This is a genomic window from Burkholderia sp. HI4860 (assembly GCF_002223045.2).
Lineage (GTDB): Bacteria > Pseudomonadota > Gammaproteobacteria > Burkholderiales > Burkholderiaceae > Burkholderia.
Window position 1 is genome coordinate 569,494 of sequence record NZ_NKFO02000001.1, and the last position, 57,671, is coordinate 627,164.

The following is a 57,671-nucleotide window of genomic DNA, read 5'->3' on the forward strand; positions in this document are numbered from 1 at the left end:
TCAGCACGAGCATCGTGCCCGCGATCCCGGCGGCAACCAGCCACGCGCGAACGTCCCTGACGTTTCTCACGAACGGATAGAACGCCAGCGCCGCGAACAGCTTGAACGAGAAGCCGAGCAGCCCGAAGAACAGGAAGCCCCACGAAGCGATCGCCGCGCGACGGCTGCTCCAGTACCAGCGGCACAGCAGGAACGCGCAGAAATTGATGAAGCTGAATTCGGAAAAGAACCCCATCCACCCCTGCGCGCGCAGGAACAGGCCCGAGTCGATCCGCACCGGCATCAACAGCGGCAATCCGGTTGCATACGACACGTAGAAATACAGCTGGAACAGATCGTTGCTCACGACCACGGCGATGAAGGTCTTGACGAGCACGTCGAGCCGGTCGCGGTACGGGAAGATCGCCACCGTGATCGCGACCGGGAAGAGGAAGCGGACGAGTTCCTCGCCCCCCGCGCGTGCGTCGAACGTCAACAGCATCCCGATGCAGAGCGACACGGCGATCGGAAGCGCGACGCCGGCGAGCCGGTGCACGCGCGGACGCAGCAGGATCGCCGCGAACACCAGGCCGAACGCGCCCATTTTCACGAGGGGAGAACGATCGTCGTCGAGCGTGAGCAGCGTGTCGCTCACACAAAACAGGACGAACGCGAGCGCCAGCAGGCCGGCACCGAGACTGGCCACCCGCGATCGACGGCACGGCACGACCGCCGCTGCCCGATTCGCCGCGTTCATGGACGCGCTCCCGACGACGCCGGCACCGGCCGCCTCTCCGTCCGATCCGCGGCCCCGATCGATTCCGTGTACGCGGCGCACACGCGGCGCGCCTGCATCGCGACGATCGCGTTGCGGAGCAGCGTCACGGCCACCGCGGCCGCCAGCATGCAGAAGAACCCGGCTTCGCCGCCCACCGCAACGCTGCCGCCGAACAGCACGATGAACAGCGCCGAGGTGCCGATATTGATACGCACGGTGGCCGCGCTCTGCTCGAACGCCATCATCACGTTGCTGCTCACGACGCCGAGCACGCCGGCCGCGCACTGGATCGCCAGCAGCACGCCGCCCGCGAGCGCCATGTACGCGCCGCTGCCGTTCAGCCCGTAGTGCCAGGTCAGCCCGGCCACCATCGCGAGGTTCGCGACAAACACGACCAGGTTCGACAGGTCGATGTTGCGCCGCATCGCGCCCAACGTCGCATCGAGCGGCACCTGGTCCTTCTTCCGCTTCACGAGATCGGGCAATTGCGCGAGCGAGATCGCGCGCGGCAACAGGTTGCCGACCGCCGTCACCGACGAGAACAGCGACAGCATCCCCGCGAACGACGCGCCGCACATCGCCTTCGCCGCCGGCACGATCGCGAGCGCGATGCCGCCGGACAGGAAATTGGTCAGTCCGAACTGCAGCCCCTTCACGTCGATGCGCATCGACACCGTGCGACGGGCGGGCGCGCCGATCGCGACGAACATCGCGACGCCCACCCCGATCAGCGCGACGGCGAGACACAGCGACGCGGAATAGTCGAGCCGCGTGCCGGCCTGGAGCAGCGCGCACGATCCCGCGATCAGCACGCAGTCGAACGCGATCGTGATCCGGTAGCGGCGATATGACACGAAGAAATGCCGTGCGAGCTGATACACGGTCCAGCCCCACATCAGCGCGACCACGCCGCCGACGTCGAACGCGACGAGACCGGACGCGGACACCAGCACGCACGCGAGCGTCGCGACCACGGTCGTCCATCCCGCCATCGCCACCAGCGAATAGAACGCGCCACGAGCCGCCTGCCGCCCGTCGCTCGCCGGCACGCGCACCAGGATCAGCGTCGCCCAGCCGATGGCCGTGAAGAAGGCGATCATCTGCGCGACCGCCAGATTGGCCGCGGCGTGCCCCAGTTCGTCCAGCGAATAGATCCGCTGAACGACCCAGAACGTCAGCACGCGATAAAGGCCGGGCGCCCCGGTACAGGCGAGCGCTTCAAGACGGCCCAGCAGCTTTCCGGCATCGGCGTTTCGCAACATGACGTTCGTGCCCGGACCGTTAGCCGCGCGCCAGCACGCCGCGTGTGTCGATCACGACACGGGCTTGCAACCGCACCGGGTCCATGCGCCGGAAGGGCGCGTGATCGACGAGGATGACGATCACGTCGGCTTCGGCCAGCGCGGTGTTCAGGTCGCACAGCCGCACCCGTCCTTCGAGCGAGGCCGGCAACACGGCGATGTTGGGCTCGACGACCAGCAGCGTCGCATCGACGTGCTCGGCCAGCGCTTCGACGATCGCCGTCGCCGGGCTCTCGCGCAGATCGTCGATATCCGCCTTGAACGCGAGACCGAGACACGCGATCACCGGCTCGCGGAACCGGCTCGCCGCCTGCCGCACGCGCTCGTAGACGAAATGCGGCTTCGCGTCGTTCACGTTGCGCGCGGTGCGGATCAACCGTGCATGCTCCGGCGCCGAATCGACGATGAACCACGGATCGACCGCGATGCAATGCCCGCCGACGCCCGGCCCCGGCTGCAGCACGCTGACGCGCGGATGGCGGTTCGCCAGCCGGATCAATTCCCACACGTTGATGTCGAGCTGGTCGCAGATCACCGACAGTTCGTTCGCGAACGCGATGTTCACGTCGCGGAACGCGTTCTCGGTGAGCTTGCACATCTCGGCCGTGCGCGCGTCGGTCAGGATGCATTCGCCGCGCACGAACACCGCGTACAGCGCCTGCGCGCGCTCGCCGCATTTGCGCGTCATCCCGCCGATCACGCGGTCGTTCTCCACGAGTTCGCGCACCACATGGCCCGGCAGCACGCGTTCGGGGCAATGGGCGATACGGATGTCCGACCGCTCGCCGGCCTGTTGCGGGAACGTCAGGTCCGGGCGCTGCTCGGCGAGCCATGCGGCCATCCGTTCGGTCGCGCCGACCGGCGAAGTCGACTCCAGCACCACCAGGTCGCCCTTCTTCAGCACCGGCGCGATCGACCGGCACGCGGCCTCGATATAGCTCAGGTCCGGTTTGTTGCCGTCTGCGAACGGCGTCGGCACCGCGATCAGGAACGCGTCGGCCGGCTCGGGCACCGTCGTCGCGCGCAGGTAGCCCTGCGTCACGGCCGCCTGCACGAGCATGTCCAGTTCGGGCTCGACGATATGGATCCGGCCGCGATTGATCGTGTCGACCGCGTGTTGCGACACGTCGACGCCGACCACGCTCTTGCGACGCGCGGCGAACGCCGCTGCGGTGGGCAGGCCGATATAGCCCAGCCCGATGACGGAAACGGTTTCGAATGACATGAATGGGGTTCTCCAGACTCGGGGATTCAGCAGGGCGAACCGGCCAGATACGCCGGCCCTTGCGTCACGACCGGCGGCGCGACGAGCAGATCGGCAATCCGCTCGCTCGCGCGGCCGTCGCCATACGGGTTGTGCGCGCGGCTCATCGCGCGATAGGCGCGGCCGTCCTCCCACAGCTCGACCACCGCGCCGACCAGGCGCTCGACCTCGGTGCCGACCAGCCGCACCGTGCCGGCCGCGACGGCTTCCGGCCGCTCGGTGGTGTCGCGCATCACGAGCACCGGCTTGCCGAGCGACGGCGCCTCCTCCTGGATGCCGCCGGAATCGGTCAGGATCAGCCACGCGCGGCTCATCAGGTAGACGAACGGCACATACTCCTGCGGCTCGATCAGCACCACGTTGCCGATATCGCCGAGCAGCCGCGTGACGGGTTCGCGTACGTTCGGGTTCAGGTGCATCGGGTAGACGATCCGGCACTCCGGATAGCGCTTCGCGATCGTCGCGAGCGCTTCGCAGATCTGCTCGAAGCCGCGGCCGAAGTTCTCGCGACGGTGGCCCGTGACGAGGATCATGCGACGCTCGTCGTCGACGAACGGGAAGCGCCTGCGCATCTGCTGCGCCAGCGCCCGATCGCGCGTCAGGCGCCGGGTGACCGTCAGCAGCGCATCGATCACCGTGTTGCCGGTCACATGGATGCGCCCGGCAGCAACGCCTTCGGCCAGCAGGTTGGCGCGCGAGGTTTCCGTCGGCGCGAAGTGATGCAGCGCGAGCGCACCCGTCACCTTCCGGTTGGCCTCTTCCGGCCACGGCGAATACAGGTTGCCGGTGCGCAGGCCGGCTTCCACGTGACCGACCGGAACGCGCCGGTAGTACGCGGCGAGCGTCGCGCCGAGCGTCGTGGTCGTATCGCCGTGCACGAGGACGAGATCCGGCCGGAACGATTCCAGCACCGGGTCGAGCGCATTGAGGATGTGCCCGGTCAGGCCGCCGAGCGTCTGCCCGGCGCGCATCAGGTCGAGATCGAAATCCGGCACGATGTCGAACAGGTCGAGCACCTGGTCGAGCATCTGGCGATGCTGCGCCGTCACGCAGACGCCGCAGCGCACGCCTTCGCGGGCTCGCAGCGCATGGACGAGCGGTGCCATCTTGATGGCTTCCGGACGCGTGCCGAAGGTAACGAGAATGTTTTCGTGGTGATGGGTCATCGGGTTCTCCGTCGGCGGATCGTGCGATCCGCGGCGGTGTGCGAATCGGCGCCGTCGTAGGCATAAGCGCCGTAGTTGCCGTACTGCGCGGAGCGCAGCCCCGGCCGGAAGCCGTTGAACACGACGGCGGTCGTGCTCGCGCCGGCGCGTTCGATCCGTTTCGCCGATTCGAGCAGTTCGCCCGTGGTCGTCACGCCGGAGCGCGCGGCGAGCAGGATCGTTTCGGCGTGCGCGGCGAGCACGACGGCGTCCGTCACGGGCAGCAGCGGCGGCGCGTCGAGCAGCACGATGTCGTAATCGCGCGCCACGTGCGCCAGCACCGCCGCAAGACGATCCGACGACAACAATTCGACCGGCCGCTCGGTGCGCGGGCCGGCCGGCAGCAAATCGACGTTCGGCGCGGCGTCGCGCACGATCGCGTCATCGGCGCTCACGCCGCCGCGCAGGACCGTCGACAGGCCAACATCCGGCCGCACGCCGAAGCGCTTCGCCAGCTCGCCGCGCCGCAGGTCGCCATCGATCAGCAGCACGCGCTGGTTCGACTGCCCGAGCAAGGCCGCGACGTTGGCCGACAAGAACGACTTCCCGACGTCCGCCGACGGCCCCGTGATCAGCACACGGTTGTCTTCGGGACGGTCCGTCAGATGGAATCTCAGCGCCGTGCACAGGCTGCGCAGCGCCTCGACGGCGGGGTCGTTCGGCCGCGCCAGCGACAGGACCCGGGCGCCGCCATCCGCGGCCGCGTCGCGTTGCGCGAACCGGCGTTGCGCCGCGCTGTACGGAATCGTCGCCATCACGTTCAGGTTCGTTTCCCGTTCGACTTGCGCCGGATCGGTCGTGCCGCCGAACAGCACGGCACGGCCGATCACGCCGCACGTGCCGAGCACGAGCCCGATCAGCGCCGCGATCACCGTGACCAGCGCCGGCTTCGGCCGCACGGGCTCGTCCGGCACGATCGCGCGATCGATCACGCGCACGTTGCCGATCTTGCTCGCGGTCGCGAGCCGCAGCTGCTGGATGCTGTTCAGCAAGCCGACGTAGATCTCGGTCTGCACGGTGACGTCGCGGCGCAGGCGCACGACGTTGCGCTGCGCGTCGGGCAAGCGCCGGATCGTGTCGTTGAGCATCCCGATCTGCGCTTTGGCGGCCTCGATCTGCCGGTCGATCGCCGCCCTTTCCGGGTGAGCCGGCGTCAGCGTCGACGCCAGCACGAGCCGCTTCTGCTCGAGTTCGAACAGCGACGTCTGCGCGGCCGTCGATTGCGTCAGCATCGCCTTCGCCTGCTCCGTCAGATCCACGATTTCATGGCGGGCCTGGTAGGTGTTGAGGCGATCCTCGGCCGCGCGCAACTCGCGCTCCACCGTCGGCACCTGATCGCTCAGGAACGCCAGCGACTTCTCGGCGGTGGCCGCCTTGCGGTTCGCGTTCTGCCGCACGTAGTTGTCGGCGATCGCATTCAGCACCGCGGCCGCCCGCACCGGATCGCGGCTTTCGTACGACACGCCGATCACGCCCGACTGATCCTTGCCGCGGTTCGCAATCGTCAGCTTCTTCTGCAATTCGGCGAGCACGACCTGCTTCGAGTCCGCCCTCACGACGAACTGCGCGCCTGCCGCGGCCTCGATGCCGGACACCTGCAGTGTCACTTCGCCGGCGGCCGTCGCCACGCGCAGCGGCTCGCCGAGCGCGCCTTCCACACTGCCGAGACCGGCGCCCGACAGGCGATAACGCCCGTCGCCCAGCGACGTGACGATGAAGGTTCGTTCCAGAAACGCGCGCGGCACGTCGAACGCCGAAACGTCGATGCGCTCGTCACCCCAGACGAACCCGCCGGCACCGAACAGGCCGGGCGTCGACAGCCCGCGATTGAAGCGCGCGACGATGACGCCGAGCACGGGCACGCGGCGCGGCCGGGCCTCGATGTACAGGTGCTGAAGATCGACGACCGGTTCGGTCACGAGCCGCGAGCGCAGGATTTCCATTTCGCCGTCGTCGGTCGACTTCACGTCGAACAGCGCGCCGAGGCCGCCGACCAGTCCGCCCTCCGCCATGCTGCGCAGGTCGGAGCCGCCGCTTTCCACCTGCACGGCGATGTCCGCCCGGTAGACCGGCTTCGCGACGAGCGCGTAGGCGCCACCGAGCGCGGCACATGCGGCCGTCGTCGCGGCGATGCACCTCGCGTGCCTGATCAGTATGTCGAGCAGGCCCCGCACATCGAGCTCGTCGACGTCGCGCGAGAAAGGTTGATGTGGATTCGATGCGTTCATATGAGACTCACTGCAAGTGTTCCGGTGCGTCCGCACCGGTGTCCGGATGTCGCGGCCGGTTTCGGTCGAGGCTGGCGATCCTGGCGACCCAATCGGCGACGCCGTGCTCGATCAGCGTGGCCGCGTAGTCGTATACATGGCGACTTCGGCGGTACGGATCCGGCACGTCGATCAGGTAACGCTCGGCAAGGCGATACACGCGGCCGCGCGTCATCGGGTACGTTCGCTCGATCAGCTCGCGATGCGCGATCTCCATGACGAGAATCAGGTCGGCCCACCGGCAGACCCGGTCGTCCACGCGCCGGGCCCGATGCGCGGACAGGTCGAGACCGCGCCCGGTCAGCAGTTCGTTCATCACCGGGTCGATTGCCGTCCCGCCGATCGCCGCGATGCCGGCCGACTCGATCGTGCGGCCGGGCAGTTCGCGCGCGAGCAGCGCCTGCGCGGCCGGGCTTCGGCAAAGGTTGCCGGTACACACCACCAGGATTCGTTTCATCATTTCGTGACGATTGCGGCGGTCAGGCCCGCATTGATGGCCGGCAGCAGTTGCGCGAGCACGCGGCCGAAACGCGCGAGCTTCGTGCTGTCGACGTACACGACGTCGCGCGGCCGGAGTTCGAATTCGTTGGCGAGCACCATCGACACCGGCGACCGGCCGTCGAGATGGAATACTTGCGCCTGCCGGTCCGCGCCGGCACGAATCACATAGGTCTGCTTCGGATTGGCCGTGCTCTGGTTCACGCTGCCGGCCTGCGACAACGCGTCGGCCAGCGTCAGGCGGCCGTTGCGCAACGGCAGCGCAGTCGTCGGCTTGTTGACCTCACCCATCACGTACACGCCGGACTGATCGCGCGCGCCGACCTGCAGCAGGTCGCCGTTGCGCAGCACGATGCGCGCCGGATCGAGACGCTCGCGAATCAGCCCCGGCAGATCGACCGGATAGGCTGTGCCGTCACGCACGAGCGTCATGCGTCCCTGATCGGCGTCGGCCGTGAAGCCGCCCGCCCGCGTGACGGCCTCGAGCAGCGTCATCGGCACGTCGTTGAGCGGCTGCGCGCCCGGCGCATGCACTTCGCCGTCGATATAGACGCGATTCGCGCGATACGACGCGACGCGCACCGTCAACTGCGGCGCGACGAACCATGTCGAGAGCCGCGTCCGCAGCGCGGCTTGAATATCGCTCGTGCTCATGCCGGCGACATGCAGTTCGCCCACGTAAGGAAACGCCAGGTTGCCCGCCTGATCGACGACGAATCCCGTCGGCGGATCAGCCGGACGTACCGTCTGGTTGCCCGGGTTGCCTTGTGCCGCAGCCAGTTCGGGGTGATCCCACACGGTAATCTGCAGCACATCGCCCGCGCCGATCGCGTAAGGAGCCGGCTCGCCAAACAGCACCGCTCGCGCCCGTTCGTCCTCGACCCGTGCATCGCGTCGCTGGGCCGCGATCAACGCGCCGTCGATCGAATCGATCGGCACCTGCGCCGTCTCACGCGAAACCGGCTCGCGCGGCGGCTGGCCGAGCGATGCGGCATCGATGCGATGCAATGACACCGTCAGGCCGTTTTCCCGCGCCTGTGTCGCGATGCCGCCGTCAGGCGCTGCATCGTGCGTGACGTTCATGTGCATGCCCGGCTCGACCGCGCAGGCCGACAACAGCGCGACGGACAAGGCCGTCAGCGCCGGTCGCATGCCGCGCGCCCATGAGCGGGTTCGTTTTCCTGTTTCCATTCCTGTTATCCAAGCCGCGTGCGTCGACGCGTCATTCAGTAAGCGTTGCGATGGGTGAACCCGCACAGAACGGTCGCCGCCACGATCCGCATGTCGAGCGAGAACGACCAGTTGTTCAGGTAGTAGAGGTCGTGCTCGACCCGCTTCTGCATCTTCTCGACGCGATCCGTCTCGCCCCGATGCCCGTTGACCTGTGCCCAGCCCGTGATGCCCGGCTTGATCCGGTAACGCTGGATGTAGCCGTCGACCCGGTGCCGGTAGAAACGGTCGTGCTCCACCGCATGCGGACGCGGTCCGACCACCGACATGTCGCCCTTCAGCACGTTCAGGAACTGCGGCAATTCGTCGAGGCTCGTCCTGCGCAGCAGTGCGCCGATGCGCGTGATGCGCGGATCGCCGCGCGTCGCCTGGCGCACTTCGCCGGGCGCGCCCGTGTCGTGCACGCGCATCGTCCTGAACTTGTAGATCGTGAAAATGCGTCCGTAAGCGCCGCGGCGCTGCTGCCGGAACAGCACCGGCCCCGGCGACGAGCACTTCACCGCGATCGCGATCGCGCCCATCGCCGGCGCGATCGCGATCAGCGCCAACACCGCAAACACCCGGTCGAACACTGCCTTGGCCGCGAGCGCCTGCGCCGACAGCGGCGACGCGACCAGATCCAGCGCGCGGCCGCGACGCGTGCCATTCGGATGAAGCGGCGTCACGCCCGCCAGATCCGGCATGAACCGGATGTCGACGAGATCCGCATCGAACGCGCGGACGATCGCGCCGATGCGATCGGCTTCCGACAGCGGCAGGACGATCCAGACCTCCCCGACCTGCATGCGGCGCACGCATTCGACGAACGATCCAAGATCGCGATGAATTTCCGTGTCGCCCGTCCCGCGAACCGAAGCGTCTTCGGACAGGTCGAGAATCGCAGCCATCGGAAACAAGGCCATGCCGTTACGGGTGTCGCGGCCGACAAGCGCCAGGCAGCGTTCGCGGTGCCCGACGAGCGCGAACGGTTTGCGGCGCGCGTTTCGCACCGCTGCGCGGACATCGAGCCAGCGCCACACTGCCTGCGACGCGACCAGCGCGACCGCCGACAACGCGAACCAGCCGACCACCCAGCCGAGCGTGGCGCCGGACTGTGCATCGAACGCGACGACGGCTGCCGCGCCGACACACAGCGCGACGCCAAAGCCGGCCGGCGCCAGCCACACGCGGCGCCACGGCATTCGCCGCCCGCGCACGCCGTACAGGCCGACCAACGGAAACAGAACCAGTACGCACACCAGCGCAATCGCGATCAGCAATGCGTCCGATGTCGAGTAGGGCGATTCGCCGAGCCAGCTTTTCGCCGCCCATGCGGTGCCGGCAAGCAGGCCGGCATCCGCCAGCCGGAACCAGGACACCTTCCCGCGAACGGCCGGCCCGTAGCTTGCGCGATCAAATGAGTGCATAACGTCTGATCGGCCATCCGTTCCGAACGCACGACGACGCGACGACGACATGCGCTCATGCCGCCCGGCCGCACCGGCACGAATCAGCCGTCGATTCGGTTGGAAGCCTTATCCTATTATTTAGCAATGCGAAGTTCATTCTTTTGACAACGACCTTCGATCAACGTCCCAAATTGTTAAATAATGGGTCTAAACATCTCGATCCGGTCGCACTGAAATGACTTCCCTAACCCGCTAATCACCGGGTCACTTCTATTAAATTCGATGCATGACTGGATACTGCCATCGCGCCCCCTTGATTTGAATCGGACATGTCCTAAAGAAATTGATATAGGAACAAGTCTTGTCCTATTTATAGAGGCGTGGAATTTTCTAGTTAAAAAGTCGGTAGCAGTCAATCCCTCGCATGACCCTGCCCCTGCGACCCACCAAGCGCGCCTTCCGTATCGCGTCCCGCATGCACCGACGCAGCGCGGATACTGACATGTCGCGGTGAGTCGTATCGCGAGCCGTTAAAAATCCGACAAAAACGATCTGTAAAAATGTCCGATTAGGACTTGTTCAATTTCCAATCCAGAAAGCGTTTCGTAACATCCATCCATTCAGAACATCCGGTTCTCGATCGGTTATTCGGATCGAACGCCAACACGATCGAGGTGGAAGATCCGCTCCATGTGCTGCATCGCTCGTCCATTCCCCACCCGCGAATTCCGCCGCATGACCGGCTCGCTCCACCGTAGCGTCCGACATCGCGCGCACATGCCGCATCTGCCATTCCACGCACCGATCGGCACACCCCGGCTCACCCGGCCCCTTCCCGCTCGGAAAGAATCCGCCTCGCATGTACTTGCGCCATATACACGCCCGCGCTCGGCCCGGTCGCTCGCGGGTGCCGGCAGCGTGTATCGAGCCGAGCCGGATTGACGCGCATCGCCCGACGGTCGCTGAGGCCGACACGGGCAGAAAGTCTGGCGGCTCGCCGCCAGCCGCAACGCGGAACACTTGTTCGGCGTCAATGCATGCATTCATCAGGCATGCGAATCACCTTTTCAAGGTGAAGCCCCAACCAAGAGGAAATGAACACGATGAACAAGACCTACGCCCTGGTATGGAACAGCGCCCAGCGCTGCTGGACCGCGGTCGGGGAAACCGCGCGTCGCCGCGGCAAGTCCGCCGGCGGCAAGCACGCCGCCGTAGCCGCCATCTCCCTGCTCGGCTTCGCCGCCCTGCCCGCCTTCGCGCTGCCCTCCGGCGAATCCGTCACCTCCGGCAAGGCCGACTTCGTCCGCTCCGACGACGGCCGAACCATGAACATCAACCAGCACACCGACAAGCTCGTCACCAACTGGCAGGACTTCAGCATCGCCGGCGGCGAACGCGTGTCGTTCCACCAGCCCGACAGCCAGTCCCTCGCGCTGAACCGCGTGATCGGCGCAACCGGCAGCCGCATCGACGGCAACCTCTCCGCCAACGGCCGCGTCTTCCTCGTCAACCCCAACGGCGTGATGTTCGGCGGCGGCGCACAGGTCAACGTCGGCGGCCTCGTCGCCTCCACCCAGAACCTGTCGGATGCCGATTTCCTCGCCGGCAACTATCGCTTCTCCGGCTCGTCCGCCGCATCCGTCGTCAACAGCGGCACCATCACCGCCGCCGATGGCGGCAGCGTCGCGCTGCTCGGCGCGCGCGTCGCCAACAACGGCACGATCCAGGCGAAGCTCGGCCGCGTCGCACTCGGCGCGGGCAATGCATTCGCCGTCAACTTCGACGGCAACGGCCTGCTGAACCTGCAGGTCGAGCACGGCGCGGTCGATGCACTGGCGTCCAACGGCGGCCTGCTGAAGGCCGACGGCGGCGCAGTGCTGATGACCGCTCGTGCAGCCGGCAACCTGCTCGACGCGGTGGTCAACAATTCCGGCACGATCGAGGCGCGCGGCCTGAACGCGAGCGGCGGCAAGATCACGCTCGACGGCGGCACCGTGCAGGTCGGCGGCAAGCTCGACGTCAGCGCCGCCGAAGCCGGTGCACCCGCCGGCTCGGTCCTTACGCGCGGCGAAAGCGTAAACGTGGCGTACGACACGACGGTCGATACCCGCGCGGGCAACGCCGCCGGCACCTGGACCCTCGAAGCGGCCAACGCCAGCGTCGACACCCATGCCGGTTCGATCACTGCGGATACGCTCGCGCGCAACCTCGGCACCACGAATGTTGCGCTGACCAATACCCGCAACGATCTGACGGTCAGCGGCGCGGTCACGTGGAGCAGCGACAACGCGTTGACGCTGACGTCGAAGAGCGGCAGCGTGAATCTGAACAGGGCACTGTCGGCCTCGGGCACGGACGCGAGCCTCGCCGTCAACGCGGCGGACCGGATCAACGTGGGCGACACCGTGAAGCTCACCGGTCGCAATGCGCATCTCGAACTGAACTCGACGAACGGCTACTCGCTCCAGAACGCTCGCGCCGTCTTCACGCTGTCGGGTGACAACGCGTCCTTCCGCTCGAACGGCGAGGACTACAAGGTCCTGCATACGCTCGCCGACCTGCGCAACGTCGATACCGACCTGAACGGCCGCTACGTGCTCGGCAACGGCATCGACGGCATGAATGCCGGCTTCCACAGCATCGGCGGCAACGATGCGTTCTCCGGCAAATTCGACGGCCTCGGCAACGTCATCAGCCAGCTGTCGATCTCCAACCCCTTCGGGAGCCACGTCGGTCTGTTCGCCGCCAACTCCGGCACGCTGTCGCACATCGTGCTGCGCGACATCACGACCACGGGCACCTGGCGAGACGGCGCCTCCTTGTCGATCGGCACGCTGGTCGGCCTCAATCGCGGCACGATTTCGAACGTCACGGCCGGTGGTGTGACCGTCTCGGCCAACGGAAAGGCCATCATCGGCGGGCTGGTCGGCACGAACGACGGCGGCACGATCGATCAGGTCTCGGTCGCGGGACACATCAACGGCGACGACCAGACCGTCTTGATCGGCGGGCTCGTCGGAGAGAACCGCGCGTTGTCGGCGCGCATCAGCGACAGCCACGCCTACGTGCAGATCAACACGAATTCGAAGGGTCCTACCGGCGGTCTCGTGGGCCGGAACGACGGCATCATCGAAAACTCGTCGGCCAACGACCGCATCACGTCGACCGCCAGCGGTGCAACGGTCGGCGGTCTCGCCGGCATCAACAACGGTGTGATCCGCACGTCGTCCGCCGACACGGCCTTGAAAACGAGCGGCCAGACGACCGTGGGTGGGCTGGTGGGCGTCAATGCGGGCACGCTCGAAAACGTCAGCGCATCGAGCAGCATCGTGCACACGGGCGCGCGGGGCTTCGTGGGCGGACTGGTCGGCCAAAACCAGGGAGACGTCGTCAACGCCAGTGCAGAGGGCAAGATCGACGGCGGCGACGACGCCACCGTCGGCGGCCTGATTGGCGTCAACCGCGGCAACATCAGCGCGTCACGAGCGAGCGTGGATGTGACGGCCGGCGACAACAGCAAGGTCGGCGGACTCGTTGGACTGTTGGATGAAGGCGGCAAGGTCGAGTCCTCCACCGCCAGCGGCACCGTGAAGGGTGGCAAGGGCAGCCTCGTCGGCGACCTGATCGGCGCGACCTTCGAGCAGGGCCAGGATCCGGTGCCGGAAGAGGTTACTCCGCCGGAAGAGGTCACCCCACCGGAAGAGGTCATCCCGCCGGAAGAGGTCACGCCGCCGGAAGAAGTTACCCCGCCGGAAGAGGTCACCCCACCGGAAGAGGTCACCCCACCGGAAGAGGTTACTCCGCCGGAAGAGGTCACCCCGCCGGAAGAGGTTACTCCGCCGGAAGAGGTCACTCCGCCGGAAGAGGTCACTCCGCCGGAAGGGGTCACTCCGCCGGAAGAAGTCACCCCGCCGGAAGAAGTTACCCCGCCGGAAGAGGTCACCCCACCGGAAGAGGTTACTCCGCCGGAAGAGGTTACTCCGCCGGAAGAGGTCACGCCGCCGGAAGAGGTCACGCCGCCGGAAGAAGTTACCCCGCCGGAAGAGGTTACTCCGCCGGAAGAAGTCACCCCGCCGGAAGAGGTCACTCCGCCGGAAGAGGTCACCCCGCCGGAAGAGGTTACTCCGCCGGAAGAGGTTACTCCGCCGGAAGAAGTCACCCCGCCGGAAGAGGTCACTCCGCCGGAAGAGGTCACCCCGCCGGAAGAGGTCACTCCGCCGGAAGAAGTCACCCCACCGGAAGAAGTCACCCCACCGGAAGAGGTTACTCCGCCGGAAGAGGTCACTCCGCCGGAAGAGGTCACGCCGCCGGAGGTCACTCTGCCCAACAACATCTTGGGCGGCGTTTCGTCGCCGAACGGTGTGTTCCCGTCGAACCGCTACGGCTATGGCTACTACCAGCCGGTCAGGCCCAACTACGACGTGTCTACCCGCATCACCATGGACGGTCGCGGCAACTTGTTTTAACTGATCGCCATGCCATGAGGCGGCGCGCATCATGCGCGCCGCTACGGCAGGCCACCGGCCGGTCCTTCACGCCGGCCGGCGGCCTGCCCGTTTCATCCTGCTTCTCATGAACGTTCAACCATCCAAGAGGAAACGCATGAACAAGACTTACGCATTGGTATGGAACGGCACCCAGCGCTGCTGGACCGCGGTCGGGGAAACCGCGCGTCGCCGCGGCAAGTCCGCCGGCGGCAAGCGCGCCGCCGTCGCCGCCGTCTCCCTGCTCGGCTTCGCCGCCCTGCCCGCCTTCGCGCTGCCCTCCGGCGAATCCGTCACCTCCGGCAAGGCCGACTTCGTCCGCTCCGACGACGGCCGAACCATGAACATCAACCAGCACACCGACAAGCTCGTCACCAACTGGCAGGACTTCAGCATCGCCGGCGGCGAGCGCGTGTCGTTCCACCAGCCCGACAGCCAGTCCCTCGCGCTGAACCGCGTGATCGGCTCCACCGGCAGCCGCATCGACGGCAACCTCTCCGCCAACGGCCGCGTCTTCCTCGTCAACCCCAACGGCGTGATGTTCGGCGGCGGCGCACAGGTCAACGTCGGCGGCCTCGTCGCCTCCACCCAGAATCTCTCGGATGCCGATTTCCTCGCCGGCAACTATCGCTTCTCCGGCTCGTCCACCGCATCCGTCGTCAACAGCGGCACCATCACCGCCGCCGACGGCGGCAGCGTCGCGCTGCTCGGCGCGCGTGTGGCCAACAACGGCACGATCCAGGCGAAGCTCGGCCGCGTCGCACTCGGCGCGGGCAATGCATTCACCGTCAACTTCGACGGCAACGGCCTGCTGAACCTGCAAGTGAATAGCGGTGCAGTCGACGCGCAGGCATCCAACGGCGGCCTGCTCAAGGCCGACGGCGGCGCAGTGCTGATGACCGCTCGTGCGGCCGGCAACCTGCTCGACGCGGTGGTCAACAACACCGGCACGATCGAGGCGCGCGGCCTGAACGCGAGCGGCGGCAAGATCACGCTCGACGGCGGCACCGTGCAGGTCGGCGGCAAGCTCGACGCCAGCGCCGCCGAAGCCGGTGCACCCGCCGGCTCGGTCCTCACGCGCGGCGAACGCGTGAACGTCGCGAACGACGCCATCGTCGATACCCGCGCGGGCAATACCGCCGGCACCTGGACCCTCGAAGCCGCCAACGCCGGCGTCGGCGGTGATGGCGGCTCGATCGGCGCGGGCTCGCTCGCGCGCAACCTCGACACCACCAACGTCGCGCTGACCAACACCCGCAACGACCTCAACGTCGACGCACCGGTCGCGTGGACCAGCGACAACGCGCTCACCCTCACGTCGAAGAACGGCAGCGTGAACCTGCGCAACGCGCTGTCCGCTTCCGGCACGAATGCGAGCCTCGTCGTCAACGCAGCCGACCGCATTCGCGCGAACGATGCCGTCAAGCTCACCGGCCGCAACGCGCATCTCGAGCTGAATTCGACGAACGGCCACTCGTTCGACACCGCCAATGCCGTCGTCACGCTGTCGGGCGACAACGCCTCCTTCCGCTCGAACGGCGAGGACTACAAGGTCCTGCATACGCTCGCCGACCTGCGCAACGTCGATGCGAACCTGAACGGCCGCTACGTGCTCGGCAACGGCATCGACGGCATGAATGCCGGCTTCCGCAGCATCGGCGGCGACTATGCGTTCTCCGGCAAGTTCGACGGCCTCGGCAACACCATCAGCCGACTGAACATCACCAACCCGTACCGCGGCATGGTCGGCCTCTTCGCGATGAACACGGGCCGTATCGCCAACCTGTCGTTGCAGGACATCACGGTGTCCACTCCGCGCTACGGCATGGCAGTCTCGATCGGCGCGCTTGCCGGCGCGAACTTGGGCGAAATCTCGAACGTAACGGCCCGGAACGTCAACGTCTCGGCCAAGGGCTTCGCCTACATCGGCGGGCTGGTCGGCTCGAACTACAGCGGCACGATCGATCGCGCGAACGTGAGCGGCAAGGTCGAAGGCGATCGGGATACGATCGCGATCGGCGGCCTGGTCGGCGAAAACACCTCGGTGCTGTGGCCGAAGTCGCCCGCGGCGACGATCAGCAACAGCCGCGCCGACGTCCGTGTCGTCGCAGCCCGCAGTAACGCCATCGGCGGCCTGGCCGGTACCAGCAACGGCGTGATCGAAAATTCGTCGAGCGCGGGCAGCGTGATCGCCAACGGCAACTTCGGTCAGGCCGGCGGCCTGGTCGGCGTCAACGAGAAAGGCGGCGTCATCATCGGTTCGTCGTCGTCCGCCATCGTGACGGCTGGTCACAATACCAACGCTGGCGGCCTCGTCGGCCTCAACGACGGCGATATCGACACGTCCCGCGCCTACGGCGACGTCGTGGCGGGCGATTCCGGCTCGGCCGGCGGCCTGGTCGGGCAGAACCGCGGCCACATCGCGAATTCGGAGGCACACGGCAACGTGAAGACCGGCGCATCGAGCCGCGCAGGCGGCCTGGTCGGCCTGAACGAAGGCGCCATCGCGCACGCCAAGGCCACCGGCCGCGTCCTCGCAGGGACGAACAGCGTCGCCGGCGGCCTGGCCGGAACCAACGCAAGCACCGGCGACATCCAGTCGTCGATCGCGCTCGGCGCCGTGCAGGTCAACGGCAAAGGCACGCTCGGCGGTCTCGTGGGGGTCAACGACGGGCTCATCGACGCATCCATCGCAGAGGGCACGGTAACGGCCGGCAACAACAGCACCGCTGGCGGCCTGGTTGGCGAGAACACCGGCAAGATCTCCGGCTCCAGCGCAACGGGCAAGGTGCTGGCCGGTAACGCGAGCGTCGCGGGCGGTCTCGCGGGCAGCAATACCGGCACGATCGTATCGTCGTCTGCGAAGGGGGACGTCCTTGCCGGCAACGACAGCACCGTCGGCGGCCTCGTGGGCCTCAACAAGGGGCGCGTCGATGGCTCGAGCGCAACCGGCAACGTCACGGCGGGCGCCAGGAGCCAGGCAGGCGGCCTGATCGGCCGTAACGCCGGCGCCGTGCTGGCATCGAGAGCGGCGGGCAACGTGAAGGCCGGCGCACAATCGGATGCGGGCGGCCTGATCGGTCGCAACGAATCCGGCCGTGTGTCGCAGTCAGTCGCTTTGGGCAACGTGGAAGCCGGCGACAACAGCGCGGCAGGCGGCCTGATCGGCCGGCTCAGCGGCACCGTCGACGCATCTCAAGCCAGCGGCTCGGTCCGGGCCGGGGATCTCAGCCAGATCGGCGGCCTGGTCGGCGTCAACGTCGGCACCGTCAATGCCTCGTCCTCGAGCGGCGACGTCTCCGGCGGCCGCTACGCGCTCATGGGCGGCCTGACCGGCGTCAACCTCGGTCAAGTCAATGGTTCGACGACGAAGAGCCGCATCGCATTCACGAACGGCTACGACCAGATCTACGGTGCGCTCGCCGGCATCAACTACGGGACGCTGAGCGGCAATCAGGCGAATGGTAGCGGTGTCACGCTGGTCGGCAGCAACATGGGTGTGTTGAAGGACTAAGCGGTGAGTTGAACGGAGGCCGGCGTCCTGAAAAACGGCGCCGGCCTCCGCATTTGAACAACTGATGATATGGCAAGGTTTCGATCAACGATGATCGGCTTCGGTCACACTGTTAATCGTCAGCGCGGCGCCACCTCGGCAAATCTGCTGACCGGGAATCTCGACGATAGCTCCTAGCAGCGTTTGCGGCACCCCCGGGTACACGTTGAAGGGTTCAGTGAGCTTTCCGTTCACCTTTGCGCCCTTCACCGCGTAACGGACGCTTCCTGTGGCGATCAGGCGCGCGCCGTACATGTCGCACTCAACGGACAGCTTCACTCTCTCGCTCTCCGGCATTTGCCGCACAAGCGCGCTGAATCCAAGGTTCACGACGATACTCCCGCTGGCGTTCTGTCGCCCCTGCGCCATCGCCTTGATCTCGGGCTTGACATCCAGCCGATACACCGTTTCGTTCTGAACGGCTTTCAATGGCTTCAATACGATGTTCTTGGTCTGTCCGGGCGCGAGACTCAGCTTGAACGGAAACGCAACCAGCGTCGGCTGCGCCTCCTCGCCGACCGGTTCGAGCTTTTCGTCTTTCAGCTCGACGCCGGGGTTAAGCAAGCGCGACATCGAAATGGTTACGTACTCGGGACGGTCACCGTTGTTGATGATCTGCACGTTGGTCGTGCCCGAATCGATCACGATTTCCTTCGGAAACAGATCGATCGTCGCAGCGGCCAAGCCAGGGACGAGCCCGGCGGCCGTTACCACGATCGGGAGAATGAATGCACGCAATCTCATGTTCGGATCCTGGTGAGTCGGCCCTTGGGGAAAGCAGGCCGTAACTGCCGTCTTGCCTGTGCTGTCATTCGCCAACACGGCACGCACGGATAGACGTCGACGACAATCTAAAGCAGAAAACGGAAAGAACACCGCCCGCAACACGGCGGGCGGTCAGAAGTCGGATCGCCTCCTGGCGTCGGAGGCCTCCATCGCTACTTTTGCTTCGGCACGATCGGTTCGAAAACCAGCGACAGCTCGCCCTTATAGGTGCCGGCTGTACTCCTGAAGTCGCCGTCCGGCGGAAACGCAGAAACCGCGAGGCTGTAGTAGCCCTCGGAATCAATATTCGGCGACGGCGGCGCCGGGTTGTCGAACTCAATCGCCTGGCCGACGACCATCGGCTTCGGTTCGGCGCCTTCTGCACCGATGCTGACCGCCGTCTTCCGGAACGCGAGCGTCGGCTTTGTCTGGTTCCGGATATCGAGCGGCTGATCCATGCGGACCTGGAACGTGCCCGTCGTCGACACCACCCGCAACCGCGCTTGCACCTCATAGGCAGTCTCCCAGCCGCCCAACTGCTGCATCACCAGGCCCTGCGGGAACCAGGTGCCCTTTTCATCGGTGATGATCAGGTTGTTCGGGCGAACGACCTTGGCCGTCACCTTGCTCTGACTCTTGCCGTTGACCAGCAGGATTTGCGCCGACGCAAACATCGGCAGGCACGCCAGCGCCGCCAGAAATCCGTTCAGTATGATTTTCCGCATGTTGTCTCCTACGACTTCGTGATGACCGTGAACGACAACACGTCGCTATAGTCGCCAGCACCGGCACCAATGCCCACCGAGGTCCTAAACGTCGGAACGAAGCAGGTGCGATTGCCCTTATCCAACTTCACCATGCTTCCGGCTGTATTCGGTAGCAGGAACGATGCGCTGCCGCTGTCCAGCGTCAGGTCGTACGACACAGTCTCGGAAGGCTTACTTGAATTCGCGAGCAGGTATCGGCCGCCCAGAACGCCGTTCTTGCTCGTCGCATCGATTACGAAGTTACGATAGCTGTCGACGCCAGAGTAAGTAAAACAGAGCTGCTGTGTTGCACCGCTGAGCGTCCTCTCGTCGTCGCCTCGCGGCAATTCGCCCAGGTCCCAATCCGGCGCGGCCATGTTGATCTCGATAGCGGGTGGCGGCGGTGGCGGCGGGACTGTGGGATCGAGCACCCGGCAAGCACTGGTGCTGCCCATGTTGCTGACATAAGCAGCACCCGTGACCTCACCGACGTCGTCACCGGTCGTGAAGGCGCCGGCACGGATGGCAATGCCGGGCCAATTTCTGATCTGGGAATTATCGATGACGACCTGGAGCTCGGCGGTGTACGCGTCTCTGTTGTGCCATTCTGGTACCTTCCCCCCGGCCGTCGATAGGTAATAGATCACATAAGTCGTATCCTTAAAACTACCGGAGGCCTTGCGGCCATTCATCGAGATAGACTTGGCCGCAGCGCTGCTTGGCAGCAATTTCCCGTTGGCGTCGTATGTGTAAATCAGGACGCCACGGGAATTGAACTCGCTGTCGGGCCTGAGACTTCCATTTGTATTCTTCCCCAGATTGCCCGTAATGGATCGAAAATTGATAGTCAGATCGATCGTGCTGGTTCCATCCCCGTTGTTTTGCCAGGTGCACTTACCATAGCTGTTGACCACTTTGGCAAACTGAAGTACGTAGGCCGATGCATTGGAAGAAAGCACCGCTAGGGAAACGCTGATTTATTCGGCTCGGCGGTCATCGCAGACGTAGCCGAGGACGTTTAGAAGACAGCTCACGGAACGGACCCACGACGATGAAGAGGCAGATCGGCTTCGCGGAAGCGGAAATTGCAGGCAAGAAGCGAGTGACGAGGCGCCAACGCTTCCTGGAAGAGATGGAGAAGGTCGTTCCGTGGCAGCGCTTGCTGTCGGCCATCGAACCGCACTATCCGAAGGGCACGCGAGGTCGCCCGCCGATTGGCCTTGAGCGGATGCTGCGAATCTACTTCGTGCAACAGTGGTACGGACTGTCGGACGAAGGACTGGAAGACGCGCTGTATGACAGCATCACGCTGCGAGCCTTCGCCGGCATCGATCTGGCGATCGAGAACGTGCCTGATGCAACCACGCTGTTGAAGTTCCGGCGCCTGCTGATCGAACACGAACTGACACGGAAGTTGTTCGACGAGATTGGCATCTCGCTGTGCGAGCGTGGGCTGATGATGAAGGAAGGCACGCTGGTTGACGCGACGATCATTGAAGCGCCGCCGTCGACCAAGAATGCCGGGAAGAGCCGTGACCCGGAAATGCATCAAACGAAGAAGGGCAACGAATGGCACTTTGGCATGAAAGCCCACATTGGCGTCGACGCCGACTCGGGCCTGATTCACAGTGTGGTTGGCACGGCGGCCAACGTGTCGGATGTATCGCAAGCTCATGCCCTGCTGCACGGGCATGAAGAGCAGGTGTTCGCCGACGCGGGCTACATTGGCGTCGACAAGCGCGAGGAAATGGCGGGCAAGGCCGTGAAGTGGCACGTCGCTGCCAGGCGGGGAAAGATCAAGGCGATGCAAGAAGGAGCGCTGAAGGACCTGGTGATCGCGCTCGAGCGAACCAAGGCGCAGATCCGTTCGCGGGTTGAGCATCCGTTTCATATCGTCAAGAATCTGTTTCAGCATCGCAAGACCCGATACAAGGGCTTGGCCAAGAACACCGCGCAACTGTTCAGCCTGTTCGCTCTGGCGAATCTGGTGATTGCGCGAAATCTGTTGCGATCGGTCCATGGGAGCAGTCCGTCATGCGTATGAAAAATGCGAGCAGGGGAGGCTCGCTTACGCGCCAAATTCACTGAATTGAGCGCCGATTCGCTTCGTCATCCAGAAAATTTGAAGCCATCTCGCCTGCAACTTCGGAAGTTGGTCCATTGATCAGCGTTTCCCTAGAAATGCGCCCAATACGCACCCTCGCCATTGTCGTAGAATTGCGAATTTGTTCATCGATCTCTTTGTTCCGATTAGGTCAATACGTCTGGCAGGCACCTCCGCGCATGGCCTCCACGACCGGCACGTCATGCTCGACGGCATGATGAAACAGCCTTGTCAAGCTGACGCCTGATTGGGCTAAGTACTTCCCGCGCGTCATTTCCGAGATGTCGGCGAGTCTCGCTTCGATGCACGTGCGTTACTCAGCTCGGACCGCACGTTGATAAATCACCACGCCATACCCGACATTGACGAACAACGGAGCCGGCGCGCCTTCATCCTGCGTAGCATCGACAACGATTTGTTCCTTCGGTCGAAACGTGATACGCCAGACCTGCGTTTGCTCAGGCACGGCCAGTTCTTTCAGCCCCATCCGATATTTCTGATTCGGCGCCAACGTCAATCGCGCAGGCGATACCAGCAAGGTCGGACGCGCGACTTCGGCAACCGGTACCAGATGCTCAGGCGATTCGCCCGGATTGGTCAGCAGGTGCTGCTCGATATTCAGATAAAGCGGCGTATCGCCCACATTCTCGACATACAGCTCGCGCGCCGTCGCCTGCGCCTGCGCCGGCTCCAGCGTCAGCTCCGCGCTAGACAGCTTCAGCACACCGGCAGCCCAGCTGCACGTGCAGGCCACCGCTGCTAGCAACCCGACCGCGAAGCGCACGGTGCGCATCATCACGGGCACTCCAGCGTCTGCGGCTTGTCATCGGCATTCAACGTCATTCGCTTCGTCGCGAAGTGCTGGGGCGTACCCGGAAACACGGCGATCGTTTGTGCCTGCTGCGCCTTGTCAACCTTCACATCGGTAAAGATCTGACGCACGTTCCCCGTGTTCTCGAGCGTCAGACCGCCACTCTCACAACGATGCGTCCAGCCGCTGCGCTGTTTGCCCGGCGGCGGCATGTGCCTGACGAGCACCCCATAGCCGACCGCCACCGACATCGGCGCGCTGATCTTGTCCTGCGGCTCATCGTCCACTTTCAGCGACCTCACCGGCACGATATAGAGCCGGTACAGCTCTTCGTTCACGGGCTCCGCGAGCGACTTGAGCACGACCGAGCGCGTTTGGTTCGGCCCCAGCGTCAGCTTGTCGGGACTCGCCAGCATGCCGGGATGCTGCAGTTCGCCGAGATCCTGCTTCTCTTCCGGCGTCTTGCCCGGATTCATTACCTTCTGCACCGAAATCGACAGGTAGAGCGGCGCGTCACCCATGTTCTTCACGGTGACGTTCTGGTCATGGTTGCTGAATACCTTGGTCGTGGCAGGCATGACCATCAGCTCGCCGTCGGCCTGTACCGGTCGAGCGACGGCAAACAGCAGGCCGCACACGATCAGAAGCGTGGTTCGCAAGTTCAAGTTCATGTCGTCAATCCCTCAATTGGTTGGGTGAGCCATCATTGACAACGGAAGTCGTTTCCGTTCGCGTCTTTCAGGCTGCACGTGTAGCGATGCCCGTTCTGGTCGAGCGTAATCTGCGACAGCATCGTCTTGCTGACGATCGAGAACAGGCCGTTCGGGTGCACCGTGTCGCCCGTTTCGACCACCTTGCCGCTCACCGGCTTGCCGCTTGAATCTTTCAGGAAGCCGCTGTACACCATGTTGATGTCGACCTTCGCCGTTGCCGCGTAGACCTGGCCCGGGTGCGCCCGGACGATGTTCGCCGGCACTTCGACGTTCATGTCGACCTTTTCGCTGCTGCTCATCACGCGTGCGAACGGCACGTCCCGATAGGCATTGAGCGGCACGGCATACGTGCTGTTGCCGGCGACCGGGCTGCCCTCGACGTTGAAGCCATACTTCATGCCCGGAATATTCGGTGTCTTCAACAGCATCGCACTGCCGCTCGAACTGTAGCGACCGAATGCAACGCCCTGGCGGCTGGCCGCGACCATACCGCGGTAGTTGAAATCGACGTTGCTACCCGCGCTGCTCGTACCCAGGTTCAGCGATGCGTCGCCACGCGTGCCGGAGCGGGTGCCATACACGTTCACACCGTAGTCGGTGCCGATCCGGTTCGCAGTGAGGCCTAGGGCAGTCGTGCCAAAGCCGTCCAGGAAATCCTTGCGAACGTCGCCGCTGATCTGCGTCTGCCCACCGGAATGCGCGGCACTGAAGCTTGCCTGCACCTTCTCGAGCATCATGGTCATGTTGAAATACACGCCATAGCCGCCACTGCCCTGGTACCCGCCCTTCTGGACACCCAGTGCGAATGTGCCCCACAGTCCGTTCGGACGGTAATTCCAGCGCGCTTCAGCCTGCTGCGACTCGCTATACTGCGAGCGCTGGTAGTTGTAGCCGAACGTCACGCCGCGAAAGTTTCGGCTGTAGGTCACGGCAGTGCTCGGCTGACCGGCGTAGAAGCGCGACACCTCCGTGTTCTGGTATCGGCTGACCATCAGGCTGCCGAGCACCTCGCTTGCCATCGATATGTTGGCGTAGCCACCGGTGCTGCGTTCGCCACTCAACACGCCCAGCGTAGGCGTGATGTCGACGCCGCCGAGCTGCATCGGCCGGGTGACGTTGACTTCCGCCGCCCATTTCCCGCCCTTGCCCGCGAGCATCGACGCGTTGAGATAGAACTGCTTGAAGTTCCGGCTCATCGCGGCTTCGAGCAAATAGCCTCCGTCGCCCATCTCCTTGCCGGCCGTCACGTGCCACGCGTTGCCGCTGTTCGCACCGAAGTTGAGGTTGTTGACCTCGCGCGTTTCCCGGTTGACCACGTTGCCGTTACGATCGACAAGGCGAACTTCGACCGAGTAATAGCCACCAGGCAAATCGGCAAAGCTGATTTCATTACGGCCGATTGCCGCGGGCCGCTTGAGGATCAGGCGCCCATTTCGGTAGAACTCGTAGTTGCCGTCGGCTGACGCATAAAGAACCAGCGAACCGGCGTTGCTCGCGACCTGAAGATGAGTCTGGCTGCCGACGGTCACGAACTGGTCAAAACTCGGCGCCAGCAGCGTGCTGACCGTTCCGGCCGCGTAATCGATGTTGTTCTGCTTACCTGCCCGCACGTACGTGCCGGCGAAGTTCTTCTGCAGGTAATACGACGACAGCCCCTTCTGACTGCCGCTGAAATTGTTCGAGTCGGTACGGTTCGCGTACCAGCTCATATAGCCGAAGCTCTGGAACGGGAGCCCGACATAGGTGTTGCCGTTGACGTTGACGGCCCGGTAGCCATCCGACGCCGCTCGCAAGTCGATCGACTGGTTGTTGACGAGACCGAAACCCGTTTCGGGCGCAATGTAATCCTGGCTCGAACTCCGGATCGAGATCGAACGCTTCAGCTTGTCGACGGTAACGTAGTACCCGGCAATCAAAACGTCGCAGCCCTTACTGCAACGCTTGTAATCGAGCTGCGAGATCACGCTCCGGATGACTTCGACATCGTCCGGAGAAATACCGTTGGCTGCGTACTTGGCTGCGTCGAACTGAAGCGACGCATTCGTTTGAGAATAACTGATGAACCCCGGCAGCGTACGTCCATTGAAGGTCGCCACATAGTTCGCGCTATCGTCCATCTCGGCCGCGCTGAACCCTTCTGGCACGCCGTACGTAACCTTTAGCTCTGCGAATGAGTGCGACGAAACAAAAAGAAACGCACCCAGCCACAGCTTGTTGAACCGAAAGGGAGCTTGATAGGCGAACACGCTGTTTTCTTCTAAGGAGGAATGAAACGAACGACCACGGGAATTCGGTGGAATGACAGCGAAGAGGGAACCCCGACGGGGCCGGGGTTCCAAGCAGGACAGTTACTTGTCACCGCCCGATGCCGCAACCGGCTCGAACACCATCACGAGGTCGCCGCTGTAGCTGCCGTTCGTGCTGATTTCGCCAACCTTGGTCGGTGCGTCGACGTTGATCTTCAGGTTGTGCACTTCGTCGAAGCCGCCGTTGCCCGACGTCACTTGCGTGATCTTCTGGGCCGCGCCGAACTTGACTTCGGAGTCACCCGCGTTGCCCGACAGCGTGACCTTCGCGTTCTTCATTTCGTACTTGCCGCTCGCCAGCTTCAGCGGTTGCGCGAGCGAAACGTTGAAATCGGCGTTCTTCGACCAGACGCGGACCGGCAGCGACTTTTCGAACTTGGTTTGCGTGTAGTCGGTGGCCTGCAGTTCTTCCGTGCCGTACCAGGTCGAGCCGTCCGGCTTCGACACGAAGATACCGTCGTTGATCTGGGCAGTCAGCGTGATCTTCTTCGACACCGTGTCGGCCTGTGCCGTATGTGCCATGCCGAACAGTGCCGTGGTGACGCCCATTGCCAGAACGATTTTGCTGAGTTTCATCGATTGATCTCTATTGAAAAGATTGATTTACGGAGATCGAATACAGATTAATCAATCAGTATTCAAACGCGTGGAAAATCAATTCCACTGACGTTATTTTCGATGATGAAAAGCTGGCGAGCGATAGGACAACTTTCCGTCATCCCTTAAAAATACCTAGTACACGTACGAAATAAAAAAATTCACCGGTCCAAATCGTTGATTGTCAGATCGTTTTAACTTTTATCCGTACCGGTGCTGCGGCTGCGGCGGCAAGCCATCGCTGCGGCCGCCCCGGTCGCCGGACGACCGGATTCGGCCATGCATCGCGGGGTCGTGCGATCGCATCCATGGGCGACAAACTCCTTTCCTCGAATGAAACAACTGCTGCCCGATTTCGCTTCAGGTTGGTTGCGGCCACATCGGGGCCGACTTCACCACGCCACGGCCAGCAGGAAGCGCAACGATCGCCGCGTCACCTCAACGGTCGATTCGCTCCAGCACATGCTCCATCTCCCTCCGGAACGCCGACCAGTGCAATTCGAACGCCCTCGCGCCCCCCGCGTTCACGGTCCCTTCCATCTGCGCACAGGCGTCGCGCGCGGCACTGTCGCCGGCCAGCGCGAAGCCGCCGCGAAGGGAATGAAGCTCCACCCTGAGCGAATCCGTGTCGCCAGCGGACACGGCTGCCTCGATCGCAGCCAGTGAGCGCAGCGTCGCCTCGCATAAAGTCCGCCGGATTTCATCGGTCATCACCGGCGTGACCTCGCTCAGGCCGGAATCGATCGCATCGGCCACCGCGTCACCGTGACTGCCATGCCGCCGCAGCACCGTATCGAGACTGTCGATAGACAGCGGTTTGAGTACCACCTCGGCGACGCCCACCTGAGCACAGCGACGACGATCCTCATCGGTCGCATGCGCGGTCATCGCGATCACCGGCACCTTCGCACCCTGCTCGCGCAGAAAATTCGCCAACGCAAAGCCGTCGAGCTGCGGCATGCTCAGATCGGTCAGCACGAGGTCGAACGGGTGCTCGAAGTACGCACGCATCGCCTCGATGCCGTTCTCGACGATCGTCGCGTCGTGCCCGAGCGCGTCGAGCTGATCGCGCAGCAGCGCGCGGCTGGCAGGATGATCCTCGGCCACCAGCACGCGCAGCGGTTCCACGTCATCGTGCCGGCCCGGCGTTTGCACGGCGTGCGCCGCATCCGGTTCGAGTTCGGCGCCCCGCCAGCCGGCCGGCGCCTCGGGCAGCGGCAGCGTCGCAGTGAACGTCGAGCCCTCGTCCACCCAGCTCTCGACCGTCAGTTCGCCGTGCATCAGACGCGCGATGCGGCGGCACAGCGGCAACCCCAGCCCGGTGCCGCCGAAGCGACGGTAGATCGACGGATCGGCCTGCATGTAGACGTCGAACAGTGTCGGCAGCGCCTCGAGCGGTATGCCGACGCCCGTATCGCGCACGTCGATCTCGACACAGCCGGCGCCACTGCGCATGAGCCGCGCCTCGACAGTGATGGCGCCATGCTCCGTGAACTTGATCGCATTGCCGACGAGGTTGGATACGAGCTGACGCAACCGCGTCGGGTCGCCCACGTAGCCGTCGGCCAGCTCCGCCGCGAGACGGCAGTCGAGCGCCAGCCCCTTCGCTTCGGCAAGCGGCCGGAAGATCGCGGCGACATCCAGCAGCACGCGCCGCAGATCGAACGGAATGTGCTCCAGCGCCATCTGGTTCGATTCCGCCTTCGACAGGTCGAGCACGTCGTTGATCGTATGCAGCAGCGCATCCGACGAGGAGACGATCGTCTTCAGGCGACGCCGCTCGACCGCCGGCAATTCCGCCCGCTCCATCAGCTCCAGGTTGCCGACGATTGCATTGAGCGGTGTGCGGATCTCGTGGCTCATCGTCGCGAGGAACGTCGACTTCGCCTTGTTCGCATCGTCCGCGGCCGCGCGCACTTCGCGCAGCTTGTCTTCGGTCAGCTTGCGGGCGGTGACGTCGGTCAGCGTGCACAACAGCACGTCGGCGCCACGGAATTTGGTGCGGACGATGTGCGCTGCGAGATACGTCGTGCCCTGTTCCGCATGCTCGACCGCCAGTTCCTGCTGCATCACGAAGCGCCGCTCTCCCGCGCCGGCCGGATGCCGCTCGCGATACGCCTGCCAGATGCGCTTGCCGAGCGGGAGCCCCGACACGCCGTCTTCATAGGCAAGTACGGCATCGTTGCGCACCACCGTTTCGCCGTCGGCCGCCGACAGCAGCAGCAAGCCGGCCGGCGCCGTGCGAATCAGGGTGCGGTTGAACGCCTCGCTTTCGATCAGGCGGATCGCACGCCGGTTCGCGGGGCGCAGCGCGCGGCGGTCGAACATGACGATCGCGATCCACAGCGCCGCGATCGCGAGCAGCGCGGCCGTGAGCGTCGTGCCAACGCCGACCGCGGTCGCCCTCGCCACGCTTCGCCACGAAAAGGTCGTCACCATGGCGAGGCCGGAATCCGGCAACCGGTCGCTGATGACGAATCGCGTGCCGACACGACGCACGACGACATGCCCGCCGGACGAAGCACGCATGTCGCTCATCGCGCGTTCGATCATCGCCGGATCGCGCTGCCGCCCGACCACGATGCTGCCGCGTGCGTCGACGACCGCCACGTCCTCGTCGCCGGACTGCGGCGACAGGATGTCGTCGAGACGGAACAGGCCGTTGAACACGAACCAGCCGAACGGGCGGCCGGCCGCGTCGTCGAGCCGGCGTGCGAACCGCACGACGGTGCGACCGACAATCGGATCGTAACGGCGATCGAGCGAGTAGGTGCCGCCATGCATGCCCGGCTTCTGCGTCGTCGCACCGGTCGGCATCAGGCGAGCGATCAGCGCTTGCAAGTCCGTATCGTGCGGCAGCGTCCGCGCGCGCGCGACGACCCCCGCACCCACAGCGCCGAGAAACGGGCTGTCCAGCCCGATCAGGTAGCCGCCAATCGGCTCCGCCTCGGCGGGCCGCGGCGAATATCTCAACTCACGGTCTGCTTGGGGAAGCAACGCTCCCAGATATCGCGCATACGATTCGGCCGGCCGGGCCGCCGTGACTTCAGCCATCGCGAAGAATGGCTCCCCACCGCCAATCGTGCCGGCAACCAGCCTGCCATGTCGGGCAGAGAAGCCCCGAAAAGCGTCGGTCGACGGCCGTGCCCCCTGGTTCCACAGCAGCTCCGTCCGGGTTCCGAAGGTCGCCAGCACCCTGTCCACTGCCTGCAGGTTCGCGTAGAACTCGGCCTCGCGCTGTAGAAACGTCGACCGCGCCTGCCCCAGGCTATCCTGCACGTCGAGCCGGACGACCAGCGCCGCGCACACGAGAATGAACGCCGTAACCGCGCTCCCGCCGCCGTACAGCAACACCTGCTGCTGCCGGCGCACGCGGCCCGGATCGAACGGTTTGCGGCCGGCGGCCGCATGCGCGAAGAGTCGTTTCAGTTTTGTGGGCATCGATGGGTATCGGTGGCGCCAGCCGGGAGCGCAGCGGCGGTTATGCACGATTGCGTCACGCCACGCACGGCCGGCCGATACACGCATGCCAGGGAGGCGAATCGCCTTGCGCCGCGCGATGCGATCGCCCACGTGCGACGACGCGAAGCCACGTTCGGCAAACCGCTTATTCGCCCGCGGCCGGCGTATCGGCCGACTCGTCCGGCAGTTGACCTTCGCCGGCATAGCGGATCAGGTCGGCGTCGCGCACGATACCGAGCTTCTTCATCGCGCTGGTTTTCTGCGAGCTGATCGTCTGCTTGCTGCGGTGCAGCTGGACGGCGATCTCGCCGACCGTATAGCCGGCGCCGAACAGCCGCACCACCTCGATCTCGCGCGTCGTCAGCGGGCGGGCCGCGTCCAACGTACCCGTGGACTCCAGCAGTTGCTTGATATGCGGCGACAGATAGTTCGCGCCGACATACGCCGCATGCACCGCGCCGACGAGGTGAGAAATCGCGTCCGACTTGCTCAGGATGCAGCCGACGCCCTGCTTGCGGATCGCATGCAGCACGCTCGGATTGTCGATCATCGTGATCGTCACGAGGCGCAGCGCGGGATAGCGGCGCTGCAGGAACGCCAGCAGCACGAGCCCGTCGCCAAATTTACCGCCGGGCATCACGTAGTCGACGACGAGCACGTCGCTCGGCTTCTCGTCGAGCGCGGCGACGAGATCGGTCGAATTGGACACGGAGCCGACGAGCCGGATCGTGCTGCTCTCGGCGAGCGCCTGCGACATCCCGATCGCGGATGACGGGTGGTCGTCGGCCACCATCACACGCACAAAGAATTCATCCATCGTCCCTGTTCTCCCCGAGGCTTTCGATAGCGCACCCGTCGGCAGCCGCAAGAGGCGGGCCGCCGTTCCGGTTCCGGTTCATCCAGCGACTGACCCGTCGCTTCGACACATCGGAGAATGCAAGCGCGCCTCGATTTTAAGATAAAACGCGGCAAAGACCGTAAGCATTGGCCGCAAGGCCGATGCCATGTCATGCCCGGCGGCACCTCGCGGTACAAGCGGCACGGGCGCACCGGCCGACTACGATCTGGCGGCGCAGGCCCGCATGCCGGCCACGGCAGGCGCGGCGGGCGCCGCACGCAAGCGACGCGCGGCACACGGCGGTACATGCGGCGATTTCCACGGCCACAGCGCCGCATTGCCCAAGGCCCCGCGGTTGCACGATCCCGCACCGCCGCAACGACTCGTGCCGCCGCGCCCGGATCGCCGCTACTGCCTACGCACGCGCTCGCCCGATTCGTCCCGCTCTTCTAGCTCCTGCCTCCATTCGCTGATCGCACGCCGCCTCTGTAGCGGCGACATGATCAGGAATTCGTTGATCCTTCCGAGAAAATCCTTTCGGGACTTCTCGGGAAGCGTAGCGAAATCAAGCAGCATCACGAAGACTTTCACCATGTAGCGCACGGTCTTCCCCTCTTCTCACCCGATTGATCTGCGCCGCCCCTGCCGGCACGGTGCGCTGCCTTCCATCCTTCGGACCTCGTCGTTGCCCGCGGCAACCGACACGTGTTCATGTCATGTCACCATGCGCGAGATACGCGATGTCCTGTGCTTGTAACCCTTCTCCCCGACCTGGCATGCCCCGCCGCCGCACCGTGCCCGCCAGCGCGGCGCGCAAATGCGCGAGCGTCACCGGTTTCGTCAGTACGCAGCCGATTCCCGCGTCGGCGTAGCGGCGCCTGTCGTCCGGCGCGACATGCGACGTGACGACCACCACGTCGCAAGCCAGGCCGAGGTCGCGCACCGCGCTCGTCAGCGCACTGGCCGATGTGTCGGCCAACGCCGCGTCCAGCAGCAACGCGTCCCACGCACCGCTGGCCAACAGGCCGAGCGCCGCTTCGGCCGAGCCCGCGATTTCCGCCTCGCAGCCCAGCACGTCGAGTTGCTCACGCAACAGCGCACTACCGACGGCATCGATGCCGGCGAGCATCACGCGCGATACGCGCGGACGGCCGGATGCTGCGGGATCGATCACCGGTGGGCGGGCAGCCTGCCCGCCCGCTTCGGCCATCGCCTGAGCGAGCGCGCCGCGCAAGCCGGCGAGCGCGTAACACGACACGCGAATCGTGTCGCCCGCCCGATACGCCCGAGGCGGCCCGTCCGGTGTCGCCAGCACGACCGGGCCGCCATCGCCCAGGCTGTCCAGCGCCGCGCGCGGCCACCCATCCGGCTCACCGAACAGAACGATCGCGGCGGCCCTGGCGCGGCGATCCGCTGGAATCCGCACAGGGTGCTCGTACGCGTCGGCGTCGAAACCCCACGCACGCAGATGCGGCAACGCGAAGCGCTGCCATTCCGTGCGCGCGACGAGGATCACCAGCACGCGCTCGCCACGCACGGGCTGCGCGTCGAGCGGCACGACGGCCACCCCGAGCGGCAGCGTCAACGTGAAACGGCTGCCGGTGCCCGGCGCGCTCGCCACGTCGATCCGTCCGCCCATCGCGGTGGCCAGGCGATCGCACAGCGCGAGCCCGAGCCCCGTGCCGCCGTAGCGGCGCGTGATCGTCGCGTCGACTTGAGAGAACGCCTGGAACAGCTTGTGACGATCGGCGCCCGCGATGCCGATGCCGGTGTCCTCGACCGCGATCGACAGTTCCGCGTCGCCGCGGCCCGCCGACGCGACCGACACGCGCACGGACACGTGCCCGTCGGCCGTAAACTTGATCGCGTTGCTCAGCAGGTTGCCGAGCACCTGACCGAGCCGGGTCGGATCGCCGCGCATCCGCTGCGCACCGCTCACATCGAACTCGCAATACACCGGCAACCCCTTTTCCTTCGCGACGGGCGCGAACGCGCCGAGGGTGCGCTCGATCACGCCGGCCACGTCGAATTCGATCGTTTCGACCGTCATCGCGCCCGCCTCGATCTTCGAGAAATCGAGAATGTCGCTGACGAGCCCGAGCAGGCCTGACGCCGCCGTGCGCAGCGTCTGCACGCGGCCGTGCTGCGGCGCATCCAGCGCGGAACGGTCGAGCAGTTCGAGATTGCCGAGAATCACGTTCAACGGTGTGCGGATTTCATGCGTGATCGCCGCCAGGAACGACGACTTGGCCGCGTTCGCCGAATCGGCCGCGCGCACTGCTTCCTCTAGCTGCTGAACGAGTTGCCGCCTTGCCGTGACGTCGGCGACCGCGACGATCAGCACGTCGATCTCCTGGTAACGTGCGCCGCATGCGCTCACCTCCAGATGCAGCGGCGCCGCACCCGCGTCCGCATCGGCGAGCACGAAATCGGTCTGCAGCGTGCCGCCGGCCGCACCGCTCGCGGTGAACGCGTCGTAGCGCGCGACCGCTTGCGCGGACAACGCGCGATAATCGCTGCCGAGCCGCGCGATCATCTCGGCCAGCGCGGGACTGACGAGCATGAAGTGGCCATCCGCGCGCGAGATCAGGCCGAGGCCGATCGGCGCCGTCTCGATCACGCTGCGGCACAGCGCCTCGCTGTCGAACACGCGCTGCGAGCGCGCATAGACGGACGCGAACAAACGGCGATGGAAGCGCACCAGCAGGATCCACATGATCGCGATCGTGAGCAGCGACGCACCGAGCAGCACGCTCGCGCGCAGCGCGACGTTCGCGACGACGGCCGTCCAGGGCAACGCATAGGCAAGCGTCCAGCCCGTTGCATCGAGCGTGCCGTGGAAGATCACGAAGCCGTCGCGGAATGTCGCCTGTTCCGGCGCCGTGCGATCACGCGACACGTCGAGCGCCAGCAGGCGGCCCGTGCGCGCGTCGGCGGCGGCCACGCCCGGGCTCGCCGCGACGAGGCGGTTGTTGCCGGTCGTCACGAAAAATACGCCGTCGACCGGATGGTCGGGCAGCCACGACAGCAAGTGCTCGGGGGCGTACTCGGTGACGAGCACCGCGAACGGCTTGCCGTCTGCCTGCGCCTGGGCGGCAAGCCGGATGCGCGCGGCACCCGAGACCGGATCGATGAACGGCGGCAGCCAGCGCACATGCGGGCGACTGGCGGCGCCGGGCACCTGTGCCGGGGCGTCGCCGAAGTCGATTCGCAGTGCGTCCATCACGCGCGCGCGGCCCTCGGGCGTGGCGAGCGCGCTGCCGCCGGCCCCCGAATCGGGCACGAGCCCGAGCAGGCTCGTGCGCGTGCTGTAGTGATAGCCGACGAGCGTGTGGCCACGATTGATGGAACTGGCCGCGCAGATGCGCGCCAGCAGCACCGACAGCGACAGGTAACGCGCCACCTCCGTGCGATCGGCCGCCTCCCGCGGCACGCCGAACACCACGGACGGATAGGGCTTGATCGCGGCCCGCTCCCCGTCTTCGTAGAACGCATCGACGACGCTTTCAGGCGCGGGCTCGATCCCCCTCCAGATCAATTGCGCATTGGTCACGCCGTTGCGGAACGATGTCTCGCTCACCTTGATCTCGTTGAGCGTCTGCACCATGCCCGTCAGGAAGTTGTGCCGCTCGCCGTCGAGATAGGCGTACACGATCGAACCCATCCCGAGCGCGCAGGCGATCAGGATCAGGATCGTGACGACGATCCCGCCGCCGAACACCGAGATGTTCTGATAGCGACGGATGGACTGGAGCGGACTGTATGGCATGTCGCGAAGCGACGACACCGGCGCACCGGGATGCGTCTGCATCCGGCACCGGTATCGTGGACGAAAGTGGCCCAGGGAATTGGAATGCCACGATCATGCCAAACGGTTCCCCTAAAATCAGTCCGGAATGGACGATTTAGTACACGTCCAATATATTTTAATTATGATTTGGAATTTGAACGAAATCCGTGCCCCCATCCGGTCGCCGGTGGCAAGGGCGATGTCCGTGATTGCGGAATCTGCGCCGGTTGCAAAAAAGCGGAGGAGCGCCGCTCTCCGGCTCTCGCCCCGCTTCGAAAACATGCCCGGCCAGCGGCCGTCACAGCCGCGTCGTTCGCTCAGTTCTGCGTGAGCGGATTCAGTGTCGTGCACAGGAAGCCCGTGCCGTTGTTCGCGTTGAAGTCGAACGCCATCATCGCCGGCGTACGTCAATTGACCTGCAACTGGCCACCGCGGCCGAGGCCGCCCTTGACGTCCTGCGCCTTGTAGCTGCGTAGTGCAACGACCATCTTGTTGTACGCGTCGATGAACGCGACGACGGTCGCCTTGCCTTCCGGCGTCGACGAGAAGCCGGCGAGCGCGCCGCCCACGCCGCCGCCGAAGCCGCCCAGCGCCGCGCCGTAGTTGGTCGACGTCGAGCTGCCTTCCGACGCCGCGATCTGCACGGCCGAGCGCACGTCGAACAGCGTCAGCGTGACGACCGATGCCTTCGTCTGCAGGTGGCCGGCCACCGCCGCGACCGCGCTGTTGCCGATCAGCCCGCCGATCATGCTGCCGATGCCGCCGATCGGCGAATCGTTGATGACGATCTGCGGTTCCATGTAATAGTCGGCCGCGACACGCTGACCCTTCTGCTGCTTCGAGCCCGCGCGGTATTCGCCCGAGTTGCGCTGCAGCTGCGTGATGCGCGACAGGCGCGCGTCGCTCTTCTGGTTGCCGATCGACGTGATCACGAAGCAGTTCGACTGCTGCACGGCCAGGCGCAGCAGCGGGTCGATCGTCGTCATCTTCGTCGCGCTGCCGAACGGGCCCCACCAGTCGGCGTTGCGGCCGTCATCGACGGCGATCGTGCCGAGCGGCGACGCACAGCGCTGCAGCCCCGAATCGGCGCCGGCGCTCGCGCCGCCCGCGGCGGCACCGGTCACGCCCGCGTTCTGCCCGCCGGGCGTCACCACGCCGCCGCAACCCGCGACGGACGCGCAAAGCGCTGCCACCAGCGCACCTTGAGTGAGACGTTGGGAAAGGATGGTCTTCATGTCGTTATCGATCGATTAGAGTCGTTGTTCGGCTTATGTGTTCGTGCGAACTTCGATAAGCCCCCCGGCCGGCGCGCGATGGTGGTCTCCCCGCTGCTGCCCCCGTTGCTTCAGGCCCGGTCAGTAGTACCAGTACGTCTGCTGCCAGACGCCGTAGTACGGATAGCCCGAGTACCAGTAGCCGTAATAGCGGTCACGCCATTCCGTGCGCCATTTCCAGTCTTCTTCGTCTTCCTTCTTGGCCTTGCGCGCCAGGTCGAGCAGCTTCTTCGACTCCTTGTCGCCGCGGCCGGCCGCGATCGACAGCCACTTCTCCGCCTCGCGCGCGTCGGAGCCCATTTCCTCGAGGCCGAACAGGTAGAAGCTGCCGAGCGCCTTCTGCGCCTGCAGGTCGCCACGCTCGGCGGCTTCGCGCATCCACTTGAGGGCCTGGTAGCTGTCCTGGCGCACGCCGTCGCCGCGGAAATAACGCAGACCGAGGTCGTAGGCGGCCTTCGGCTGGGTCTTCGCGGTCTGCTTCAGCGCAGCGATGCGCGGGCTTTCCTGGTCTGCCGAATCATCCCTTTTTTGATAGGACACCTGATCTTTAGGACGATCGGAACAACCTGTGTCGTCGCAGATCCGCACCGTGTTGCTGGTGATCGACGGATCCTGCGCGCACGCGGCCAATAGCAACAGCAGCCCCGGTGCGAGTAAACGGCGGTACATTGTTACTTCCCTCAGGTTTTATTGGCGCCGCAATTCTGCGAGCTATCCCACCCCCGTGAGCTCGCACCCGGCGGCGTGCGGCGCAACGGATACAATCCGCCAACGCCGACACGCATTCCAAGGCTCTCTCAGGTTCTCTCTTCGAATCGTTCTGTCACTGCTTCTTTGCCGGCGCTTTTCGATGGTCCGACTGCGGCCGGTATCGATCTCCAAACATGACGCAACAAACAATAGTGACGTGGTGAGCAATAATAATGAAGAAAAATGGCATGTCAAGGTCATTCGCATTTCCAAAGTTTGCATGACGCGTCAGTTTTGATATGCTCACCCTCGCAAAAACCCTTGGAGACCCCATCGAGATGTCCACCACCGAGCAGGCCAACGTCGATCTCATCACCGCCAACAAGGTGCGCGACCTACTGAACCGGAACGGCATTCCGCCGCGAAGTCACAACACGACGATCGCGAATGTGCTCGGCCTGAGCTTCTCGGTCGTCACGCGCAAGATGAAAGGCCTGATCCCGTGGAATCTGTCGCAGTTGCAGGACATCGCGACGCACTTCGGCGTGCCGCCGGCGATCCTGCTCGACGACAAGGGCACGCAACCGGCCACCGCCGAGATGATCGACGCGACGCTCGTGATCGAGTCGCGGCGCTTTCGCTGCCGCGCCGCGATCTCGTCGAAAGCCAGCAGCCAGGCCGAGACGGATTTCGTCGCGCTGCAGTGGCAGGGCGAATGGCTGATCACCGAGCGTCAGCACGCGCGCGAGGGGCGCACGTATCCGGTCGACGTCATCGAGCTGCGTTCGGCCCAGCCGAACGTGTATGCGGCGCGCATCGCGGTGGTGGACGATTCGCAGGACGTCGCCGAAACGGTGTGTGAATATTTCATCGAGAAAGGCGTGAACGCGATTCCGTACTTCGACGGCGCAACGTTCCGCAAGGCACTGGAAGTCGAGGATTTCGACGGCTACATCCTCGACTGGATGCTCGGCGACCAGACGGCCGCCGAACTCGTGCGCGGCATCCGCTCGAGCGAGAACAGCGGCGCGCCGATCTTCCTGCTGACCGGCAAGATCTCGACCGGCGAAGCCAGCGAGGACGAGATCGCGCACATCGTGTCGCACTACAACGCGCGCTGCGAGGAAAAGCCGGTGCGCCTGCCGATCCTGTTCGCCGAAGTGGCGCGCGAACTGAAGATCACGCTGCCGGCCGCCGCCGCCGCGAACTGAGGCGCCAACAACAAATCACCACTGCACGACCGAGGGCAAGACATGCGAATTTCGACCATCTGGACCAAGAGCCTGCTGACGGCCTGCCTGCTCGGCCTGGCGGCCGCGACCTGGGCCGCGTCGTCGTTTACGTTCACCGTCGACGGCAAGATCGACAGGCACAACCAGCAGGGCAAGAAGGCGTACGTGTTTTCCGAGCAGGCTCTGATGGCGCTGCCGCAGCACACGATCGTCACGTCGACGAGCTGGACGCCGAAAGCGGCCTTCACCGGCCCGCGCCTGTCCGACATCCTGAAGACCGTCGGCGCGCACGGCACGCAGATCGAGTTCCGCTGCATCGACGAGTACACGTTCACGATTCCCGTGTCCGATGCCGATCGTTACGGCGTGATCCTCGCGCGGACGATGAACGGCAAGGTGCTCGGCAACGACAACTACGGCCCGCTGTGGATCATGTACCCGCGCGACCAGTATCCCGATGAACTGAAGACGCCGCTCGGCGAAGCCAAGTTCGCGTGGCAGATCATCGGCCTGACGGTGAAATGAACCGCCGGCGATGGAAAAATAGAAAAATCATCCTGGTCCTCGGCTCGCTGTGGATCATGGGGTTCGCCGCGTGGGCGTTCCTGCTGTGGGATCTCCTCGCCACTTCGGTCAACGAGGGCGTGCTCGAGGGGCCGCGCGAAGGCGTGTTCTGGACGGCCGCACAATACCGCAACGTCTATACGCGGTTCGACCGGCAACTGATCCTCTACGCGACGCACCAGGACGACGACTTCGACCACGTGCAGATGCAGCTCGACAGCCTGTCGGTGTCGTTCGGGTTCCTGCAGCGGCCGTCGGAGGTATCCGAGTACTGGCTGCGCATCCCGCGCGCGCGCAACGAGATCGACGCGCTCGGCGAATTCATGGCGCGCCTGAAGCGCGAAGTGCCGTTGCTGCGCGATTCGCCGAAAAACGCGCAGCAGGTCATCGACGATGTCAATGCGTACTGGCCGAAGGTCAACGGCCTCGCGAACTATTTCCGCGCGATCGAGATGGCGCAGCGCGACTTCACGTTCCATCAGCTCAAGGAAAAGCAGCGCGCGATCCTGATCCTCGGCATCGTGCTCGGCGTGATCCTGTGTGCGCTGTTCCTGCTGCTGTTCTATACGATGCGCACGCGTGACGACCTGCTCGAACGGCAGGACGCGGCGCTCGACGCCGAACGCAAGGCATCCGACCGCGCGTTCGAAATGATCGAGGCGAAGAACGCGTTCCTCGGGATGGTCAGCCACGAGTTGCGCACGCCGCTTCAGGCGATCTGCGGATCGGTCGAGATCCTGCTCGCGCGCCCGCAGTCGGAGGCCAACCTGAAGACAATCCGGCGGCTGCAGAATTCCGCGTTGTCGCTCGAGGCGCTCGTCAAGGATCTGACCGACTACATCAAGCTGCGCTCGACGAAGCGCCTCGCCGAACGGGAAACCGTGGGCATGGCGTCGCTGCTCGCCGAGGTGCTCGATCCATTGCGCGAGAAGATCGCGGCCAAGCGGATCGCGGTCGCGCAGCAGGTCGAGCCGCACGACCTCGCGATCCGTTCCGATCGCAAGCTGTTGCGCCAGGTGCTGTCGAACCTGATCGAGAACTCGGTCAAGTACACGCTCGGCGGGTCGATCGACGTGTCGATCATGCTCGCCGACGCGCCGGCCGGCCCACAATTGAAGATCGCCGTGCGCGACACGGGCGCCGGCATCGCGAAGCCGCACCTGTCGAAGATCTTCGAGCCGTTCTATCGCGCGAACGACGCGGTCGGGCTGCACGTGGACGGGATCGGCATGGGGCTCGCCGTCGTGCGCGAAATCGTGACGACGCTGCGCGGGCATGTGGACGTGCGCAGCGTCGTGGGCGAAGGCAGCGAGTTCGTCGTGACGCTGCCGGTCGAAGTGCCCGGTATCGACACCGCCGGCCACGCGGCCGGCGACGCGCTTGCGCTGCCGCACGCGGCCGCACACCGCGACCGGCGCGCGCTGGTGGTCGACGACGACGACAACGCGCGCGAAACGCTCGGCGCGATGTTGTCGGCGCTCGGCATCGACGCCGATCTGTGCGGCACCGGGCAGGACGGCGTCGCGCGCTTCGGTACGGGCCATTACGACATCGTCGTGATCGATCTCGAACTGCCGGACTTGAGCGGCTTCGAAGTCGCGCGGCGCATTCGCGCGGTTGCGGTACCCGATGACGATGGCCGGCATCCCGCGATCCTCGGCGTCAGCGCATATGAATCAGCCGCGCTGCGCGAGAACAAGCAGGTGTTCGACGCATTCCTGCCGAAGCCCGTCCACCTGCGCGAACTCGGCGCGCTCGTCGAGAAGCTGTTCGCCTGAGCCGGTGCGCCGGCAATGCGCGGCGTGTTGCCGCTTGTTGCCGCTTACTCGCCGATCAGGTGCAGCACGATATCCCGGCGGTGCGCCGCGCGGCGATGCTCGAACAGATAAATTCCCTGCCACGTGCCGAGCACCATGCGCCCCTGCTCGACCGGGATCGACAATTGCACCTGCGTGAGCGCCGTACGCAGGTGCGCCGGCATGTCGTCGGTGCCTTCGGTGTCGTGCTCGTAGCGCGTGGCGTCCTCGGGCGCGAGCGTCGCGAAGTAGCGCTCGATGTCGCGCTGCACCGACGAATCGGCGTTCTCCTGGATCAGCAGCGACGCCGAGGTGTGGCGACAGAACACGGTGAGCAGGCCGGTACTGATGGCCTGCTGGTCGACGAACGCGCGCACTTGCGACGTGAATTCGACGAGGCCGCTGCCGCGCGTGTCGATGCCGATATGCGTGATCGCCTGTTGCATCGTCGTGACCTCAGGCCAGCGCGGCGAAGCCGTCGGCTTCGATCTGTTTCGCGTCGGCGGGGCGCACGACGCGCGCGACTTCGACGCCGTCGCGCAGGAACACCAGGGTGGGCCACAGCTTCACGCCGAACGAGCGGCCGAGCGGGCGGCCCGGGCCATCCTCGATCTTCAGGTGCCGCACGGCGGGATGCGCGGAAAACGACGCGACGATCGCCGGCTGCGCGCCTGCGCAGATCCCGCACCAGTTCGCGCCGAATTCGATGACGGTCGGGCCGCCCAGTGCGTCGACTTCCGCGCGCGTCGGCGCGTTGGCGGTGTAGCGTTGCTCGGTATCCATCAGTCCCTCGTGTGCGTTGGCGGAACAGGCCGCGCGTGCCCGTGCGACGCGGCGGGCGCGGCCTGCGATCTCCTACTGTAGCGGAAAAGCGCGCGCGATGCCGGGCGCTCCTGCCCCGCGCAAAGGCCGTTCCCGCCCCTGCGGAATGACACGACAAGATTCGGAGCGCCACGCCGTCGTGACAGGATCAGCATGCGGACTGATCCCTCAACGAAGGCACCGCTCATGAACGCCCCGCATTGCGTCACCGAACCGAACATCCTCTATTTCGGCACGCCCGTCGTGCTGGTCAGCACGCTGAACGAAGACGGCACGGCCAATCTCGCGCCGATCTCGTCCGCATTCTGGCTCGGCTGGCGCGGGGTGATCGGCATCGCCGCCAGTTCGCAGACCACCCGCAACCTGCTGCGCACCGGCGAGTGCGTGCTGAACCTGCCGTCGTCGGCGCAAGCGGATGCGGTCGACCGGATCGCGCGTACGACGGGCACCTACCCGGTGCCGGACGGCAAGCGCGCGAAGGGCTACGTGTACGAACCCGACAAGTTCGGCACGGCCGGGCTCACCGAAGCCGCCTCGCAAACCGTCGCGCCGCCGCGTGCGCTCGAATGCCCGGTGCATATGGAAGCGGTCGTCGCGGCCACGCATGGCATCGGTGAAGACGCGCCCGACGTGCGTGGCCACATCCGCGTGTTCGAGTTGCGCATCCAGCGCGTGCACGTGCATCCCGACCTGCTGATGGACGGCCACGCGGACCGCATCGATCCGGACAAGTGGTCGCCGCTGATCATGAGTTTCCAGAAGTTCTACGGCCTTACGCCGCATCAGGTGCATGCATCGCGGCTCGCCGAGATTCCCGAGCACGCGTATCGCAGCCCGGACATCGAGCGCTCGCGTGATGTGGGCGTGCCGGCTGGCGCGATGGCCGGCGACACCTCGGACGGCTCGGCCTGACGGACCGGCTGCACTGCGCGGGGAGGTTGATCGCACAGTTGCGCGCCGAGGCGACGCTCGCGAAACACGGCCCCTCCGTCGAGGCGCGCGCGGCGTGCCGGCCGGTGCGCAAAGGCCGATCGGATAAGATACGGCCGGCCATGCTCATTGGCCCCTGACCGAACCGACGGAGTGTTTTCAGTGATTCAACCGACCCCAGTATTCAAGGACAACCTCGCGCAACTGCCGGCCATCGACGGCGTCGCGCGCATCGATCTCGTCGGCGCAAACGGCGACGTGGTCGCGACCATCGAGAACCAGCCGGGCAAGCAAGGCTCGCTCGCGGTGTACCACTACCTGAAGCAGGCATTCGGCACGCTCGACGCGAAAGCCGCCGAGCACGGCCTCACGGTGTTCGCCGAACACACGGCCGACGCACGCAACCGCCCGGGCGCGCATCCGAACGTCGATCGCCTGCTGGCCATCGTCGGCGGCGGCGAAGCGCTGCGGATCGACGTCGTCGCGAAGGGCTGAATCGCCGGCGGCACACGCGCGTGCTGCCGGACGGTGCGCGGCCGTGACGCGCGGGCGCAAACCCGCGATCATCGCGCCCGTCCCCCTTTCCCCGGAGACCACCCAAGTGTCCCGTTTCGTTGCGTTGCCGTTTGCCCGCGGTCTTGCGTCGAGCGTATCGATCATGTCGATCGCAGCCGTCGCATGTGCCGCGCTCGGCGGTACGGCATCGGCCGACACGCTGCGTACGACCTCCGATATCGCGGGCGCGTCACTGGTGCCGCTGGGCGCGCTGCCGCACTCGCCGGAGAACGGCTCGCTCGACCCGTTCTGCACGCAATATCGCGCGAAGACGACCACCGCGGCCGGCCGCGAAGTCGCAAAGCGCGACTGGATCGTGACGTCCGAAGCACCGCTCGGCCGCTACACGGTCGTCACGTTCGCGAGCGGATTCAGCGCCGGCACGAGCGCGATCTGTTTCGCGCGCAACGGCAACGTCGGCGTGTTCGACGGCACGACGCTCGTCGCGCTCGGCTACACCGCGCGCAAGGCCGGCTGGCAGCTCGGCACGGCCGACCGGCTGGAAAGCGGTGCGCTGCTGATCTGGGGCGGCGACGGCCCGGCGCCGCCCATCGGCGAACTTCACGAAGAGAACGGCGGCCTGCGCCTGACCCGAGTCGCGCCTGAAAGCACTTACTGCCAGGGCCGCGCGGTCGTGCCGAACGTGTACGGCAAACCGCTCGACGTCGCGCGCCGGATCCTGATCGCGAAAGGCTGGCAACCGCTGCGCCCGCGCGAGAAACCGGATGCGACTGACGGAGCAGCGACGCTCGCGAAGCACGGCATCATCGAAGCCGAAGCGTGTTCGGGCACCGGCGTGGGCTATTGCGCGCTGCGCTACCGAAACGCAGCCGGCGTGCTCGGCGTGACGACGGTCGGTGGCGAGCCGGACAAGCCGTCGGCGAACACCGTAATCGACTATCAAGTGGCCTGCCGCAAGCGTTGAGCAGGGCGGCGATCGCGCACGCAAGGCGCTGCATGGGCGTATGCCGTTGATGCAGCGGCGGGCACGATCGGCGTGCCGCAGGCAGCGCATCGGGTTTGACGATCGGCCTCAACGGCCGGCCAGCCCATCGTCCGTTCGTTCGATTGACCGGCCTCGCGCGCCCTCCTAAACTGACCTCCCTTTTACGCGGCATCCACTAAAGGGACGCCCATGATCGACCTCTCCACGCTCGTGCTGTTCTCCGGCGCGTGTCTCGCACTGACCGCCACGCCGGGCCCCGACATGCTGCTGATCGCGTCCCGCAGCGTGAGCCAGGGCCGGCGTGCAGGTTTCGCGACACTCGCGGGCATCCAGGCCGGCACCTACTGTCACGCACTGGCGGCCGCGCTGGGGCTGTCGCAGCTCTTCGTCGCGGTGCCGCTCGCGTATGACGCCGTGCGCTTCGCGGGCGCCGCGTATCTGCTGTATCTCGCGTGGAAGACGTTCCGTTCGGATGCGACCGCACTGTCGCCCGTCGCGTCGCCGCGACGCCACTCGACCGCGGCGATCTTCCGTCAGGGGCTGACGACGAACCTGCTGAACCCGAAGATGGCGCTGTTCGTGCTCGCGCTGTTTCCGCAGTTCGTACGGCCCGGGCACGGTTCGATCGCCGTGCAGATTCTCGTGCTCGCGACGGTGCTGAACCTGATCGGCCTCGTCGTGAACGGCGCGGTCATATTGTCCGCGAGCCGCCTGAGCCGGCGGATCGGCGCGCGCCGCCGCCCGTCGAAGCTGCCGCAGTATCTGCTCGGGTCGGTGTTCGTGGGGCTGGCGGCGCGGTTGGCGGTGGCGGGGCGGCAGTAGTCGTGAACCTGCCGGAGGATCACGCCGGTGCAATCGAATGAATGAGGTTTGGTATGAGAACCTATGACGATCTGCGCAAACGCGCATTGTCCGACCCCGAGTTGCGCGCTGAATACGATCGCCTGAATCGCGAGGAATTTGCCGCGCTCGATGCAATGCTTGTTGCGCGGCGCGCGGCCGGCGTAGCGTCGAGCAATATCGTGGAAGACACCGATGCAAGCGCGCCCATCGGGAAATAACACCGGCTCGCGCTCGTGGCGAGCCGACGCGCGCGATCACTCGATACGCCGCTCAAGCAGACGACGGCCGGTGACGCATGGTTCGTGCTCTCGCTCGTTCGAGTCAATCGCTATCCGGATCGTCACCTTCTGACACGTTTTCAACGCCGCCGCGTGTATCCGCCACCACCCGCAACGCCCCGCTCCTCAGCAAGCTCGCCGGCGTCACCGTGCGGCGGCGCCACGGAATCCGGCCGAAGTACCAGATCTTCCAGAAGCCGAGCGGATGGTCGGGATTCCGGCGCAGCAGCATGTCGAAGGTCTCGACTTCGCCGAGCACGATCCGCGTCGCATCGCGCACGACTTCGCGCACGAAGCGCGAGCAGAACTGCCGGCGCGACGCGAGATTGAACCCCGTGTCGTACACCACGCCGATCCGGCGCATCGCCGCGTCAACAAGCCGGCGCCGCTGCGCGGCATCGAGCGGCTGCTTCAGCCGCGCGATCACGCACGCGCCGCGATCGGAGCGCGCAAGAAACCGCGACATCGTCGTGACGCGCGATAGCGGAAACGTGCTCTCCGCAATCAACGGCTCGCCGCCGCGCTCGCCGACGACGATTCCGACGTGATTCGTCCACGCGCGCGTCGCGCTCGCCACTTCGAGAAACGGCCGCACGGTCACGCGGATGAAGACGATGTCGCCGATCTCCGGGTCGATCGGCAACGGCATGTCATGCGGATAGGAAGAACCCACAGAGAACAGACGCCGCCGGCCCGCTTCGGGCGAACGGATCATGAGCGGCCGGCAGCCGGCATCGACAACCATACGGACCTCGCGCGAGTGGAGATGGCGCGAGCATGTCAGCAGCCGCCGCGCACCGCATCCGCTTCCTGCACGAGGGCGGGTATCCGCGCCGCCAGGTGGCGGATTTCGATACCGGCGTGAAGCGGTGCGCGGGTGCCGAAGCCATCAGCGCGTCGCGCCCAGTGCCACGCGCAGCCGCTCCATCAACTGCGTGTAGTAGCGCAGCACGTCGTCCTTCGGCACGACATTCGCTGTCGCGAAACGGTCCGACCACGCCGGTTTCCATTCATACGCGCCGTGCACGCTGCGATCGCCGTCGGGCGCCTGGATCAGCGAGCGGATCCGCGCATCGCGGCCCGGGCCCGTATGCACGTCGAACAGCGCGTGGATGTACGTGTGATACGCGTCGTACACGTCGTCGTCGAACAGGTAGCGGTAGATGTGGAACGTGCGGTCGAGGTCGCGCTTCGCGCGGATCACGTCGTCCGGCGAGATGTCCTTCCAGTAGCCGATCCACGTGTAGAAGCACAGCAGCGCATTGAGCTGCGGCGCGACCGCGTCGTACAGCGCGAGCCGCTTCTCGATCAATCGCTGGTTGGTCCACTGCACGAGTTCGAGCCGCTTCAGCCGGCGCGCGACGAGCCAGCCGAGACACGCGACCGACAGCGGCGTCAGCACGCCCAGCACGAGCTTGACGATTTCCAGCGAATTCCACGGCGTGTTGATTGGCTGCATGAATGGCCCGACAAGAAGAAACGCATTCGCTTCTGCGCAGCATCCGGCGCGGCGCAGCGCCGCCTGCCCGATCGCGTCGACATTGACCGTTAGTTGCTCGCGCATCGAACGTCATGTGACGACACAGGCAACAGGTTCGAAGCGGCGTGATTCGTCAGTCTATCGGACGATTGTCACCGAGCCGTGACCGTTCGTCGACCCGTCGTCGTCACAAGGCCGTGCATCGGCGTCACACTAGGTCGGCAGCGCCGACGTGAGCTTGACCTTCTGCATCGGGATGTCGGTCTTCACGCTCAGCACGCCCGGAATACGCGTGAGGTATTCCATCTGGAAGCGCCGGTAATCGTCGATGTCGGCCGCGACGACGCGCAGCAGGAAATCGCAATCGCCCGCCATCAGGTGGCACTCGACGACTTCCGGCATCTGCTGGACGGCCTCGGCGAAACGGTTCACCGATTCCGCGTCCTGCCCCTTCAGCCACACGCGCGTGAAGATCGTCAGCCCCTTGCCGACTTTCGCGGGATTCAGCACGGCCACGTATTTCTCGATCACGCCGGCTTCCTCGAGGAGGCGCACACGCCGCAGGCACGGCGACGGCGACAGCCCGACCTCATGCGCGAGCTCCACGTTCTGCATGCGGCCGTCGCGCTGGAGCGCGCTCAGGATCCGGCGGTCGATGGCGTCAAGTTTCATTGGCATCCGATTCCAAAAAATTTTTAAATCACGCGTTCAATGCCAAATTCTGAGAAAAATCTGGCCACAACGCAACCCGATTCGAGTCAAAAAAGCAGACAATTCCTCCCCCGAAGGAGGAGTAATGAGCAGTAGCGTTTCAACGTCGTCAGGGCTTCGCGACAAGCCCGCCTATGTCGCCGAGATGGGCCGCGGATTGCGCGCGGCGCTGCCCGTCATGCTGGGTTTCGTGCCGTTCGCGCTCGTGCTGGGCGCGCAGGCCGCGCAGAAAGGGCTGAGCCTGTTCGAAGTGCCGATGATGACCGGCATGAACTTCGGCGGCGGCTCCGAATTCGCGGCGATCCATCTGTGGTCGTCGCCGCCGCACATCGCGCTGATCGTCGCGATGTCGTTCCTCGTGAATTCGCGCCACATCCTGATGGGCGCCGCATTCGAGCCGTATATCCGCCGCCTGCCGCGCCGACGCGCGTTCTTCGCGCTGTTCTTCATGTGCGACGAAAGCTGGGCAATGTCGCTCGCCGACGCCCGGGCCCGCTCGGCCACGCACATCAGCGTGCCCTATTACGCGGGCATCTGCATGGGCCTCTACCTGACGTGGATCTCGATGACCACGCTCGGCGCGGCCGTCGGCCCGACGATCGGCAACGTCGAGCAATATGGCTTCGACATGGCGTTCACGGCCGTGTTTCTGGTGCTGCTGCGCGGGATGTGGAAGGGAATGCGTGCGAGCCGCCCGTGGTTCGTGAGCCTCGTGGTCGCTGCGGCCACGCACCTGGCCGTGCCCGGCGCGTGGTACGTCGCGGCCGGCGCCTGCGCGGGGCTGATCGCCGCGCTGGTGTGGGAGCCGCGCGATGCCTGATTTCCCGGATTTCAGCACGGTCGCGACGATCGTGCTGATGGCGTCGACCACCTATCTGTCGCGCATCCTCGGCTACGTGCTACTGCGCAACCGCACGCTGAGCCCGCGGATGGCGTCGGTGATGGAGAACGTGCCCGGCTGCGTGCTGATCTCGGTGATCGCGCCGGCCTTCGTGTCGACGCGACCGGCCGACCTGCTCGCACTGGCCATCACGCTGATCGCGGCGACGCGCCTGTCGATCCTGCCGACCGTCATCGTCGGCGTCGTGTCGGCCGGCCTGCTGCGGCACCTGCTCGGCTGAACGGCTCCGACCCGCCGCGCACACCGCGGCACGGTCACCACGAACGGGCGCGCAGTGCGCCCGTTTTCACATCCGCGCCCATCGCGCGACACGACGATCCTCACACGGGAATGCTAGCCTTGAGGCTTGCGCCACGCTGCATTCCCCTCTCATTGCCCAACTCCGCGAGGATCGTCCCGATGCAAGAAACCCGCCCGCTGTTCGACCGCGTCCTCCTCACCAACGACGACGGCATCGACGCCCCCGGCCTTGACGTGCTCGAACACGTCGCCACGCAACTGGCACGCGAAGTGTGGATCGTCGCACCGGCGGAAGACCAGAGCGGCACGTCGCACTCGCTGAGCCTGCACGAACCGCTGCGCGTGCATCGCAAGGGCGAACGCCGCTTCGCGGTGCGCGGCACGCCCGGCGATTGCGTCGCGATCGCCACCAGCCACCTGATGAAGGACGCACGGCCCGACATCGTGCTGTCCGGCGTGAATCGCGGCGGGAACCTCGGCACCGAAACGGTGTTTTCCGGCACGGTGGGCGCCGCGATGACGAGCATGCTGGTCGGCGTGCCGGCCATCGCGCTGAGCCAGGCCTTCGCCGATCGCAACGCGGTGCCGTGGGACACGGCACGCGCGCTTGCGCCGGACGTCATTCGCCGGCTCGTGGCCGCCGGCTGGGACAGCGACGCGTGCCTGAACGTGAATTTCCCGCCGCGGCCCGCGCAGGACGTGCGCGGCCTGAAGGTGACGAACCAGGGTGCCGGCACGCTGCAGGGCGTCGAGATCGTGTCGGGGCGCGACCCGCGCGACTTCGAGTATCACTGGCTGAAGCTCTCCCGCGCGCCGCGCGACGACGATGCGGATTCGGAAACGGTCGCGCTCGGTGAGGGTTACGTCGCCGTCACGCCGCTGAAGTTCGAGCGCACGCACGATCAGGCGCTCGCACGGTTGCGGTCGAGCCTTGGCTGATCCGCGCACGCCAGCGAGGAAGCGGTCGCGGCGATCGCGCGCGTGATGCCTGCGCGCGCATGCGCGGCTGCTTCTCTGCTTCTCTGCTTCTCTGCTTCTCTGCTTCTCTGCTTCAACGAGACTCTGCTTCACGTCAGATTCATTCCCCCGTCGAGCATCACGATCTCGCCCGTCACGTAATCGGACGCGACGAGCATCGCGACCGTCTGCGCGATGTCGTCCGGCGTCGCCGCACGGCGCATCGGCGCGCGCTCGCGCCAGAGCTGCTGCGCGTCGGTCCAGTCGGCCGTGAGCGGCGTATCGACGAGCCCCGGCGCAACCGCATTGACGCGGATCGCCGGCGCGAGCGTTTTCGCGAGCAGCCGCGTCGTGTGATTGAGCGCCGCCTTCGCCGCCGCATACGGAATCGATGCGCCCTTCGGCCGCACGCCCGCATGCGAGCTGACGTTCACCACGCACCCGGCCCGCCCGTGCGACGCCGCCTCGCGCAACGCAGCCTCCGCCTCGGCGACGAGCCGGAACGGTGCGATTACGTTGATCTCGTGCATTTCGCGCCACACGTCGGGCGTCGCCGCAGCGAGGTCGTCGTGCGGAATCACGCGGCTGACGCCCGCGTTGTTGACGAGCACGTCGAGCCGCCCGTGCACGGCAACGGCTTCGCGGATCAGCCGCACGCGTTCCGCATCGTCCGCGAGATCGGCCTGCACATAGGCTCCGCCGAGTTCGCGCGCCATCGCGCGCCCCACGTCGGCCGAGCGGCGCGAATGCAGGATCACCGCGTAGCCGTCCGCCGCGAGACGGCGCGCGATCGCCGCGCCGATCCCCGACGTCGAACCGGTGACGAGCGCGACCGGCCGATGCAGCCGCGACGCGCGCGGCTCGGCGACGGCTTCGGTTTCTGGTTCCGTTTCGGAAATCGGGGCAGGCATCGGCGGGAGCGGCGCATCCATATCGGGGAACCCTGTCAGTGGCGTTCCCGCATCATAAGCGCGACGACGCCCCGTGACACGAAGCGGCCTGCCTCGCGGCCGCGACCCGCACCGTCGCATGAAGGGAAGGAGAAGCGGCCCGCGTCACACGGGCCGCTTGCGGCCGCTACTGGCCGGCCAGTGCCAGCGACGGCGCGAACGCGCCGTTCGGATCCTGCCCGTTCCAGGTGCTGACCCATGCGTCGTTCGGCGTCGCACCCATCACGAAGTCGAGCGTGCCGCCGGCTTTCATCTCGTCGTACGTGATGTACGGCCGGTGCAGCGGCGTGCCGTTCAGGCTGACCGACTGGACGTAGCGATTCACCGATGACGGCGCCCCGCCGCCGGCCGTATGCGCGGTCACCCTGAAGCGCCGCGTCGCACCGAACTTCAGGCCCTTTCCGTCCGCGCCTGCCGACGCAACCGGAATGTCGATCGTCGCTTCCTCGAACAGCGGCGTGCCGAGGTAGAACACGCCGCCCACCGGGTTCAGCGAATAGATGCCGAGCGCGGACAGCACGTACCACGCGGACAACTGCCCGCAATCGTCGTTGCCGGGAATCGCCGAATCGCGCACGCGGCGCGGGTCGGCCAGCACGGCCTTCAGGCTGTCGCCGCTCAACAGCGCGCGATCGCCGGCCGTCAGCGTCAACGAGTACATGTCGTCCATCACCGTGCGCACGCGATCCTGCGTCTTCGACGGCATGCCCGCGACGTCGTACAGGTACGGCAGGTGGTTCGCCGGCTCGTTCCCCGCGAAGAACTGGCCGCTGCGGCCGGTCAGGTCCGGAAAGCCCTGGTTGTAGAGGAAGGTCAGCGGGTTCGCCGGATCGAACGTGCGGTCGAGCTGCGCGATGAACTGGCTCTTGCCGCCGAGCAGCGCCACGACGCCGGGAAAGTCGTGGAAGATGTTCCACGTATCGACCCACGAATTCGATTCGGAGAAGTCCGTCTTCTCCGCCGCCGTCGGGTCGAAGCCCGCGACCCAGTTGCCCTGCGCATCCTTCGGCTGCGCAAACTTCCAGCCGTTGTTCGGCACCGGGTTGAACACGTTGCGGTAGTTCTGGCTGCGCTGCAGGTACGGCCGGTAGTCGGCCGTGCTCTTGCCCGCCGCCTTGCCGACCGCCGCCGTCGCCCAGTCGTCGAAAGAATAGTCCTGCGTCGTCGACACCGACGCGTTGTCGCCGGCGGTCACATAGCCGCTCTGCCGGTATTGGTCGAAGCCGTGCGCGCTCGCGCTCTGCGTGGTCGTCAATGCAGTCCAGATGTCGTCGATGCCCGCGCTCGTCAGGTGCTTCAGGTATGCATCGGCGATCAGCGGGATCGACGGGTGGCCGGCCATCGTGAAGGTTTCCGTCTGCGCGAGCGGCCACACCGGCAGCTCGCCCTTGCCGTTCTGCCTGAATTGCGTGAGCAGCGACTTCACCCAGCCGTCGACACGCTCGGGCTGCACCAGCGTCATCAACGGCGACTCGGCGCGGAAGGTGTCCTACAGCGAGAACGTCGACGAATAGTCGAAGCCCGGATTCGCATGCTTGCTCGTGGTCGGCGGCGACGTCGTGCCGTCGTTGGTCGAATCGGTGCCGACGTAGCTGCCGTCCGCATTGTTGTAGACGGTCGGCGCGAGCATCGTGCGATACAGCGACGTGTAGAACATCGTCCGCTGGTCGGCGCTGCCGCCCTTGATCCGGATCCGGTCGAGCGCGGCACTCCACACGCGCTCGGCCGCACCGCGCACCTGGTCGAACGACTTCGCGCCGACTTCCGAGGCGAGATTGGCCTGCGCATCCGCGATGCTCGACGGCGAGATGCCGACCTTCAGGGTAACCGCGCCACCGCCGTCGTTGCCGTCGGCGAACGTCAGGTAGGCCTTGAAGCCGTCCGCGCTGAACGCGACGTGCTTCGTATCGAACGGCTTCGAGAAACGCGCGACGAAATACGTCGGCTTGTTGTTCGCCCAGTTGTTCGTGATCTCCCAGCCGGCGATCGTCTGCGCGTCGATGACCTGGATCTTGCCGCTCGCGGTCGAGCCGCCGATCGGGTTGTCGATGCTGACGATCATGCTGCGCTTCTGCGCGGCCGCGCTCGGGAAATACGTGTAGCGATGCACGCCCGCGTGCGTGGTGGCCGTCATCTCCGCGAGGATCTTCGCGCCCTGCACGTTCCACGGCGTGTTGCCGCTGCCGACCGGCGCCATCTTCACGCGGTAGTAGCCGGGGCTCGCGGTTTCGTCGTCGTGGCTGAACGACGCGTTGTAGGTGATCGACGAATCGGCGGCGACCTTCGCCAGCGTCGCGGTATCGACCGGCGCCAGCGTCGGCAGGAACCGCACTTCGCCGCCCGAGCCGATGCCGGTGCCCGACAGGTGCGTATGCGTAAAGCCGGTGATGAGCGGATCGTCGTACTGGTAGCCCGACGTGCGATCCCAGTTCCACGGCAGCGTGTGCGCGCCGCCGGTCGTGTCCGGCCCGAGCTGCACCATCCCGAACGGCACGGTCGCGCCCGGGTACACGTGGCCGTGGCCGCGCACGCCGCTGCTCCAGTCCGCGTTGATGTCGAGATTCGCGGTGCCGATCATCGGGTCGACGCTGTGCAGCACCGACCGATGGGGCGCGCCGCCGTTTTCGCCTTGATCGTTCTGATCGCCCTGGTCGTTCTGGTTGCCTTGATCGTTCTGGTTGCCCTGCACGTTCGACCGCTGCGCGAGCACGCTCGCATCCGTCGAACCCTGATCGCCCCCGCACCCCGACAACACGGCAAGGCACCCGATCCCCACCACATGACGTAGCTTCATCCGTTCGTCCCTCCCTCTCTCTGCGTCGATCCTGTCGGCAAGAACCGCTCGTTGATCTCCCTGGCTGTTACGGCGCGCTGGCCGCCTGCGGGAACGACGGCATCGCCGATGCGTCGGTGCCCCAGGTCGTGGCGCTCGCGTCGGCCGTCATCGCGTACGACAGCTTTCCGCCCTTCGCGATCTGCTCGAACGGCAGCCACGCGGTCGCGTACGGTGCGCCGTTCAGCTTCAGCGACTTCACGTAGAACGACGCGCTGTCGCCCGAGCCGGCACCCGGCGCGACGATGTGCAGCAGACGGTAGCTGCCGTCCTTCTGCCCGACGCGCACCGCGATCTTCTCGAACTGCGGGCTCGACAGTGCGACGCCGCTCACGCCCGGCACGACCGGATAAAGACCGAGCGCGGCCCACACGTACCAGCCCGAGATCGCGCCGAGATCGTCGTTGCCCGGCAGTCCGGCCGCGCCCGTGCCGAACTCGTTCGCGAGCGACGCGTGCAGCACGCGCTGCGTATGCGACGGTGCACCGGCCCACGCATAGACCCACGGCACCGCCATCGTCACTTCGTTGCCGACGTAGAAATACGGCTGCACGGTGCCGATGTTCAGGTGCGTGAAGAACGTATCGAGCCGCTTGACGACCGGCGCGACGCCGCCCGCCTGCGCGACCACGCCGGCGAGATCGTGCGGCACGTACCACGTGTACTGCTCCGAATTGCCTTCCATGAAGCCCGTGCCGTCGGTGACCCATGCGCCGGCCGACGTCTTCGGCTGGATAGCGCCCCGGTCGAACAGGTTTTGCCAGTTGCCGCTCGACTTCAGCAGCGCGCCAGCCGTCGTCGTGTCGCCGAGCGCCGCCGCAAAGCGCGACACCGCGAAATCGCGCACCGCGTATTCGAGCGTGTTTGAGGCGGTCTGGTTGTCGCCCGAGCCCGACGACGGCACATAGCCGAGCCGGTCGTAGTCCGCGCGGCTGCCCATCACCGGCGTGCCGGCGCAGGCGGCGCCCGGCGCCGTGCTGTTCTTCATGATCGACAGCGCGGCCTGTGTGTCGAAGTTCGTTGCGCCGAACGCATGCGCATTCGCGACGATGATCGAGCCGGCATCACCGGGCATCACGGCCGTCTCGGTATTGAAGTACGCCCAGCGCGGGAACGCGCCGCACGCCTTCGCATCGAGCACGAGCGACTGCACGATGTCGCTGGTCCGCACCGGGTCGAGCAGCGCCTGCAACTGGATGAACGAACGGTCGATGTCCCAGCCGGAGAAATTCGCGTACATCGTGCGGCCTTTCTCGACCTGGCGTGTCGGCGCGGCCGCTGCGCCGTTCGACGCGTAGAAATCCGGGTACTGGCCGTTCACGTCGTTGAACACGTTCGGGTGCAGCGACGCGTGATACAGCGCGGTGTAGAACTTCGTCTTGTCGGCATCGCTGCCGCCCGTGACCTGGATCGCGTTCAGGCGCGCATTCCACGCGGCGCTCGCGGCGCCGTGCACCTTGTCGAAACGCCAGTTCCGGCTGCCTTGCGCATCCGTTTCCTGATTCTCCGCGCGCAGGTTCGCCTTCGCATTCGCTTCGCTGACGAACGAGATGCCGAGCTTCATCATCACGTCGGGATGCTTGCGGTCGACATTGAACGTGACGGTCACCGGGCTGTTGTTCGACAGCGCCGGCTTCGCCGCGAACGGCTGGCTGAATTCCGCGTAGTAGTAGACGGGCACCGCATGCCCGGCCCAGCAGAATCCGCCGCCCGCGATCGTGCCCGACAACGCGCGGTCGCCGACCTGGCTGATCGTGTCGCTCGTCGTGCCCTGCGCACGGTTGTTCAGCACGGTCGGATCGATCGCGATCGTCGCCTGCTGGCCCCGCGCGAGTGCCGGATAGGTGAAGCGCGCGAAGCCGGTGCGCAGCGTCGTCGTCAGCTCCGCCTTGATGCCGTTGCCGAGCGTGACGCCGTAATAGCCGGCTTGCGCGGTTTCGTTCGCGTGGCTGAAACTGGCCGGCGTGCCGGCGTCGCCAGGCGCGAGCTGCGGCATCACGTTCAGGTAGCCGCCGTTCGCCCAGCAGCCGGTGCCGCTCAGGTGCAGGATGCTGAATGCGTTGATCGACGTGTCGCCGTACCAGTAGCCGCTGGAGAAACCCGAGCCGTCGCCCTTGCTGCTGTCGTATTGGGCGGTCGGTGTCATCGGGCTCCACTGCATCATCCCGAACGGCACCGTCGGCCCCGGAAACGTGCCGCCGCCGAGACCCGAGCCGACCGGGTCGGCCGGCTGGTCGGTCGCGTAGTCGGTGCCGATCAGCGGATTGACGTATTGCACGACGCGAATGTCGGCGTTTTTCCTTGCCGCTTCGTTGCCGTTGCTGTTGTCGTTTTCGTTGCTATTGTCGTTGCCGCTATTGCCGCTCTGATTGCCCTGCGACTGCGCGGCAGCCGACATGTTCGCCGCGGCCACCGACGGCGAATCGCCATCACCACCGCATGAAGCCAGGACAACGCACAACGCCAGCAGCGCCGTTCTCCACCCCCAGTTCCTCGACATCACCTGTCTCCGTATCGTTCTTGAATCAGGATGTTGATTCGAACTACTGATCTTCTAGTCAGGATGCTTTTGATGAATTCCGCTTGCCCTGCCGATCGGTCGAAAATCCCGGGTGCGTGTACTTATTTCCGTATTCGCGCACCTGGAAAAAGACGCGCCGGCATGTCGAAATACCGGCGCCCAGGACCCGATAATGGGCACAAGCGTGCCCAAATAAACGCGCTTCCTCTACCCCGTGTTTTTACGAATTTTTATTTTGTTTATCTAAACAAAATGCAATTGATTCGGTTTTTATGTGGAATGGGGGTACTGAATGCACGATTGGCCATCAAGGCTGCTTCGGCAGATCGACATAGTCTTCGAGCTCACCGGCGACATAAAGCCGCTTGCCGAGTCGCGGATACTCGCAGACGTCGTGTTCGAGCCGCTGCCCGCCCACGAGCAGCTCCAGCGGCGCATCGCCGGTGTTCTGCACCGTATGCGCCTCACCGCCGCGCGGAAAGCCCAGGAAATCGCCGGGTCCGATTGCCTCGGTGCACTCGCCGATCGTGACCGCGCCCGTGCCGGACAGCACGTACACGAACTCTTCTTCGTACAGGTGACGGTGATACTCGGCCGATTCGTGACCGGGCATCAGCGTGAGCAGGTGGACACCGAATTGCGTCAGGCCGGTCAGGTCGCTGAGTTGTCGCTTGAAGCGAACGGCATTGGGATTCAGCGAATGCACCGCGCGCGTCGGTTCCATCTTCGCAATATCGGCGGCCTTCAGCAGTTCCCGGGGGGAATGGGTCGACATGGGGGAGTTCTCTCGTTGGCGTCATGCTTCGATCGAGCGAGCCACCCAGGCCGGCATGGCGCGCGTGCCCGCCATTGTCCGATATTTTTCTGCGCGCAAGGGCGCGGTTCGACGGAACAACGACAGGTGGCACGTCGTGATCGGGACGCACCGCCACGTTGCCCGCTCTTCACCTCTGCTTCGAACGTCGCCAGCACGCAGAGCACGGCGAACAGGCTCCACTCCTTGACGAGCGCATGGCGCTCACGCATCACGCCCCACAGCAGCAGCACCGCGAAGAACAGTTCGAACACGCCGTTCATCTGGAACGGCGTGCCGCCGGACGACGTGATCGCGGTCGGGCCGCCCGGCAACCGCCCCCCAGTACAGCAACACGACGCCGTTTGCGGCCGTAAGCACGCCGATCGCGGCCGAGCGCCGCATCATCCGCGCCGGCTGCGGCTTCCCGATGAACGCGGCGCGCGTGAGTGAGCCTCCGCGCGCCGTTGCCGCTGCCGTTGCCTTCGTCGCTCAGCGCACGTGCACGCCGCGTAGCTCCGTCAGCAAAGCCACGAGACGATCGATGTGTGCATCTTCGGTGCGCCACGACGACACGCTGATCCGGAACGCCGGCCGCCCCTGCCACACCGTCGCGCCGAACCACACGTCACCCGACGCCTGCGCGGCCGCGAGGATCGCCGCCGTTTCGTCGTCGGTGCCGGCGCGCACGAGCACCTGGTTCAGCACGACGCGGTTCAGCACGTCGTAGCCGGCGGCACGCAGGCCGTCCGCAACGCGCGCCGCCTGCGCGCAATGCCGCTCGACCATCGCGGCCACACCGGCGCGGCCGAGCGAACGCAATGCAGCCCACACGGGAATGCCGCGCGCGCGCCGCGAGAACTCGAGGTTTAGGTTCTTCTGCGCGTCCTGCGCGCCGCTCAGGTACACGGCGTCGCTGTTCATCGCGGTCGCGAGCGCAGCCGCGTCGCGGCAGATCACCATCGCGCCGTCATACGGCGTGTTGAGCCACTTGTGGCCGTCGGTGGTCCAGCTGTCCGCGCCGTCGATGCCGTCCGTCAGCGCGCGCTTCGACGATGCGCGGGCCCACAGGCCGAACGCGCCGTCGACGTGTACCCACGCACCGGCCGCCTTCGCGGGCGGAATCAGCGCCGCGAACGGATCGAACTCGCCCGTGTTCACTTCGCCGGCCTGCACGCAAAGGATCGTCATGTCGTCGAGCGCCGGCAACTGCGCCGGGTCGATTCGGCCATGCGCGTCGACCGGTGCGACGATGAGGCGCTTCATCCCGAAACCGAGCACGCGCAGCGCCTTCTTCACCGTGATGTGCGCCAGCTCGGAGATCACGACCTTCACTTCGGGCGCGCCGATCAGGCCATCCGCATCGACGTCCCAGCCCTTGCGCGCGAGCAGCGCGCGCCGCGCGGCCACCAGCGCGACGAGCGTGCAGGCCGTCGCGCTCGTGCCGAAACCGACCGCGCTGCCTTCGGGCAACCCGAGCACGTCGACGACCCAGCGCGCGGCCTGGCGCTCGATCGTCGCGGCCACCGGCGAATTCGCATAGGACGATGCGCACTGGTCCCACGCGAGCATCAACCGCTCGGCCGCCGCCGCGGCCGGCAGCGTGGCGCCGATCACGAAGCCGAAGTAGTTCGGGCCGTTCGACGCGACGGTCGCGGGGGTGCCGCGCTCGTCGAGCAGGCGCAGCACATCGTTGGCCGGGCCGCCCGTATCGGGCAGCGGCTCATCGAACGACGCCAGGCCGGCCAAGGCGGCCGCGTCGGGAAACGCGCGCCGCTCGTTCGTCGCGGCCAGATACGCGTGTGCGCGCCGGTCGGCGTCGGCCAGCAATGCAAGTTCGTCCATGTCGGTTGCCTCGGTGTGAGTCAGAGTTGCGAGAGATCGCGGCCGAGCTGCTGCAGCGCGCCGTCGATCCGCTTGTAGTACGTGAACTTGCCGACGCGGGTCGCCTGCACGAGCCCCGCATCCGCGAGGATGCGCATGTGGCGCGTGGTCGTGGCCGGCGCGATGCCGAGCTTCTCGGTGATGTACGTGCAGCACACGCCGAGTTCGTCGACATCGCCGTGCGGCTGCGGCGGGAAATGCTCGCGCGGCTGCTTGAGCCAGCGCATCACGGCCAGGCGGCTTTCGTTGGCCAGTGCGCTGATACGGGTGACGTCGTCCATGGGTTCGGTTTCATTTAACGTTTTGAATATTAGCTAAATGACGAAATGTGTGCAATTGGTTCGAAGGGCGACTTGAGCTGACGCTGGGGTGTATTGGGCCGCCGTATCGGC

The 57,671-nt window shown here is 65.7% G+C and carries 45 protein-coding genes and 1 pseudogene (1 of these 46 running past the window's edge); 14 read left to right on the plus strand and 32 right to left on the minus strand.

Annotation, left to right across the window (positions count from 1 at the left end; genetic code table 11):
* The 8 genes from CFB34_RS02630 to CFB34_RS02665 all read right to left on the minus strand — a co-directional run.
* On the minus strand, positions 1 to 736 hold the 5' portion of the coding sequence (locus CFB34_RS02630) for a hypothetical protein (RefSeq protein WP_179243685.1). It extends 515 nt beyond the left edge of the window; only the first 736 of its 1,251 coding nucleotides appear in the window; its start codon is at positions 734 to 736; its stop codon lies off the left edge, out of view.
* The gene (locus tag CFB34_RS02635; protein ID WP_089443519.1) at positions 733 to 2,019 is read right to left on the minus strand and encodes a hypothetical protein; all 1,287 of its coding nucleotides are present in this window, start codon (positions 2,017 to 2,019) and stop codon (positions 733 to 735) included. The genes CFB34_RS02630 and CFB34_RS02635 overlap by 4 nt, the downstream gene beginning before the upstream one ends.
* A 19-nt stretch (positions 2,020 to 2,038) precedes the next feature.
* The gene (wecC, locus tag CFB34_RS02640) at positions 2,039 to 3,283 is read right to left on the minus strand and encodes a UDP-N-acetyl-D-mannosamine dehydrogenase (protein WP_089443520.1); all 1,245 of its coding nucleotides are present in this window, start codon (positions 3,281 to 3,283) and stop codon (positions 2,039 to 2,041) included.
* Positions 3,284 to 3,309: 26 nt separating this feature from the next.
* Positions 3,310 to 4,488: a UDP-N-acetylglucosamine 2-epimerase (non-hydrolyzing) gene (gene wecB, locus CFB34_RS02645; RefSeq protein WP_089443521.1), complete on the minus strand. Its 1,179-nt coding sequence runs from the start codon at positions 4,486 to 4,488 to the stop codon at positions 3,310 to 3,312.
* A complete protein-coding gene (locus tag CFB34_RS02650) occupies positions 4,485 to 6,755 on the minus strand; it encodes a polysaccharide biosynthesis tyrosine autokinase (protein ID WP_089443522.1) in 2,271 nt (756 codons plus the stop codon). The genes wecB and CFB34_RS02650 overlap by 4 nt, the downstream gene beginning before the upstream one ends.
* Positions 6,756 to 6,762: 7 nt before the next feature.
* Entirely contained in the window at positions 6,763 to 7,251 is a 489-nt protein-coding gene (locus CFB34_RS02655) for a low molecular weight protein-tyrosine-phosphatase (protein WP_089443765.1), read from the minus strand.
* A complete protein-coding gene (locus tag CFB34_RS02660) occupies positions 7,251 to 8,444 on the minus strand; it encodes a polysaccharide biosynthesis/export family protein (protein WP_242808549.1) in 1,194 nt (397 codons plus the stop codon). Before CFB34_RS02660 ends, CFB34_RS02655 begins: the two co-directional genes overlap by 1 nt.
* 74 nt (positions 8,445 to 8,518) lie before the next feature.
* Positions 8,519 to 9,928, minus strand: a complete 1,410-nt coding sequence (locus tag CFB34_RS02665; RefSeq protein ID WP_089443523.1) for an undecaprenyl-phosphate glucose phosphotransferase — start codon at positions 9,926 to 9,928, stop codon at positions 8,519 to 8,521.
* A gap of 1,085 nt (positions 9,929 to 11,013) precedes the next feature.
* Between CFB34_RS02665 and CFB34_RS02670 the strand changes: the two genes are divergently transcribed.
* Together CFB34_RS02670 and CFB34_RS02675 are read left to right on the plus strand one after the other, a co-directional pair.
* Positions 11,014 to 14,376: a filamentous hemagglutinin N-terminal domain-containing protein gene (locus CFB34_RS02670; RefSeq protein ID WP_179243683.1), complete on the plus strand. Its 3,363-nt coding sequence runs from the start codon at positions 11,014 to 11,016 to the stop codon at positions 14,374 to 14,376.
* A 136-nt stretch (positions 14,377 to 14,512) separates the two neighbouring features.
* Positions 14,513 to 17,908 (plus strand): GLUG motif-containing protein, encoded by a 3,396-nt coding sequence (locus tag CFB34_RS02675; protein ID WP_089443524.1) that lies wholly within the window; start codon positions 14,513 to 14,515, stop codon positions 17,906 to 17,908.
* Between the two features lie 84 nt (positions 17,909 to 17,992).
* On the opposite strand, the gene CFB34_RS02680 is transcribed toward CFB34_RS02675, so the two are convergent.
* The 3 genes from CFB34_RS02680 to CFB34_RS02690 form a co-directional block, all read right to left on the minus strand.
* The gene (locus CFB34_RS02680) at positions 17,993 to 18,691 is read right to left on the minus strand and encodes a hypothetical protein (RefSeq protein WP_089443525.1); all 699 of its coding nucleotides are present in this window, start codon (positions 18,689 to 18,691) and stop codon (positions 17,993 to 17,995) included.
* A 194-nt stretch (positions 18,692 to 18,885) separates the two neighbouring features.
* On the minus strand, positions 18,886 to 19,437 hold the full coding sequence (locus CFB34_RS02685; RefSeq protein ID WP_089443526.1) for a hypothetical protein: 552 nt from the start codon (positions 19,435 to 19,437) through the stop codon (positions 18,886 to 18,888).
* 8 nt (positions 19,438 to 19,445) lie between these two features.
* Positions 19,446 to 20,417, minus strand: a complete 972-nt coding sequence (locus CFB34_RS02690) for a hypothetical protein (RefSeq protein ID WP_143329538.1) — start codon at positions 20,415 to 20,417, stop codon at positions 19,446 to 19,448.
* A gap of 92 nt (positions 20,418 to 20,509) precedes the next feature.
* Between CFB34_RS02690 and CFB34_RS02695 the strand changes: the two genes are divergently transcribed.
* Positions 20,510 to 21,502, plus strand: a complete 993-nt coding sequence (locus CFB34_RS02695) for an IS5-like element ISBmu2 family transposase (protein ID WP_006412423.1) — start codon at positions 20,510 to 20,512, stop codon at positions 21,500 to 21,502.
* 373 nt (positions 21,503 to 21,875) lie between these two features.
* Here the strand turns inward: CFB34_RS02695 and CFB34_RS02700 are convergent, their stop codons facing one another.
* From CFB34_RS02700 to CFB34_RS02745, 10 genes are all read right to left on the minus strand, one after another.
* Entirely contained in the window at positions 21,876 to 22,358 is a 483-nt protein-coding gene (locus tag CFB34_RS02700) for a hypothetical protein (protein ID WP_089443528.1), read from the minus strand.
* Positions 22,358 to 23,044, minus strand: a complete 687-nt coding sequence (locus tag CFB34_RS02705) for a pilus assembly protein (protein WP_089443529.1) — start codon at positions 23,042 to 23,044, stop codon at positions 22,358 to 22,360. Before CFB34_RS02705 ends, CFB34_RS02700 begins: the two co-directional genes overlap by 1 nt.
* Positions 23,045 to 23,076: 32 nt before the next feature.
* Entirely contained in the window at positions 23,077 to 25,332 is a 2,256-nt protein-coding gene (locus CFB34_RS02710) for a TcfC E-set like domain-containing protein (protein ID WP_179243682.1), read from the minus strand.
* Positions 25,333 to 25,434: 102 nt separating this feature from the next.
* Positions 25,435 to 25,968 carry a CS1 type fimbrial major subunit gene (locus CFB34_RS02715; RefSeq protein ID WP_089443531.1) on the minus strand — a complete coding sequence of 178 codons (534 nt, stop codon included), beginning with the start codon at positions 25,966 to 25,968 and terminating at the stop codon, positions 25,435 to 25,437.
* Between the two features lie 459 nt (positions 25,969 to 26,427).
* Positions 26,428 to 29,430, minus strand: a complete 3,003-nt coding sequence (locus CFB34_RS02720; protein ID WP_089443532.1) for a hybrid sensor histidine kinase/response regulator — start codon at positions 29,428 to 29,430, stop codon at positions 26,428 to 26,430.
* 166 nt (positions 29,431 to 29,596) lie between these two features.
* The gene (locus tag CFB34_RS02725) at positions 29,597 to 30,268 is read right to left on the minus strand and encodes a response regulator (protein WP_089443533.1); all 672 of its coding nucleotides are present in this window, start codon (positions 30,266 to 30,268) and stop codon (positions 29,597 to 29,599) included.
* A gap of 429 nt (positions 30,269 to 30,697) precedes the next feature.
* A complete protein-coding gene (locus CFB34_RS02730) occupies positions 30,698 to 30,892 on the minus strand; it encodes a hypothetical protein (protein ID WP_089443534.1) in 195 nt (64 codons plus the stop codon).
* A 106-nt stretch (positions 30,893 to 30,998) separates the two neighbouring features.
* On the minus strand, positions 30,999 to 34,058 hold the full coding sequence (locus CFB34_RS02735; protein WP_089443767.1) for an ATP-binding protein: 3,060 nt from the start codon (positions 34,056 to 34,058) through the stop codon (positions 30,999 to 31,001).
* A 428-nt stretch (positions 34,059 to 34,486) separates the two neighbouring features.
* Complete coding sequence (locus CFB34_RS02740; RefSeq protein ID WP_089443535.1) at positions 34,487 to 35,314, minus strand: hypothetical protein; 828 nt, start codon at positions 35,312 to 35,314, stop codon at positions 34,487 to 34,489.
* Between the two features lie 120 nt (positions 35,315 to 35,434).
* Positions 35,435 to 36,022, minus strand: a complete 588-nt coding sequence (locus tag CFB34_RS02745; protein ID WP_089443536.1) for an SEL1-like repeat protein — start codon at positions 36,020 to 36,022, stop codon at positions 35,435 to 35,437.
* 359 nt (positions 36,023 to 36,381) lie between these two features.
* Here CFB34_RS02745 and CFB34_RS02750 point away from each other — a divergent pair, with 359 nt between their 5' ends.
* From CFB34_RS02750 to atsR, 3 genes are read left to right on the plus strand one after another with little or no spacing between them, the layout of a single operon-like run.
* Positions 36,382 to 37,254, plus strand: coding sequence for a helix-turn-helix domain-containing protein (locus CFB34_RS02750; protein ID WP_089443537.1), 873 nt, complete (start codon positions 36,382 to 36,384; stop codon positions 37,252 to 37,254).
* Positions 37,255 to 37,296: 42 nt separating this feature from the next.
* Entirely contained in the window at positions 37,297 to 37,800 is a 504-nt protein-coding gene (locus tag CFB34_RS02755; protein ID WP_089443538.1) for a molybdopterin-dependent oxidoreductase, read from the plus strand.
* Positions 37,797 to 39,617 (plus strand): hybrid sensor histidine kinase/response regulator AtsR, encoded by a 1,821-nt coding sequence (gene atsR / locus CFB34_RS02760; protein ID WP_089443539.1) that lies wholly within the window; start codon positions 37,797 to 37,799, stop codon positions 39,615 to 39,617. Before CFB34_RS02755 ends, atsR begins: the two co-directional genes overlap by 4 nt.
* A gap of 44 nt (positions 39,618 to 39,661) precedes the next feature.
* On the opposite strand, the gene CFB34_RS02765 is transcribed toward atsR, so the two are convergent.
* Together CFB34_RS02765 and CFB34_RS02770 are read right to left on the minus strand one after the other, a co-directional pair.
* On the minus strand, positions 39,662 to 40,081 hold the full coding sequence (locus CFB34_RS02765) for a secondary thiamine-phosphate synthase enzyme YjbQ (protein ID WP_039369746.1): 420 nt from the start codon (positions 40,079 to 40,081) through the stop codon (positions 39,662 to 39,664).
* Between the two features lie 10 nt (positions 40,082 to 40,091).
* Positions 40,092 to 40,418 (minus strand): thioredoxin family protein, encoded by a 327-nt coding sequence (locus tag CFB34_RS02770; RefSeq protein ID WP_039369742.1) that lies wholly within the window; start codon positions 40,416 to 40,418, stop codon positions 40,092 to 40,094.
* 225 nt (positions 40,419 to 40,643) lie between these two features.
* On the opposite strand from CFB34_RS02770, the gene CFB34_RS02775 reads away from it, so the two are divergent.
* The 5 genes from CFB34_RS02775 (at position 40,644) to CFB34_RS02795 (ending at position 43,949) form a co-directional block, all read left to right on the plus strand.
* Positions 40,644 to 41,369, plus strand: a complete 726-nt coding sequence (locus tag CFB34_RS02775; RefSeq protein ID WP_089443540.1) for a flavin reductase family protein — start codon at positions 40,644 to 40,646, stop codon at positions 41,367 to 41,369.
* A 180-nt stretch (positions 41,370 to 41,549) separates the two neighbouring features.
* A complete protein-coding gene (locus CFB34_RS02780; RefSeq protein WP_089443541.1) occupies positions 41,550 to 41,882 on the plus strand; it encodes a DUF2322 family protein in 333 nt (110 codons plus the stop codon).
* Between the two features lie 163 nt (positions 41,883 to 42,045).
* The gene (locus tag CFB34_RS02785; protein ID WP_089443542.1) at positions 42,046 to 42,867 is read left to right on the plus strand and encodes a hypothetical protein; all 822 of its coding nucleotides are present in this window, start codon (positions 42,046 to 42,048) and stop codon (positions 42,865 to 42,867) included.
* A 210-nt stretch (positions 42,868 to 43,077) separates the two neighbouring features.
* Positions 43,078 to 43,710: a LysE family translocator gene (locus tag CFB34_RS02790; RefSeq protein ID WP_089443543.1), complete on the plus strand. Its 633-nt coding sequence runs from the start codon at positions 43,078 to 43,080 to the stop codon at positions 43,708 to 43,710.
* Positions 43,711 to 43,763: 53 nt separating this feature from the next.
* Entirely contained in the window at positions 43,764 to 43,949 is a 186-nt protein-coding gene (locus tag CFB34_RS02795) for a hypothetical protein (RefSeq protein WP_242808550.1), read from the plus strand.
* Positions 43,950 to 44,052: 103 nt separating this feature from the next.
* Here CFB34_RS02795 and CFB34_RS02800 read toward each other — a convergent pair whose 3' ends face one another.
* The 3 genes from CFB34_RS02800 to CFB34_RS02810 form a co-directional block, all read right to left on the minus strand.
* Positions 44,053 to 44,754 (minus strand): YebB family permuted papain-like enzyme, encoded by a 702-nt coding sequence (locus tag CFB34_RS02800; protein WP_089443544.1) that lies wholly within the window; start codon positions 44,752 to 44,754, stop codon positions 44,053 to 44,055.
* A gap of 144 nt (positions 44,755 to 44,898) precedes the next feature.
* The gene (locus CFB34_RS02805; RefSeq protein WP_089443768.1) at positions 44,899 to 45,468 is read right to left on the minus strand and encodes a hypothetical protein; all 570 of its coding nucleotides are present in this window, start codon (positions 45,466 to 45,468) and stop codon (positions 44,899 to 44,901) included.
* Between the two features lie 234 nt (positions 45,469 to 45,702).
* Positions 45,703 to 46,161 (minus strand): Lrp/AsnC family transcriptional regulator, encoded by a 459-nt coding sequence (locus CFB34_RS02810; protein WP_006486309.1) that lies wholly within the window; start codon positions 46,159 to 46,161, stop codon positions 45,703 to 45,705.
* 124 nt (positions 46,162 to 46,285) lie between these two features.
* Here CFB34_RS02810 and CFB34_RS02815 point away from each other — a divergent pair, with 124 nt between their 5' ends.
* The 3 genes from CFB34_RS02815 to surE all read left to right on the plus strand — a co-directional run bounded on the left by CFB34_RS02815 (position 46,286) and on the right by surE (position 48,280).
* Positions 46,286 to 47,020, plus strand: coding sequence for an AzlC family ABC transporter permease (locus CFB34_RS02815; protein WP_039369722.1), 735 nt, complete (start codon positions 46,286 to 46,288; stop codon positions 47,018 to 47,020).
* On the plus strand, positions 47,013 to 47,321 hold the full coding sequence (locus CFB34_RS02820) for an AzlD family protein (RefSeq protein WP_011356491.1): 309 nt from the start codon (positions 47,013 to 47,015) through the stop codon (positions 47,319 to 47,321). Before CFB34_RS02815 ends, CFB34_RS02820 begins: the two co-directional genes overlap by 8 nt.
* 179 nt (positions 47,322 to 47,500) lie before the next feature.
* Positions 47,501 to 48,280: a 5'/3'-nucleotidase SurE gene (gene surE, locus CFB34_RS02825; RefSeq protein ID WP_089443545.1), complete on the plus strand. Its 780-nt coding sequence runs from the start codon at positions 47,501 to 47,503 to the stop codon at positions 48,278 to 48,280.
* 128 nt (positions 48,281 to 48,408) lie between these two features.
* Here the strand turns inward: surE and CFB34_RS02830 are convergent, their stop codons facing one another.
* The 6 genes and pseudogenes from CFB34_RS02830 to CFB34_RS02855 form a co-directional block, all read right to left on the minus strand.
* A complete protein-coding gene (locus tag CFB34_RS02830) occupies positions 48,409 to 49,230 on the minus strand; it encodes an SDR family oxidoreductase (protein ID WP_089443546.1) in 822 nt (273 codons plus the stop codon).
* 145 nt (positions 49,231 to 49,375) lie between these two features.
* Positions 49,376 to 52,042 (minus strand): annotated as a pseudogene (locus CFB34_RS02835) (GH92 family glycosyl hydrolase).
* A 67-nt stretch (positions 52,043 to 52,109) separates the two neighbouring features.
* A complete protein-coding gene (locus CFB34_RS02840) occupies positions 52,110 to 54,581 on the minus strand; it encodes a GH92 family glycosyl hydrolase (protein ID WP_089443547.1) in 2,472 nt (823 codons plus the stop codon).
* A gap of 328 nt (positions 54,582 to 54,909) precedes the next feature.
* Positions 54,910 to 55,377: a cupin domain-containing protein gene (locus CFB34_RS02845; protein WP_039369713.1), complete on the minus strand. Its 468-nt coding sequence runs from the start codon at positions 55,375 to 55,377 to the stop codon at positions 54,910 to 54,912.
* A gap of 510 nt (positions 55,378 to 55,887) precedes the next feature.
* Complete coding sequence (locus tag CFB34_RS02850) at positions 55,888 to 57,240, minus strand: aminotransferase class V-fold PLP-dependent enzyme (protein ID WP_089443549.1); 1,353 nt, start codon at positions 57,238 to 57,240, stop codon at positions 55,888 to 55,890.
* Positions 57,241 to 57,260: 20 nt separating this feature from the next.
* Entirely contained in the window at positions 57,261 to 57,560 is a 300-nt protein-coding gene (locus tag CFB34_RS02855; protein WP_089443550.1) for a helix-turn-helix domain-containing protein, read from the minus strand.
* Positions 57,561 to 57,671 lie beyond the last annotated feature (111 nt).

Excerpts from the sequence above, each read along its gene's own strand:
- CFB34_RS02635 (WP_089443519.1), bottom strand. The coding sequence starts at position 2,019 with ATGTTGCGAAACGCCGATGCCGGAAAGCTGCTGGGCCGTCTTGAAGCG.
- wecC (WP_089443520.1), bottom strand. The coding sequence starts at position 3,283 with ATGTCATTCGAAACCGTTTCCGTCATCGGGCTGGGCTATATCGGCCTG.
- wecB (WP_089443521.1), bottom strand. The coding sequence starts at position 4,488 with ATGACCCATCACCACGAAAACATTCTCGTTACCTTCGGCACGCGTCCG.
- CFB34_RS02650 (WP_089443522.1), bottom strand. The coding sequence starts at position 6,755 with ATGAACGCATCGAATCCACATCAACCTTTCTCGCGCGACGTCGACGAG.
- CFB34_RS02655 (WP_089443765.1), bottom strand. The coding sequence starts at position 7,251 with ATGAAACGAATCCTGGTGGTGTGTACCGGCAACCTTTGCCGAAGCCCG.
- CFB34_RS02660 (WP_242808549.1), bottom strand. The coding sequence starts at position 8,444 with ATGCGACCGGCGCTGACGGCCTTGTCCGTCGCGCTGTTGTCGGCCTGC.
- CFB34_RS02665 (WP_089443523.1), bottom strand. The coding sequence starts at position 9,928 with ATGCACTCATTTGATCGCGCAAGCTACGGGCCGGCCGTTCGCGGGAAG.
- CFB34_RS02670 (WP_179243683.1), top strand. The coding sequence starts at position 11,014 with ATGAACAAGACCTACGCCCTGGTATGGAACAGCGCCCAGCGCTGCTGG.
- CFB34_RS02675 (WP_089443524.1), top strand. The coding sequence starts at position 14,513 with ATGAACAAGACTTACGCATTGGTATGGAACGGCACCCAGCGCTGCTGG.
- CFB34_RS02680 (WP_089443525.1), bottom strand. The coding sequence starts at position 18,691 with ATGAGATTGCGTGCATTCATTCTCCCGATCGTGGTAACGGCCGCCGGG.
- CFB34_RS02685 (WP_089443526.1), bottom strand. The coding sequence starts at position 19,437 with ATGCGGAAAATCATACTGAACGGATTTCTGGCGGCGCTGGCGTGCCTG.
- CFB34_RS02695 (WP_006412423.1), top strand. The coding sequence starts at position 20,510 with ATGAAGAGGCAGATCGGCTTCGCGGAAGCGGAAATTGCAGGCAAGAAG.
- CFB34_RS02700 (WP_089443528.1), bottom strand. The coding sequence starts at position 22,358 with ATGATGCGCACCGTGCGCTTCGCGGTCGGGTTGCTAGCAGCGGTGGCC.
- CFB34_RS02705 (WP_089443529.1), bottom strand. The coding sequence starts at position 23,044 with ATGAACTTGAACTTGCGAACCACGCTTCTGATCGTGTGCGGCCTGCTG.
- CFB34_RS02715 (WP_089443531.1), bottom strand. The coding sequence starts at position 25,968 with ATGAAACTCAGCAAAATCGTTCTGGCAATGGGCGTCACCACGGCACTG.
- CFB34_RS02720 (WP_089443532.1), bottom strand. The coding sequence starts at position 29,430 with ATGCCCACAAAACTGAAACGACTCTTCGCGCATGCGGCCGCCGGCCGC.
- CFB34_RS02725 (WP_089443533.1), bottom strand. The coding sequence starts at position 30,268 with ATGGATGAATTCTTTGTGCGTGTGATGGTGGCCGACGACCACCCGTCA.
- CFB34_RS02735 (WP_089443767.1), bottom strand. The coding sequence starts at position 34,058 with ATGCCATACAGTCCGCTCCAGTCCATCCGTCGCTATCAGAACATCTCG.
- CFB34_RS02740 (WP_089443535.1), bottom strand. The coding sequence starts at position 35,314 with ATGAAGACCATCCTTTCCCAACGTCTCACTCAAGGTGCGCTGGTGGCA.
- CFB34_RS02745 (WP_089443536.1), bottom strand. The coding sequence starts at position 36,022 with ATGTACCGCCGTTTACTCGCACCGGGGCTGCTGTTGCTATTGGCCGCG.
- CFB34_RS02750 (WP_089443537.1), top strand. The coding sequence starts at position 36,382 with ATGTCCACCACCGAGCAGGCCAACGTCGATCTCATCACCGCCAACAAG.
- CFB34_RS02755 (WP_089443538.1), top strand. The coding sequence starts at position 37,297 with ATGCGAATTTCGACCATCTGGACCAAGAGCCTGCTGACGGCCTGCCTG.
- atsR (WP_089443539.1), top strand. The coding sequence starts at position 37,797 with ATGAACCGCCGGCGATGGAAAAATAGAAAAATCATCCTGGTCCTCGGC.
- CFB34_RS02765 (WP_039369746.1), bottom strand. The coding sequence starts at position 40,081 with ATGCAACAGGCGATCACGCATATCGGCATCGACACGCGCGGCAGCGGC.
- CFB34_RS02770 (WP_039369742.1), bottom strand. The coding sequence starts at position 40,418 with ATGGATACCGAGCAACGCTACACCGCCAACGCGCCGACGCGCGCGGAA.
- CFB34_RS02775 (WP_089443540.1), top strand. The coding sequence starts at position 40,644 with ATGAACGCCCCGCATTGCGTCACCGAACCGAACATCCTCTATTTCGGC.
- CFB34_RS02785 (WP_089443542.1), top strand. The coding sequence starts at position 42,046 with ATGTCGATCGCAGCCGTCGCATGTGCCGCGCTCGGCGGTACGGCATCG.
- CFB34_RS02790 (WP_089443543.1), top strand. The coding sequence starts at position 43,078 with ATGATCGACCTCTCCACGCTCGTGCTGTTCTCCGGCGCGTGTCTCGCA.
- CFB34_RS02795 (WP_242808550.1), top strand. The coding sequence starts at position 43,764 with ATGAGAACCTATGACGATCTGCGCAAACGCGCATTGTCCGACCCCGAG.
- CFB34_RS02800 (WP_089443544.1), bottom strand. The coding sequence starts at position 44,754 with ATGGTTGTCGATGCCGGCTGCCGGCCGCTCATGATCCGTTCGCCCGAA.
- CFB34_RS02805 (WP_089443768.1), bottom strand. The coding sequence starts at position 45,468 with ATGCAGCCAATCAACACGCCGTGGAATTCGCTGGAAATCGTCAAGCTC.
- CFB34_RS02810 (WP_006486309.1), bottom strand. The coding sequence starts at position 46,161 with ATGAAACTTGACGCCATCGACCGCCGGATCCTGAGCGCGCTCCAGCGC.
- CFB34_RS02815 (WP_039369722.1), top strand. The coding sequence starts at position 46,286 with ATGAGCAGTAGCGTTTCAACGTCGTCAGGGCTTCGCGACAAGCCCGCC.
- CFB34_RS02820 (WP_011356491.1), top strand. The coding sequence starts at position 47,013 with ATGCCTGATTTCCCGGATTTCAGCACGGTCGCGACGATCGTGCTGATG.
- surE (WP_089443545.1), top strand. The coding sequence starts at position 47,501 with ATGCAAGAAACCCGCCCGCTGTTCGACCGCGTCCTCCTCACCAACGAC.
- CFB34_RS02830 (WP_089443546.1), bottom strand. The coding sequence starts at position 49,230 with ATGGATGCGCCGCTCCCGCCGATGCCTGCCCCGATTTCCGAAACGGAA.
- CFB34_RS02840 (WP_089443547.1), bottom strand. The coding sequence starts at position 54,581 with ATGTCGAGGAACTGGGGGTGGAGAACGGCGCTGCTGGCGTTGTGCGTT.
- CFB34_RS02845 (WP_039369713.1), bottom strand. The coding sequence starts at position 55,377 with ATGTCGACCCATTCCCCCCGGGAACTGCTGAAGGCCGCCGATATTGCG.
- CFB34_RS02850 (WP_089443549.1), bottom strand. The coding sequence starts at position 57,240 with ATGGACGAACTTGCATTGCTGGCCGACGCCGACCGGCGCGCACACGCG.
- CFB34_RS02855 (WP_089443550.1), bottom strand. The coding sequence starts at position 57,560 with ATGGACGACGTCACCCGTATCAGCGCACTGGCCAACGAAAGCCGCCTG.